49 protein-coding genes and 2 pseudogenes (1 of these 51 only partly in view) are annotated in these 57,671 nt (G+C 34.9%); 5 read left to right on the top strand and 46 right to left on the bottom strand.

Features of this window, described 5'->3' with window-relative positions; translation table 11 throughout:
- The 34 genes and pseudogenes from BHX94_RS09200 to ylqF all read right to left on the bottom strand — a co-directional run.
- Window positions 1-179, bottom strand: partial view of a M16 family metallopeptidase gene (locus BHX94_RS09200; RefSeq protein ID WP_111746093.1) — the start only. The gene continues 1,015 nt to the left of window position 1, outside the view; only the first 179 of its 1,194 coding nucleotides appear in the window; the start codon lies at window positions 177-179; its stop codon lies off the left edge, out of view.
- Window positions 180-239: 60 nt separating this feature from the next.
- Window positions 240-2,348, bottom strand: coding sequence for a polyribonucleotide nucleotidyltransferase (pnp, locus tag BHX94_RS09195; RefSeq protein WP_111746091.1), 2,109 nt, complete (start codon window positions 2,346-2,348; stop codon window positions 240-242).
- 120 nt (window positions 2,349-2,468) lie between these two features.
- Window positions 2,469-2,738, bottom strand: coding sequence for a 30S ribosomal protein S15 (gene rpsO, locus BHX94_RS09190; protein ID WP_096076678.1), 270 nt, complete (start codon window positions 2,736-2,738; stop codon window positions 2,469-2,471).
- A 113-nt stretch (window positions 2,739-2,851) separates the two neighbouring features.
- On the bottom strand, window positions 2,852-3,796 hold the full coding sequence (locus BHX94_RS09185) for a bifunctional riboflavin kinase/FAD synthetase (RefSeq protein WP_111746089.1): 945 nt from the start codon (window positions 3,794-3,796) through the stop codon (window positions 2,852-2,854).
- A gap of 65 nt (window positions 3,797-3,861) precedes the next feature.
- A complete protein-coding gene (gene truB, locus BHX94_RS09180; RefSeq protein WP_111746087.1) occupies window positions 3,862-4,761 on the bottom strand; it encodes a tRNA pseudouridine(55) synthase TruB in 900 nt (299 codons plus the stop codon).
- A gap of 57 nt (window positions 4,762-4,818) precedes the next feature.
- Window positions 4,819-5,163, bottom strand: a complete 345-nt coding sequence (gene rbfA, locus BHX94_RS09175) for a 30S ribosome-binding factor RbfA (RefSeq protein ID WP_096076700.1) — start codon at window positions 5,161-5,163, stop codon at window positions 4,819-4,821.
- 325 nt (window positions 5,164-5,488) lie between these two features.
- A complete protein-coding gene (locus BHX94_RS09170; RefSeq protein ID WP_111746085.1) occupies window positions 5,489-6,385 on the bottom strand; it encodes a nuclease-related domain-containing protein in 897 nt (298 codons plus the stop codon).
- A gap of 240 nt (window positions 6,386-6,625) precedes the next feature.
- A pseudogene (infB, locus tag BHX94_RS09165) lies at window positions 6,626-8,455 on the bottom strand (translation initiation factor IF-2); the annotation flags it as partial.
- Window positions 8,456-8,649: 194 nt separating this feature from the next.
- Window positions 8,650-8,824 (bottom strand): annotated as a pseudogene (locus tag BHX94_RS13205) (translation initiation factor IF-2 N-terminal domain-containing protein); the annotation flags it as partial.
- Complete coding sequence (locus BHX94_RS09160; protein ID WP_096076703.1) at window positions 8,817-9,149, bottom strand: YlxQ family RNA-binding protein; 333 nt, start codon at window positions 9,147-9,149, stop codon at window positions 8,817-8,819. The gene BHX94_RS09160 and the pseudogene BHX94_RS13205, both read right to left, overlap by 8 nt.
- On the bottom strand, window positions 9,146-9,433 hold the full coding sequence (rnpM, locus tag BHX94_RS09155; RefSeq protein ID WP_096076704.1) for an RNase P modulator RnpM: 288 nt from the start codon (window positions 9,431-9,433) through the stop codon (window positions 9,146-9,148). The genes BHX94_RS09160 and rnpM overlap by 4 nt, the downstream gene beginning before the upstream one ends.
- An 8-nt stretch (window positions 9,434-9,441) precedes the next feature.
- Complete coding sequence (nusA, locus tag BHX94_RS09150) at window positions 9,442-10,506, bottom strand: transcription termination factor NusA (RefSeq protein WP_096076705.1); 1,065 nt, start codon at window positions 10,504-10,506, stop codon at window positions 9,442-9,444.
- A gap of 13 nt (window positions 10,507-10,519) precedes the next feature.
- Window positions 10,520-10,987, bottom strand: coding sequence for a ribosome maturation factor RimP (rimP, locus tag BHX94_RS09145; protein ID WP_111746081.1), 468 nt, complete (start codon window positions 10,985-10,987; stop codon window positions 10,520-10,522).
- A gap of 113 nt (window positions 10,988-11,100) precedes the next feature.
- The gene (locus BHX94_RS09140) at window positions 11,101-15,402 is read right to left on the bottom strand and encodes a PolC-type DNA polymerase III (RefSeq protein ID WP_111746074.1); all 4,302 of its coding nucleotides are present in this window, start codon (window positions 15,400-15,402) and stop codon (window positions 11,101-11,103) included.
- 71 nt (window positions 15,403-15,473) lie between these two features.
- Window positions 15,474-17,180, bottom strand: a complete 1,707-nt coding sequence (locus tag BHX94_RS09135; protein ID WP_111746072.1) for a proline--tRNA ligase — start codon at window positions 17,178-17,180, stop codon at window positions 15,474-15,476.
- A 158-nt stretch (window positions 17,181-17,338) separates the two neighbouring features.
- Window positions 17,339-18,616 (bottom strand): RIP metalloprotease RseP, encoded by a 1,278-nt coding sequence (rseP, locus tag BHX94_RS09130; RefSeq protein ID WP_111746070.1) that lies wholly within the window; start codon window positions 18,614-18,616, stop codon window positions 17,339-17,341.
- A 1-nt stretch (window position 18,617) separates the two neighbouring features.
- Window positions 18,618-19,754, bottom strand: a complete 1,137-nt coding sequence (gene dxr, locus BHX94_RS09125) for a 1-deoxy-D-xylulose-5-phosphate reductoisomerase (protein ID WP_111746068.1) — start codon at window positions 19,752-19,754, stop codon at window positions 18,618-18,620.
- 111 nt (window positions 19,755-19,865) lie between these two features.
- Window positions 19,866-20,657, bottom strand: coding sequence for a phosphatidate cytidylyltransferase (locus BHX94_RS09120; RefSeq protein WP_096076711.1), 792 nt, complete (start codon window positions 20,655-20,657; stop codon window positions 19,866-19,868).
- 10 nt (window positions 20,658-20,667) lie between these two features.
- A complete protein-coding gene (locus BHX94_RS09115) occupies window positions 20,668-21,441 on the bottom strand; it encodes an isoprenyl transferase (protein WP_111746066.1) in 774 nt (257 codons plus the stop codon).
- A gap of 131 nt (window positions 21,442-21,572) precedes the next feature.
- Window positions 21,573-22,130 (bottom strand): ribosome recycling factor, encoded by a 558-nt coding sequence (gene frr / locus BHX94_RS09110; RefSeq protein ID WP_111746064.1) that lies wholly within the window; start codon window positions 22,128-22,130, stop codon window positions 21,573-21,575.
- Between the two features lie 43 nt (window positions 22,131-22,173).
- The gene (pyrH, locus tag BHX94_RS09105) at window positions 22,174-22,896 is read right to left on the bottom strand and encodes a UMP kinase (protein WP_096076714.1); all 723 of its coding nucleotides are present in this window, start codon (window positions 22,894-22,896) and stop codon (window positions 22,174-22,176) included.
- Window positions 22,897-23,100: 204 nt separating this feature from the next.
- Window positions 23,101-23,982 carry a translation elongation factor Ts gene (gene tsf, locus BHX94_RS09100; protein WP_111746062.1) on the bottom strand — a complete coding sequence of 294 codons (882 nt, stop codon included), beginning with the start codon at window positions 23,980-23,982 and terminating at the stop codon, window positions 23,101-23,103.
- A gap of 133 nt (window positions 23,983-24,115) precedes the next feature.
- Window positions 24,116-24,892 (bottom strand): 30S ribosomal protein S2, encoded by a 777-nt coding sequence (gene rpsB / locus BHX94_RS09095; protein WP_111746060.1) that lies wholly within the window; start codon window positions 24,890-24,892, stop codon window positions 24,116-24,118.
- 195 nt (window positions 24,893-25,087) lie between these two features.
- The gene (gene codY, locus BHX94_RS09090) at window positions 25,088-25,861 is read right to left on the bottom strand and encodes a GTP-sensing pleiotropic transcriptional regulator CodY (protein WP_111746058.1); all 774 of its coding nucleotides are present in this window, start codon (window positions 25,859-25,861) and stop codon (window positions 25,088-25,090) included.
- Window positions 25,862-25,920: 59 nt separating this feature from the next.
- A complete protein-coding gene (gene hslU, locus BHX94_RS09085; RefSeq protein WP_111746056.1) occupies window positions 25,921-27,303 on the bottom strand; it encodes an ATP-dependent protease ATPase subunit HslU in 1,383 nt (460 codons plus the stop codon).
- Between the two features lie 14 nt (window positions 27,304-27,317).
- Window positions 27,318-27,863 carry an ATP-dependent protease subunit HslV gene (gene hslV, locus BHX94_RS09080; RefSeq protein WP_165958640.1) on the bottom strand — a complete coding sequence of 182 codons (546 nt, stop codon included), beginning with the start codon at window positions 27,861-27,863 and terminating at the stop codon, window positions 27,318-27,320.
- Window positions 27,864-27,872: 9 nt separating this feature from the next.
- On the bottom strand, window positions 27,873-28,745 hold the full coding sequence (xerC, locus tag BHX94_RS09075; RefSeq protein ID WP_096078090.1) for a tyrosine recombinase XerC: 873 nt from the start codon (window positions 28,743-28,745) through the stop codon (window positions 27,873-27,875).
- 72 nt (window positions 28,746-28,817) lie between these two features.
- Window positions 28,818-30,119 (bottom strand): FADH(2)-oxidizing methylenetetrahydrofolate--tRNA-(uracil(54)-C(5))-methyltransferase TrmFO, encoded by a 1,302-nt coding sequence (gene trmFO / locus BHX94_RS09070; protein WP_111746053.1) that lies wholly within the window; start codon window positions 30,117-30,119, stop codon window positions 28,818-28,820.
- A 156-nt stretch (window positions 30,120-30,275) separates the two neighbouring features.
- Entirely contained in the window at window positions 30,276-32,348 is a 2,073-nt protein-coding gene (gene topA, locus BHX94_RS09065; RefSeq protein WP_199798149.1) for a type I DNA topoisomerase, read from the bottom strand.
- Window positions 32,349-32,514: 166 nt separating this feature from the next.
- Window positions 32,515-33,387: a DNA-processing protein DprA gene (gene dprA, locus BHX94_RS09060; protein WP_111746049.1), complete on the bottom strand. Its 873-nt coding sequence runs from the start codon at window positions 33,385-33,387 to the stop codon at window positions 32,515-32,517.
- Window positions 33,388-33,659: 272 nt separating this feature from the next.
- The gene (sucD, locus tag BHX94_RS09055; RefSeq protein WP_096076723.1) at window positions 33,660-34,568 is read right to left on the bottom strand and encodes a succinate--CoA ligase subunit alpha; all 909 of its coding nucleotides are present in this window, start codon (window positions 34,566-34,568) and stop codon (window positions 33,660-33,662) included.
- A 15-nt stretch (window positions 34,569-34,583) separates the two neighbouring features.
- Entirely contained in the window at window positions 34,584-35,753 is a 1,170-nt protein-coding gene (gene sucC, locus BHX94_RS09050) for an ADP-forming succinate--CoA ligase subunit beta (protein WP_111746047.1), read from the bottom strand.
- Window positions 35,754-35,905: 152 nt separating this feature from the next.
- Window positions 35,906-36,673: a ribonuclease HII gene (locus BHX94_RS09045; RefSeq protein ID WP_111746045.1), complete on the bottom strand. Its 768-nt coding sequence runs from the start codon at window positions 36,671-36,673 to the stop codon at window positions 35,906-35,908.
- Complete coding sequence (gene ylqF, locus BHX94_RS09040; protein ID WP_111746043.1) at window positions 36,660-37,535, bottom strand: ribosome biogenesis GTPase YlqF; 876 nt, start codon at window positions 37,533-37,535, stop codon at window positions 36,660-36,662. Before ylqF ends, BHX94_RS09045 begins: the two co-directional genes overlap by 14 nt.
- Before the next feature lie 116 nt (window positions 37,536-37,651).
- Between ylqF and BHX94_RS09035 the strand changes: the two genes are divergently transcribed.
- The 5 genes from BHX94_RS09035 to BHX94_RS09015 all read left to right on the top strand — a co-directional run bounded on the left by BHX94_RS09035 (window position 37,652) and on the right by BHX94_RS09015 (window position 46,335).
- Entirely contained in the window at window positions 37,652-38,599 is a 948-nt protein-coding gene (locus BHX94_RS09035) for a glycosyltransferase family 2 protein (RefSeq protein WP_111746041.1), read from the top strand.
- Window positions 38,589-38,978 carry a GtrA family protein gene (locus BHX94_RS09030; protein WP_111746039.1) on the top strand — a complete coding sequence of 130 codons (390 nt, stop codon included), beginning with the start codon at window positions 38,589-38,591 and terminating at the stop codon, window positions 38,976-38,978. The genes BHX94_RS09035 and BHX94_RS09030 overlap by 11 nt, the downstream gene beginning before the upstream one ends.
- The gene (locus tag BHX94_RS09025; RefSeq protein WP_111746037.1) at window positions 38,975-41,608 is read left to right on the top strand and encodes a YfhO family protein; all 2,634 of its coding nucleotides are present in this window, start codon (window positions 38,975-38,977) and stop codon (window positions 41,606-41,608) included. Before BHX94_RS09030 ends, BHX94_RS09025 begins: the two co-directional genes overlap by 4 nt.
- Window positions 41,609-41,624: 16 nt before the next feature.
- Window positions 41,625-44,264, top strand: coding sequence for a YfhO family protein (locus BHX94_RS09020; protein ID WP_170120815.1), 2,640 nt, complete (start codon window positions 41,625-41,627; stop codon window positions 44,262-44,264).
- A 202-nt stretch (window positions 44,265-44,466) separates the two neighbouring features.
- Window positions 44,467-46,335, top strand: coding sequence for a DUF2079 domain-containing protein (locus BHX94_RS09015; protein ID WP_170120814.1), 1,869 nt, complete (start codon window positions 44,467-44,469; stop codon window positions 46,333-46,335).
- A gap of 124 nt (window positions 46,336-46,459) precedes the next feature.
- On the opposite strand, the gene rplS is transcribed toward BHX94_RS09015, so the two are convergent.
- From rplS to BHX94_RS08955, 12 genes are all read right to left on the bottom strand, one after another.
- Window positions 46,460-46,810: a 50S ribosomal protein L19 gene (gene rplS / locus BHX94_RS09010; protein WP_096076732.1), complete on the bottom strand. Its 351-nt coding sequence runs from the start codon at window positions 46,808-46,810 to the stop codon at window positions 46,460-46,462.
- Between the two features lie 128 nt (window positions 46,811-46,938).
- The gene (trmD, locus tag BHX94_RS09005) at window positions 46,939-47,664 is read right to left on the bottom strand and encodes a tRNA (guanosine(37)-N1)-methyltransferase TrmD (RefSeq protein WP_096076733.1); all 726 of its coding nucleotides are present in this window, start codon (window positions 47,662-47,664) and stop codon (window positions 46,939-46,941) included.
- Complete coding sequence (gene rimM, locus BHX94_RS09000) at window positions 47,661-48,161, bottom strand: ribosome maturation factor RimM (protein ID WP_111746032.1); 501 nt, start codon at window positions 48,159-48,161, stop codon at window positions 47,661-47,663. Before rimM ends, trmD begins: the two co-directional genes overlap by 4 nt.
- A 52-nt stretch (window positions 48,162-48,213) precedes the next feature.
- Complete coding sequence (locus BHX94_RS08995) at window positions 48,214-48,441, bottom strand: KH domain-containing protein (RefSeq protein WP_096076735.1); 228 nt, start codon at window positions 48,439-48,441, stop codon at window positions 48,214-48,216.
- 5 nt (window positions 48,442-48,446) lie between these two features.
- On the bottom strand, window positions 48,447-48,722 hold the full coding sequence (rpsP, locus tag BHX94_RS08990; protein WP_096076736.1) for a 30S ribosomal protein S16: 276 nt from the start codon (window positions 48,720-48,722) through the stop codon (window positions 48,447-48,449).
- A gap of 90 nt (window positions 48,723-48,812) precedes the next feature.
- Window positions 48,813-49,862, bottom strand: coding sequence for an LLM class flavin-dependent oxidoreductase (locus BHX94_RS08985; RefSeq protein ID WP_111746030.1), 1,050 nt, complete (start codon window positions 49,860-49,862; stop codon window positions 48,813-48,815).
- A 163-nt stretch (window positions 49,863-50,025) separates the two neighbouring features.
- On the bottom strand, window positions 50,026-51,378 hold the full coding sequence (gene ffh, locus BHX94_RS08980; protein ID WP_111746028.1) for a signal recognition particle protein: 1,353 nt from the start codon (window positions 51,376-51,378) through the stop codon (window positions 50,026-50,028).
- Window positions 51,379-51,390: 12 nt separating this feature from the next.
- Window positions 51,391-51,732, bottom strand: coding sequence for a putative DNA-binding protein (locus BHX94_RS08975; RefSeq protein ID WP_111746026.1), 342 nt, complete (start codon window positions 51,730-51,732; stop codon window positions 51,391-51,393).
- Entirely contained in the window at window positions 51,725-52,990 is a 1,266-nt protein-coding gene (ftsY, locus tag BHX94_RS08970) for a signal recognition particle-docking protein FtsY (protein WP_111746024.1), read from the bottom strand. Before ftsY ends, BHX94_RS08975 begins: the two co-directional genes overlap by 8 nt.
- Window positions 52,990-56,577, bottom strand: a complete 3,588-nt coding sequence (gene smc / locus BHX94_RS08965) for a chromosome segregation protein SMC (protein ID WP_111746022.1) — start codon at window positions 56,575-56,577, stop codon at window positions 52,990-52,992. Before smc ends, ftsY begins: the two co-directional genes overlap by 1 nt.
- A gap of 1 nt (window position 56,578) precedes the next feature.
- The gene (rnc, locus tag BHX94_RS08960) at window positions 56,579-57,304 is read right to left on the bottom strand and encodes a ribonuclease III (RefSeq protein WP_111746020.1); all 726 of its coding nucleotides are present in this window, start codon (window positions 57,302-57,304) and stop codon (window positions 56,579-56,581) included.
- Window positions 57,305-57,432: 128 nt separating this feature from the next.
- The gene (locus tag BHX94_RS08955; RefSeq protein WP_096076743.1) at window positions 57,433-57,666 is read right to left on the bottom strand and encodes an acyl carrier protein; all 234 of its coding nucleotides are present in this window, start codon (window positions 57,664-57,666) and stop codon (window positions 57,433-57,435) included.
- Window positions 57,667-57,671 lie beyond the last annotated feature (5 nt).

Genomic DNA, 57,671 nt, shown 5'->3' with positions numbered 1-57,671 from the left:
TTAAAAGGATAACGTTCTGTACCTTTAAATAGCATATGTTCTATGAAATGCGCGATACCATTTGGATAATTCGTCTCATCAGCTGTACCCACCTTAATATACATAGCAATATGGACAATTTGCATCGAAGTATTATGATGTACTACTTTCAATTGATTTTCTAATATTTTTTGTTCCAAATATAACCCTCAATTTCTAAAAATATGAGACTAACGCAAAAGCGGTAGTCTCATAATTGCTTATTTTTCTTCTTTTTTAGTTTCTTCTTCAAGTAAAACTTTACGAGATGCGTTCACACGACCTTGTTTATCTATTTCAGTGACTTTTACTAAGAACTGATCTCCCATCTTAATCACATCTTCAACTTTATTGACACGTTCTTTTGCAAGTTGTGAAATATGAACAAGTGCATCTTTACCTGGGAAGATTTCAACGAAAGCACCGAACTTCTCAATACGTTTCACTGTCGACATATAAATTTCACCAACTTTAGCTTCACGCACGATATTTTCAATTAATTCCTGTGCTTTAGCGATCATTTCCTCATCACTTGAGCCGATAAATACAGTGCCGTCTTGTTCGATATCTAATTTAACACCAGTTGCATCAATGATTTCATTGATTTTCTTACCACCTGGTCCAATAACATCTCTGATTTTATCTGGATTGATATGAATGATTTTAATTTTCGGCGCATATGGGCTCAGTGAAGCGCTTGGTTCACTGATTGTAGATAACATGTGTTCCATAATATGCAGACGACCGATACGTGCTTGTTCTAAAGCTTCACGTAAAATGTCTTCTGATAACCCATCAATTTTAATATCCATCTGGATTGCAGTAATACCTTTAGATGTACCTGCCACCTTAAAGTCCATATCTCCTAATGCATCTTCCATACCTTGAATATCAGATAAAATGGTATAATGTTCATCTTTTTTTACTAGTCCCATAGCAATACCAGCTACTGGTGCTTTAATAGGAACACCAGCATCCATTAACGCTAAAGTAGATCCACAGATTGAGGCTTGAGAACTTGAACCGTTTGATTCTAATACTTCTGAAACAACACGGATTGTGTATGGGAATTCCTTCTCATCAGGAATTACCTGTAATAAAGCACGTTCACCTAAAGCACCATGACCTATTTCACGACGTCCAGGTGCACGCACTGGACCTGTTTCACCAACTGAGAAGTTCGGGAAATTATAATGATGCATATAGCGTTTTTCTTCCTCTACACCAAGACCATCAATAATTTGATGTTCACCCAATGCACCTAAAGTTGCAATAGAGAACGCTTGTGTTTGACCACGTGTAAATAAACCAGAACCGTGTGCTCGAGGTAACAGACCTACTTCAGAAGATAATGGTCTGATTTCATCAGGACGACGACCATCTGGACGTACTTTATCTTCTGTAATTTGGCGACGCACTTCAGCTTTAACTAAAGCATCAAATGTTTTATTAACGATCGCGATAGCTTCTTCCCCTTGTTCCTGGAAGTTTTCAACAATTTGTACTTTAATCGCAGTAATACGTTCTTCACGTTCTTGCTTTTCCTGTGTTTGAATTGCTGCAGCTAAATTTAATGCTTCAGCTTGCTTTGTTACAGCTTCTTCAACTTCAGTATTAGTTTCAACAGGAACAAATTCTTTTTTCACTGGATTCAGTTCAGCGATAATTTCTTTTTGGAAAGTCACTAACTTTTTAATTTCATCATGTCCAAACATAATAGCTTCTAACATTTTTTCTTCGGTTACTTCCTTAGCACCTGCTTCTACCATGTTCACCGCATCAAAATGTCCAGCAACTTGTAAGTCCAAAATTGATTGTTCGCGCGCTTCTACATTCGGATTAATAATAAATTTATTATCAATTAAACCAACGTTTACGCCAGCAATCGGTCCTTCAAAAGGAATATCAGAAACTGAAAGTGCCATAGAAGACCCAATCATTGCTGCCATTTCTGGTGAGTTGTTCGGATCAACACTCATTACAATTGAAATAACCTGAACATCGTTTCTGTAACCTTTCGGGAATAAAGGACGAATCGGTCTATCAATTAGACGAGATGTTAAAGTTGCATCTTCACCAGGACGACCTTCTCGCTTATTAAAGCCTCCTGGAATCTTTCCTGCAGCGTATAATTTTTCTTCATAATTTACCATTAATGGGAAGAAATCCACATCTCTCGGTTCTTTACTTGCAGTTGCAGTTGATAATACGACTGTATCACCATAGCGCACAAGTACTGCACCATTCGCTTGTTTTGCAAGTTGACCTGTTTCGATTGTTAATGGACGGCCAGCCCATTCCGTTGTAAATACTTTTTTCTCTTGAGACATTCATATCTTCCTCTCTTAGCTCTTAGCATATATCTTTAATCATACCACGACAGTGGTTATATTGTCACAAATTGCATAAAAAAAAGAACACAAATTCATTTGTGCTCTTTGTGTTAAAAATTAACGACGTAAACCTAATGATTTAATTAATTCACGGTAACGTTGAACATCGTTTTCACGTAAATAAGTTAATAAGTTTTTACGACGACCTACCATTTTTAATAATCCACGACGAGAATGGTGATCTTTTTTGTGCGTACGTAAATGCTCGTTTAAAGCATTGATTTCAGCAGTTAAAACTGCGATTTGCACTTCTGGAGATCCAGTATCAGTTTCGTGTACACGGTATTGTGCGATGATTTCATTTTTACGTTCTTGAGTAATAGCCATTATTAGTAGCCTCCTATAATTTAATTTACACCATAACCCGAGTATCAGTCGGAGCGTCTCAATACCAAGGAAAGGTACTTGATAATTATATCATGTTTCCAAAAAGTTTCAAGTTATAAATTTGCTAATATTTCAATTGCGGTTTGTTTGTCCTGATTGATTTGGTTGATTAATGCATCAATACCGTCGAACTTTTGCTCAGGACGAATAAAGTCATGCCACTCTACTTCAACGCGTTCACCGTAAATAGATTCATTAAAATCAAAGATGTTCACTTCAATCGAAACTTGGGATTTTTCAGGATCGTGAAATGTCGGTTTAACACCAATATTACAAACACCCTGATATGTTATTCCTGTTGATTCACGTTTTAAAGTAACTGCGTATACCCCTAGTCTTGGAAGTACAAATTCTTCATTTGGCATAACGTTTGCAGTTGGGAACCCAATTGTGCGTCCACGTTTCTCTCCCTGAACGACCAGGCCAGTAATTTTATATACTCGACCAAGTTGTGCATTGGCATGTTTGATGTCCCCTTTTTGTAAATCTTCACGAATTTGTGTAGTTGAAATTTTTTCGTTGTCAATTGCAAGTTTCGGTACAGCAGTCACATCAAAGCCGTCTTTGTCTGCATCAAGTTTAAGCATATTACCTTTACCGAATTTTCCATAAGTAAAGTCAAAGCCTGCAATAACATGTTTCACTTTATTACGTGTAAAATAATCCTGAATAAAGGTACGTTCTTCCATTTTTGCAAATGACGAAGTAAACGGTACGATAAATAAATAATCGATACCCATTTTCTCTAAAATATTTTTCTTTTCCTGTAATGGCGTTAAATAATCAGTACGCTTTTTTTCTGGATTCAGTACCACGGATGGATGTGGATCAAATGTCATGACTGCTTTTTTTAAGCCTTTTTGTTCTGCAATTTTTATCATTTCATTGATTACTGATTGATGCCCTAAATGTAAGCCATCAAAAAAACCGATAGCTAAAGCTAATTCCGGATGATTATAATGCGATGCTATTGGGTGGTTCATTTCTATTGTTATCATCATATACCTCTGAATTTGTTTTTCTTTAGTGTAGCATTTTTTGTATTCGTTCGTGCGTGTATTGCTCAATCTGTAAAAACTTTACGTGCTTTTATTACATTTGAATATTCCGGATGTGGCATATAGATTGCTAGCGCCTTTTCATTATGTGTCATTACAGTTTCTTCAGTAAGCGGCGGTGTGGTATCTTTTAATTTTTGTCCCCACATAATACGTTGTGCAGTTTGTGCGTCTACTTCATGATGCGGAAGATGCATTAGCCCCTTTTCCAATGGATGTAGAAGTGACTTGATAGATTCAAGTGGCATCTCTTGTAGTGCTTCTAAAGTATAACTTTGTTCAAGCGTAAATCCACCACTTTCAGTACGCGTAAGTTTAGACATATGACCTACTGTTTGTAGTGCTTCCGCAATTTGTGTTGCAAGTGTTCTAATATAAGTACCTTTTCCACATTTCACGATAATTTCAAATGTAACTTGATCATCATGGTACGTTAGTTCTGTCGTACGCGTGATGTTGCTGATTTTTACTTTTCTTGAAGGTCTCTCAATCACTTTACCTTCACGGGCATATTCATACAGCTTACGACCATTGACTTTTACAGCACTATACATCGGTGGTGTCTGTTCAATTTCACCAGTGAGTTGCCAAAGTACAGCGTCGATCTGGGTTGTAGAAAATTGATTTTCTTCTATTATATTAGTGGCGATAACCTCACCTGTCTGGTCTTCAGTCGACGTCTGTGTACCGAGTGTGATTTCAGCGATGTAAGTTTTACCTGAATCCATCATATAATCACTGACTCGTGTCGCACGCCCAATACAAATCGGTAACACCCCATTTACTTCAGGATCCAGTGTACCTGTATGTCCAACTTTTTTTGTCTTTAAAATTTTACGTAGTTTGAACACCACATCGTGACTTGTCATACCACGCGGTTTATTAATTGCTATAATACCATCCATAAAAAAACACCCTTTCAGTAAACTCTAGAATAGTTTACATGAAAAAGTGTGTTTGGTCTAATGTCCTTTATTTAAATCAGCTAACATACGCTCGATTTTGTTACCGTAATCGATTGACTCGTCGTACTGGAATTTTAGTTCAGGTACGATACGTAAGTCCATACGATGTGCAATCTCTGATTTAATGAAACCTTTAGATTTTTCTAAAGCTTCCAGAGATTTTTTGCGCTCACGCTCTTCACCAAGAACTGTTACATACACAGTAGCAATTGATAAATCGCCAGTAACCTCTACTTCAGTAACTGTAACGAATCCAACATTAGGATTTTTGATTTTCTGGTTGATGATCTCACTGATTTCTTTCTTCATTTGTTGACCAACACGTTCACTTCTTAAACTCATATATTTTCACCTCATTTGTATCTATTGAATAGTGTCAATTATACGTGGGTAGCCAGTTGATGTCAATTGAAGGGGTGGTTACAAGGAAAGTGGGCACTGAGGTGCTAGCGATATTTCCGGTTTGTCGCTAGCATCTATACAATTCCAACATTATTTTGACAGTTGCTAGCGATATTTCCGGTTTGTCGCTAGCATCTATACAATTCCAACATTATATTACAGGTTGCTAGCGATATTTCCGGTTTGTCGCTAGCATCTATACAATTCCAACATTATATTACAGGTTGCTAGCGATATTTCTGGTTTGTCGCTAGCATCTGACTTATTATTTAATAGTTTTATATTTCCTGTTCTTATTTGTACCTATTTTAATAAAATTTTCTCCTAATAATTTTCGAATGCCTGATGGATTACAGTCAACCCACTCACCTACTTCACTCACACTGACACTGTCCCTTTTCAGCATTTCGATTTTTCTAAATGATTCTAGTATAGCTTCAGATTTAGCCATTACATGCCCGCATCTGCATTTTACTTTTTTCTTCACAGTGCGATTCACTTCCAGAAATCTATGACATTCTGGGCACTTTAACCCACGAGTCATTTTGTCATAAGGATAAAAATATTTCTGTTCATTTTTCGATTGCTCAATATGATGTTTAACAATCAATTCACCAATCGCAATGTCCTCATCGGTAATATTGAAACTACACATATATTTAGCTAGATTTTCAATATCAGACATATTATTGAATTTAATATCTTTCACATCATTGATCACTTTGAAAGTATCGTTAACAAATACGACTTCATTAATAATTTTATAATGAATGTTTTGTTCATAACAAAACGCTTCAAATTTATCTCGTTCATTACTTGCCTGAGAAAATACATCTCGACAAACATAACCACTTTCACTTTTCAAGTTGCCATCTTTATATGTATAGTTTCCGTAAAAATTTTTTATTTCTAATATAAAAATAATACCATTAACTATGACAAAGAAATCAAATTGTATCTCTCCGTAAATATCCAGTCGAATATCCCAAATACAAACACCTTGCTTAAATTGATTCAGAAAATTATAAACCTTCTTTTCACCTTCAAAACCCAATTTTAAATTGAAATATTTTCGTCTATCAGATTCAGGCATATGTATACGTCCATGAACTTCTTCTAAATATTCAAGCTGTGGTTGTTTGACGGCAGTTTTTATAAACAAGTTATCACCTCAAAATGAATATAAAACATAATTACTGAGCATGCAAACAGCCTAAAATGTATACTTTATCGTACTTTTATACAAGAATATTCAAAATTACTACAATAATTAATATTCTACAAAATTTTTTAACAGAAAATGATTTTCTGCAGCATATTATTCATAAAATGTGCATAAAAATAATTAAATTTTCTCAAACAAAAAAAGCACTCACAATTATTTGTGAGTGCCAAAAAGTAATTATTTACGCTTAATCTCTTCCATAATAAATGCTTCGAAGATGTCGCCTTCTTTAACGTCGTTGAAATTTTCGATTGTGATACCACATTCGTAACCTTGAGCGACTTCACGCACATCATCTTTGAAACGTTTCAACGCATCAACTTGACCTTCATATACAACGATACCGTCACGAATGATACGTACTTGAGAATCACGTGTAATCTTACCTTCTGTTACGTAAGAACCTGCTACCGTACCTACTTTAGAAATATTGATTGTTTGACGTACTTCAGCTTGTCCAATCACTTTCTCTTCATATTCAGGATCCAACATACCGATCATCGCTTGTTCGATTTCTTCGATTACTTTGTAGATAATTCTGTGTAAACGCATATCTACGCCTTCAGCTTCAGCTGCACGTTTCGCATTTACATCCGGACGTACGTTGAATCCGATAATGATACCGTTTGATGCTGATGCTAAAGTAACATCTGATTCATTGATTGCACCAACGGCTGTATGAATAATACGTACGTTAACGCCTTCTACATCAATCTTCATTAAAGACGCTGCCAAAGCTTCTACTGAACCTTGAACATCACCTTTAATAATTACGTTTAAGTCTTTCATTTCACCTTGTTTAATTTGTTCGAATAAATTATCCAATGAAACTTTTTGACTTTCCTGACGTTGTGCTAAGATGTTTTGTTGTTGACGTGCTTCACCGATTCGACGTGCACGTTTTTCATCTTTGAATACTACAAAACGATCGCCCGCTAAAGGTACATCTTGTAAACCAGTAATTTCAACTGGTGTAGATGGTCCTGCAGATTTAATACGTTTACCTAAATCGTTAACCATTGCACGTACACGCCCAAACGTGTTACCTACAACAATTGAATCACCAATTTCAAGTGTACCATCCTGAACTAATAATGATGCAGCTGGTCCACGTGATTTATCTAACTCTGCTTCGATAACTGTACCGATTGCAGTACGTTTAGGATTTGCTTTTAATTCTGCTACTTCTGAAACAAGTAAGATCATTTCTAACAATTCATCAATTCCGTCACCTTTAATCGCTGATAACTGCACGAAGATTGTATCTCCACCCCAGTCTTCAGGATATAATCCGTGTTCACCTAATTCCTGCATTACGCGATCTGGGTTAGCTGTTGGTTTATCGATTTTATTAACTGCTACGATAATAGGCACTTCAGCAGCTTTGGCATGGTTAATCGCTTCAACAGTTTGTGGCATAACACCATCATCTGCAGCAACCACTAAAATTGTAATATCCGTTACTTGGGCACCACGTGCACGCATCGTTGTAAACGCAGCATGTCCAGGTGTATCTAAGAAGGTAATCTTCTTACCTTCATTCTCAATTTGGTATGCACCAATATGTTGTGTGATTCCACCAGCTTCTCCAGCAGTAACACGTGTGTTTCGGATAGAGTCAAGTAACGTTGTTTTACCATGGTCAACGTGACCCATAATCGTTACAACTGACGGTCTTTCAATAATATCTTCAGGATTTGCATCAACATCTTCGAAATAAGTTTCTAAATCTGTTGCATCAACTACAACTTCAAGTTCAGCTTCAACACCATATTCATCACAGATTAATTCAATCGCATCTTGATTTAAACCTTGGTTGATGTTCGCCATAATACCAACCATAAATAAATGTTTAACAATTTCAGATGCATCTTTATTTAATTTTTCAGCAAGTTCTCCAACTGTAATACCTTCTTCATAAGTAATCTTAGAAGGTGTTTCTTTAACTACAGGTGCTTGTTCGACTGGTGCTGGTTTCGGATTACCTTTACCTTTACCTTTTTTATTACGGTTGGGACCGCCTGTTCCTGGTTTGTTATTGCTACCTGGTCGGTGATTATTGTTATGACGCGGTTTTTGAGCTGGCTTATTAGCTGGTTTGTCAGCAGGCTTAGCTGCAGGTTTCGCTGCAGGTTTCGTCTCTTGTTTCGGTTGTTCTTTTTTCGGCTCAACTTTTTCTGCAGGTTTACTTTCAGCCTTCTGTTCAGCTTTCACCTGATCTTTTTTAAAGATTTTATCTAATGCACTAATTTCTTTATCTTCAATCACCTGCATATGGCTTGTTACTTCGATATTCATTTTTTTCAGTTCATCAATGATATCTTTACTTTTTAATTTAACTTCTTTTGCGTATTCATATATTCTCTTTTTAATCATAGGTTCTCTCCTCATTGATGTTACGAATGAGCGTTTGGATAGATTTTGCAAATCCAGCATCCAGGATACCGATTGTAACCCGTTCGGCCTTACCAATCGCATATCCTAACTCATAACGCGTTCCGTGCTGCACGAGCGGCACATTAAACGAATTACATTTATTCGTAACAGTTTTTGTCGTATTTGGTCCAGCGTCAGTCGCTAGTATTACAAGTTTACATTTCTTATTTCTCACTTCATTGATGACAAGTTCTTCGCCAGTGGCAAGTTTGCGTGCACGCATCGCAAGACCAAGTAAATTAAATAATTTATCTTGATTATTCATCGTTTCGGTATCATTTCCCGATATATTAAACGAATAATTTCATCATATATAGGATTGAGACGTTCAGTATCGCTCTCAAAGAATTGCTCAAGTTTCTTCTTTTTACGTGCAGCTTCTATAACTTCTAAATCCATCGAAACATATGCACCACGGCCATTTTGTTTACCTGTCGAATCAACAAAGATTTCATCTTCTTTCGTCTTAACAACACGTATCATTTCTTTTTTCGGTTTCATTTCCTTGCTTAATATACATTTGCGCATAGGTATCTTTTTTTGTTTCATAATGTCACCTATTCTACTGGATAAATGCCTGCTTCTTTTGCATCTGTCTCAGATTTAATGTCGATTTTCCAGCCAGTCAGTTTTGCAGCTAAACGCGCATTTTGACCTTTTTTACCAATAGCAAGAGATAATTGATAATCTGGTACGATTACAGTCGTTGATTGATTAGCTTCATCCACTAAAACATCAACGACTTGAGATGGACTTAAAGCATTCTTAACGAATGTCTTTGTATCACCACTCCACTCAACGATATCAATCTTCTCGCCACCTAATTCTTCAACAACCGCTTCAACACGTGCACCTTTTGCACCTACACATGCACCTACAGCATCGATATCAGGATTTTCCGAGAACACACTAATCTTAGAACGGTCGCCTGCTTCACGCGCAACAGATTTAACTATAACAGTGCCATCAAAAATTTCCGGAACTTCTTGTTCAAATAATCGTTTTAATAAACCAGGATGACTACGAGATACAAAGATTTGAGGTCCTTTAGTTGTTTGTTCTACTTTATTCACATAAACTTTTATGCGTTCAGTTGGACGATATTCTTCATTCGGACTACGTTCAGCTTCAGATAATACCGCTTCCGTTTTACCTAAAGTTACATACACATAACGATGATCGACGCGGTCAATGATACCAGTCATAATATCATCTTCTTTATCGATAAACTCGTTGTATAAAATACCACGTTCAGCGTCGCGTAATCGTTGCATTACCGCTTGTTTTGCTGCTTGTGCTGAGACGCGACCGAAATCTTTAGGTGTTACATCTTCTTCATAAATATCGCCAACTTCATAAGCTGGATTAGACTCTAAAGCCATCTCTAAACTTACTTCATCACGTGGATTCATTACTTCTTCAACAACATCTTTACGTGAATAAACGCGATAAGCTCCGTTATCCATATTTAACTCAACACGAACGTTGTTCGCTGAATTATAGTTCTTTTTATATGCTGTAATTAATGCAGCTTCTATTGTTTCAATTAAAACTTCTCTTGGAATTGATTTTTCTTTTTCAAGGTAATCAATTGCATTTAATAATTCATTATTTTTATTCATGTTTCCCTCCAAATTATAAAACGACAGCACGACGAATTTTTGCTATTTTTTTACGGTCAATTTCAATCGTTTTCGTTCGTGTCTTTATCTTTGCATTTATCGTTATGAAATCCTCGTTATACTGTTCTAAAATACCTATCCACTCTTTATCGCCAGCAATCGGTTCATATAGTTTTACGTAAATATTATTTCCTACAGCATTTTCGTAGTCTTTTTCTTTCTTAAGTGGACGTTCAGCACCAGGTGAAGAAACATCCATAAAATAAGCTTCTGTTATAGGATCTTCTTTATCCATCACTTCGCTAATATGCTCACTCGCTAGTGCACAGTCAGCGATATCGATGCCACCTGGCTTATCAATTGCAATACGCAAATAATAATCAGGGCCTTCTTTAACATATTCTACATCTACCAGCTCAAATCCTAATGATTGAACAATAGGTGCAACAATCTCTTCTACACGTTCAGTTATCTTTGACATATAATCCTCCTCACAAAACTTAAGAAAAGAGCGGGATATCCCACTCTTTTCGCTTGTAGAGTATTTTCTTTAACAATGTAATGATAGCACATATTGGTGCATAACTCAAATGATTATAAATCAAATATTGATAGCTGTGCTTTATCCGGCATATCATTTAAACTACCCAATTCATCAAGATAATCAATAATCTTTTGTGAGACGCCAGCTTTTTTGTTTAATTCTTCTTTTGATAGGAATGGTCCTTCATCACGTGCTGCAACGATACGTTTTGCTACGTTCTCACCAAGTCCCGGGACAGCAATAAATGGTGGAATTAATGTATCACCTTCAATAATAAATTCAAAGGCTGTACTTTTTTCCAGTGAAATAGGTTGCACCTTAAATCCACGTTGTGCCATTTCATTTGTAATCTCTAAGACAGTCAGTACATCTTTTTCTTTTTTTCCCAGATCATGATAACGTGCATAGTAATCTTTTACAGTCGATTTAATCGTATGTTTATCTTTAACCATTGTAATTAAATCAAAGTCAGATGCTCTTACTGTAAAGTAACTTGCATAATAGAATAATGGATGGTGTACTTTAAAGTAAGCAATACGCACCGCCATTAAAACATATGCTGCTGCATGGGCTTTCGGGAACATGTACTTAATCTTTTTACATGAATCCAGATACCAGGCAGGTACATTATTCTCAATCATCGCAGCTTCAAACTCTTCAGTAAGTCCTTTACCTTTACGCACGGATTCCATTATTTTAAAGGCAAGTGAAGGTTCAAGACCTGCATACATTAAATATACCATGATATCATCACGACAACCGATTACACTTGATAAATCACAAGTGCCTGATTTAATGAGTTCTTGAGCATTCCCTAACCATACATCCGTACCGTGTGATAACCCTGAAATTTGTACCAGTTCACTAAATGACGAAGGTTTCGTATCCTCTAGCATTTGTCTTACAAACCCCGTACCGAATTCAGGTACACCAAGCGTTCCTGTCTTACATAAAATATCATCTTCAGTTACTCCTAATGACTCTGGACTAGAAAATATTTTCATCGTCTCTTTATCATCGACTGGTATCGTCTTTGGATCCATGCCAGATAAATCCTGTAACATACGAATCATCGTAGGATCATCGTGTCCTAATATATCAAGCTTTAATAAATTGTCATGAATTGAATGGAAATCAAAATGTGTTGTTCGCCATGCTGAATCCTGTTGGTCAGCTGGATATTGAATCGGCGTAAAGTCGTAGATATCCATATTTTGAGGTACAACGATAATACCACCTGGATGCTGTCCGGTTGTACGTTTTACACCGGTACATGCTTTCACTAAACGATCGATTTCAGCCCCACGTTTATGAATACCAGAATCATTCAGGTAGCCTTTAACATATCCAAATGCTGTTTTCTCAGCAACCGTACCTATTGTCCCGGCGCGGAATACTTTATCTTCTCCGAAAAGTACTTTCGTATAGTTATGCGCGATCGGCTGATATTCTCCACTGAAGTTTAAATCGATATCGGGAACTTTGTCCCCTTTAAATCCTAAGAAAGTTTCAAACGGAATATCTTGTCCTTCTTTAATATATGGAACGTTACATTCCGGACAATTTTTATCCGGTAAGTCAAATCCACTTGCTACACTACCATCTTCAAAGAAATGACTCGATTTACATTTCGGACAAATATAATGGGGTGGTAAAGGATTAACTTCCGTAATTTCTGTCATCGTAGCTACAAAACTTGAACCTACAGAGCCACGACTACCAACGAGATATCCATCATCTAGTGATTTCTTAACAAGTTTTTGTGAAATTAAATAGATAACGGCAAACCCATTACCGATAATACTATCCAGTTCTTTTTCAAGTCTAGCTACAACGATTTCAGGTAAATCATCTCCATAAATACTACGCGCTCGATTATAGCTCATTTCACGTATCTCTTCATTTGCCCCTTCTATCGTTGGCGTGTACAATTCATCACGAATCGGGATAACAGTATCAATAGCATCTGCTAAATCGTTCGTATTCGTTACAACAATCTCAAAAGCTTTCTCTTCACCTAGAAAATGAAAATCATCAAGCATTTCATCAGTTGTTCTGAAATGTGCATCCGGTAAAGTTTGTCGATTTAAAGGATTACCTGGATTAGATGCAATTAATATTTCACGCGCAGGCTTTTCATGTTCATACAGATAATGTACATTTCCGGTTGCGATTACCGGAATATTTAATTTATCACCAACTCGGATTATACGATCATAAATTTCTTCCATTGTTTCATTATCGCGAATAAGATCTTTTTCCAATAAATGTTGATACAATGCTTTTGGTTGAACTTCTAAAAAGTCATAAAATTTAGCAATGCGTTCAACTTCTTCCTGATCTTTTTGCATCACCGCAGTAAATACTTCACCATTATCACACGCACTCCCCACTAATATACCTTCTCGATTCTCCATAAGAAGCGATCTTGGAATACGTGGTGTTCGATAGAAATAATTGACCATCGATTCACTGACAATCTTAAATAAATTTTTAAGGCCTGTCTGATTTTGTACAATTAAAGTGACATGCATCGGACGCGCACGTTTGTAAGCATCCTGATTTGAAAGTTTAGCATCAATTTCGTTATGATTTGTAACACCAAGCTGCTCTATTTGTTTTAACATCTTTACGAAGATATGTGCTGTTGTTTCTGCATCATATATCGCTCTGTGATGTTGCGTCAATTCTACGCCATATTTTTTGGCCAGAAAATTTAAACCGTGTTTACCCATCTCAGTATTGATCGTTCTTGATAATTCCAGCGTATCAATAACACCATTTGTCGTCGCACCATAACCTAAACGTTCAAATCCTGTATCGATAAAGCCCATATCGAAGCTTGCATTATGCGCGATATAGATGGCATCACCAACAAAATCTCTAAAGTCATTCAATACTTCTTCTATCGGTGGTGCATCGACTAACATATCATCTGTGATACCAGTTAAATTTTTAATCGTTTCATTCAAACGTTCACCAGGATTGCTAAAGCGTTCAAATTTATCAACAATTTCCCCATCTTTAACTTTTACTGCTGCAAGTTCAATAATTTTATCATATTGAGAACTAAGACCGGTAGTTTCAACGTCAAACACAACATACGTCGTTGTCTTTAAGTCTATATCCTGGGGTTTATATGCAATTGCCACGCCATCATCAACCAGCATACCTTCTATTCCGTAAATCATTTTAATGCCTGCTTTACTTGCTGCTGCATGGGCATCCGGGAAACCTTGACATCCATTATGATCTGTAATTGCAATTGCTTTATGACCCCACTTCGCTGCCTGATCAACATATCTACTAATATGAGTAATCCCATCCATTTGACTCATCGCTGTGTGTAAATGAAATTCAACTCGCTTATTTTCTGACTTATCTTGTTTCGAAGCTTTATTTATCTTTTCAATATCACTCATCATCATCACAAGGTCACGAATAAATGTATCTTGCTCGATACGTCCCTGGGCACGTACCCAATCACCAACTTTTAATGATGAAAGATGATCCAGATCATTTTTACCTTTACGGGTGAACATCTTTAGTATTAGAGAATCTGTATAATCCGTTATCTTTAGCTGAACGATATGTCGACCACTTTTAAGTGCTTTAATTTCAATATCAAAGATAACCCCTTCTAAAGCAACTTTAAACTCTTCTTCAATAATTGATTCAATCGGTTTAATCGTTTCTACCTGAATCTTTTTACCGATAGAACAATGTGTAATCTCTTCAGATACACTTTCTGCTTTCTGTTTCTCTCGCTCAACCATCTTTTCGCGTAGAAGCACGCTTTGTTGTGCTTCTTCTTCCTGTATATGTGCCTCAAGAGAAGCAAGTTCACGGAGTTGATCTTCATCACTAATTTCAAAGATAATCTGAGATAACTGAAATCCTGCCTGTTTGAACGCCGCCATTAATTTGCCGTTACATGATTTCTCAAAATGCTTCTGTTCAATTTCATTAACAACCTGAAACTTAAGTACATCTCCTGAAAAATTAAACAACTTTTGTTTCAACTGTCCTTTTAAGCTTGGACTCATCTCTGTCTGATCGATTGCATAAGGAATATATTCACGAATACGATCCGTTAAATATGTGTCATCTTTAACCTTTATTTCAAAGCTGACATTAGCGATATGTGAAAAGTGTTCATGAAGTTTGGTTTGTAACATATTATAGAGCACAAATGGCAAATGTGTTTCAAATGTAAAATGCATGTGCCATAATCGTTCTTCCTTTGAAATATCGATACGAGATAATTCACCGTTATGAATATCTTCAAATAGGTCTGTAATACCCAATTGCGTAAGTAATACATTAAATTTTTCTGTGTGTGTTAACGTCATGAGTAACCACCTTATCAAAAATGAAAAGCGTGAGACAAAAGTCCCACACTTATTTCTTCTATTATAACAAATTAATGTTCAAATGATGCATAGATTGCTTTAATTTTTGTGTCAAGTTCAGAAACTGGTACTTCAAATGATTCTCCGGTACGTCTGTTCTTAACTTCTACAATTTCTTCTGATGCCTGTTTACCTACAACGATTCGAACTGGCACTCCGATTAAATCAGCATCGTTAAATTTAACACCTGCACGTTCATTGCGATCATCATATAATACTTCATAGTCACGTTTATAGGCATCATATAACTGATCTGCTAGTTCACGTTGTGTGTCTTGTTTCGCATTAGCAGTGATGATATGGATATCGAATGGTGTAATTGATGTTGGCCAGATGATACCTTTTTCATCATGATGTTGCTCGATAACCGCTGATAATGTACGTGATACACCAATACCATAACAACCCATGATCATCGGTTCAGCTCGACCCTGGTCATTTAAGAATGTTGCATTCATTGACTCAGAGTATTTCGTACCTAACTTGAATACTTGTCCAACTTCAATACCTTCAGCAAACTTAATCGGACCACTACCATCAGCAGCCATTTCACCTTCTAATATAAATCTGAAGTCATCGAATACTTTAACATTAAAGTCACGTCCAAGGTTTGCATTAATATAGTGATAGTCCGTTTCATTCGCACCAACCGCTAAATTATTAATATCCTGAACACTATTATCTGCATAAATTTCAATCTTTTCAACACCAACTGGCCCAAGCGAACCTGGTGTAGCACCTAAAATCGCCTGAATTTCTTTATCAGTAGCCATTTCCACTGTTTCAGTACCAAAATAAGATTTAACTTTTACATCATTTAATTCGTGATGTCCACGAATTAAGAACATGATAAACTGATCATCAACTTTTACAATCATTGATTTTACAATTTCATCTAAGCGTTTACCTAATAAGTCTGCTAATTGCTGTGCTGTTTTGACACCAGGTGTATGTACCTTTTCTAAATCCTTTTCTTCTGTATGTTCTACATTTGGTACATATTTCACTTCAGCTTTTTCAATGTTAGCAGCATAGTCACTTTCATCAGTATAGCAAATTGTATCTTCACCAATTTCTGCTAAAGCCATAAATTCGTGTGTATGACTACCACCAATCGCACCACTATCCGCTATAACCGGACGGAAATTAAGATTCACACGAGAGAAAATTCTTGAATACGCACCATACATATCCTGATATGTTTCATCTAAACTTTCATCTGTTGCATGGAAACTGTATGCATCTTTCATAATAAATTCACGACCACGCAACAATCCGAAACGTGGACGCTTTTCATCACGGAATTTATTTTGAATCTGGAATAACGTAACCGGTAATTTCTTATATGATTTTAATTCATCACGTACTAAAGACGTGATGATTTCCTCATGTGTTGGTCCGAGTGCAAATTCACGGCCATGACGATCTGTCATACGCATTAACTCTGCACCATAACTCTGCCAGCGACCAGATTCTGACCATAATTCAGAAGGCTGTAATGCAGGCATTAATATTTCTACACCATCGATAGCTTCCATCTCTTCGCGAACGATTGCTTCAATCTTATTAAGTACACGTTTAGCAATCGGCAGGTAACTATAAACCCCACTTGCTACTTGCTTTATCATACCTGCTTTTAGTAATAGCTGATGACTTTTTGAATCAGCATCATTAGGTACTTCTCTTAATGTTGGAATGAACATTTTACTCTGTTTCATAGCTGCCTCCTTGAATTTCGATAATATATATATATCATATAATAAATTGATTAATTGTTAAACAAAAATGTAAGTTAACATAATATAAATACTGTTATTTAGTAAATAATAATAGAACGAATTATTAATAAAAAAATCCGACCGAAGTCGGATCATCATTATTTTAAGAAATATCTTGAAATGTCATTCCATGTTACCATGATCATGACAAAGAAGACGAATAGCGCACCAGCTGCGACGATATACATTTCTGCTTTTTTATTGACTGGTTTTCTAAAAATCGCTTCATAAATCACGAATAAAATTCTACCACCGTCAAGCGCTGGTATTGGTAATAAGTTCATAATCCCTAAGTTGACTGAAAGCATTGCAGTATAGCCAATTAATGTTTCAAGACCCATGCTGGCAACTTTTTCAGTATTCTTATATATACCAACCGGACCATTCAGCATATCAAATGAGAATGTGCCATTGAAAATAGAGGCAAACATTATTCCAAGTAAAGTGAAAATCTTTGTAGCACCATCAATTGTCATCGATACACCGTATTGTAATTTATCTAATAAACTACCACCAAACTCCGGACCAAATCCAATGATATATCGATCTAAACTCTTCCCTTTACTTACTTTCTGTTGCATCAGTTTAGGCTCTAAATTAAATGTCTTTTCTTTACCATCACGTTCGACAATGACCTTAATCGACTTTCCACCATTTTTATCGAGATAGTTTCTAATCTGGTTAAAGCTTGTCACTTTCTCATCATTTAACTGCTTAATCGTATCACCTTTTTTAAGTCCAACTTCTTGTGCTGGACTATCCTTAGCGACACCACTAATCGTCGTTGTCGGTGCACCTACCATAAACGCAAGTGCTAAAAACAATACAAAAGCTAAAATAAAGTTAAACAATGGACCGGCAAAAAGTGCAAGGAATTTAGGCCAAGGTTTTTTATTCTTAAATTGGCGTTCCAGTGGCGCAATCTGAATTAAATCTCCTTCACGTACAAAGTACGCTTCATGTGCCACATTATATCTCACTTGTTCATTTGTGTATTGATTGATACCTTCAATAAATAATCGATCCTCAAAATCAGAGTCAGTTACTTCAAGCTGTTCAATCTGTTGAAACTGATGCTGATCATCTAACAAAATATGTGTAACTTCACCAGCTTCATTACGTTTAATGTTGACTGTCATACCTTCTGTTAACGGATTTTGTTCCATTCCGCTTCCTGCCATCATGACATAGCCACCTACCGGCAAAAGTCTAATCGTATATAAAGTTTCATCTTTTTTGTAAGAAAATATTTTTGGTCCCATACCGATTGCAAATTCCGGACACATAATCCCTGCTCTTTTCGCAAAGAGCAGATGTCCATATTCATGCACGGTTACGAGCAAACCAAATATTATGATAAAAGCAATAATCCCCATATTACACCTCGTAATTCCTTGATTTATAGTCTGCGTCTACTGCTAAAATTGTATCTAAATCTGGATTTTCTGTCACGATATGTGCATCCATTTCACGTTCTATGATTGTTTCAATATCTAAAAATGAGATTTTACCATCCAGGAACAGCTGTACTGCTACTTCATTTACTGCATTCATCACAACCGGTAAAGTCCCACCTACTTCAATTGCACGATAAGCAAGTGCCAGGCATTTATAGCGCTCAAGATCCATTGTCTTAAAATCAAGTGTGCCAACTTTTGCTAAATCAAGTCGTTCGGCATTACGCGGTTTGCGGTCTGGATAGCTGAATGCATACAGAATCGGCATACGCATATCTGGTGTCCCCAGTTGCGCAATAACACTTGTATCGTTAAATTCTACCATAGAATGTATAATACTTTGTTTATGTAATATTGTTTCAATCTTCTCGATGGGTAGGTCAAATAACCATTTTGCTTCGATAACTTCTAAGCCTTTATTCATCATTGTCGCACTATCTATCGTTATTTTCTTACCCATTGACCAGTTGGGATGATTTAAAGCATCTTCAAGCGTTACATCTTTTAACTGTTCACGCGTCTTATCTCTAAAAGAACCGCCGCTTGCAGTAACAATCAATTTTTCAATATTTTTATGACTTTCACCATTTAGACATTGAAATATTGCTGAATGCTCAGAATCTACAGGTAATATGTTTACTCTTTTTTCTTTTGCACGCTGCATAACGATCTCTCCTGCTACAACAAGCGTTTCTTTGTTAGCAAGTGCGATATCAATGCCTTGATCAATGGCGTGTAGTGTAGGCTTTAACCCTACACTACCTAAGATAGAGTTGAGTAATATATCATTTTTTTCATAACCGGCTACTTTGAGTAAACCCTCATCACCAAATACTACTTTAGTGTGTTTTCCTACTAAATTAAGTTTATTTACATCAGATTCATTTTGAATACAACAAATATCTGGTTCAAATTCATCGATGATATTCTGTGCAATCTCTACTGATTTTCCAACCGCAAAACTAACGAGTTTAAAGCTATCTGAATGCTCACGAATAATATCTATCCCTTGCATTCCAACAGAGCCACTTGCTCCTAATATTCCTATATGTTTCATGACTTCACCTTATTCTAAAATGTATTAGTTTAATTCTATCACAAAATAAAATGAACACCTACTTTGGACTTTCAAAAAGAAAAACACGTAGAATAAATATCTACGTGTTTGTTACTGAAAATTAATAAGAAATATATTCATCAATGGTAATACAAAGATAAATGAATCAAATCGATCTAATATACCACCATGTCCAGGTAATAAGTTTCCGGAATCTTTCACATCAAAATGTCGCTTTAATGCAGATTCTACTAAATCACCTAACTGTCCGAACATACTAAATAACCAAGTTACAAGTAATAAAGGTATGATAGAGAGTGGCATATCATAATTTATGCTGAAGATTACTGCAATGATCGTACTACATGCAATGCCTCCCAAAAAACCCTCAATTGTTTTATTCGGACTAATCTCCGGCCATAATTTATGCTTACCTAATAATCTACCAAAAATATAAGCTCCTGTATCTGTGACCCAGACAACTAATAATGCATATAGTATAAAGACTAATCCATTTTCAGCTGCTCGCGTTTCATAAAAATACATAAAACCGATACCGATATAGGCTACGGCCAACATACAAAACGCAGCATCTACAAAGTTAAAACGGTTTTTAGACATTACTGTATAGCTCAGCATAATTAAACTCATTAATGTTAAAAATGGTACTTGATAATCAAGTGACACGAGATCACTTTTCTGAGGCGACATAATTAAACATAAAGCCACTACACTAAATATACCTGGTAATGAATATAGTTTAATATTTTTCATATTTAATACTTCTTTTAATGCAACAATTGCTAATAAATATGCCATTATCAGTAATGGTAATTGGCCATATATAACAACAGGTAAGAAAATTGCCATAGCAATGATTGCTGTTATTGTTCTCGTTTTCATTTTTTACTCCTTATAATCCGCCGAATCGTCTATGTCGGCTATGGTATTCTTCTATACAACGATCCATTTCTTCTGCATCGAAATCTGGCCATAATGTATCTACAAATACAAATTCACTATATGAGGCTTGCCAGATTAAAAAGTTACTTAATCGTTCTTCTCCTGATGTTCTTATCATTAACTCAGGATCTGGTATTGCTTTTGTAAACAAATAATCTGCAAAAGTTTCTTCATTAATTTCACTTAAATCAATCTGATTATCTTTATAACGTTCAGCAATAAACTGTACTGCAGATACAATCTCTTTACGTCCACCATAATTTAATGCAAAGACTAATGTTAAACCACTATTATTTTTCGTCTTTTCTTTAGCTTCAAGCACTGCTTTTCGCGTATGTTCCGGTAGCTGATCGATAAAGCCAATCGTTTCTACTTTTACATTTTTCTCAATCAGTTCCGGTAAAAATGTTGAAAGAAAATCACCAGGTAATTTCATCAAATAGTTGACTTCATCTTTAGGTCGTGACCAGTTTTCAGTAGAAAAAGCATATAGTGTTAAATACTTAACGCCAATATCACTCGCATGTCTCGTTATCGCTTTAACTGTCTGCATCCCTTCATAATGACCTTTTATACGCGGCATATTACGCTGTTTTGCCCATCTTCCGTTACCATCCATAATAATCGCAATATGCGTTGGAACAGCTTCTGTAGCTGCATGTTTTTGTTTAATATTCTTATCTATATTTCTTTTATTATTTTTTCTTTTTAAGAAAGGAATCATGATGTCCTCCAAATTCAAAACATTATTAATATATTCTATCATAAATATAACAGAGTGACATGGATATACAGAAAAAAGGACAAAAAAAGACTGAGATAAGATTACAATTATCTCAGTCTAAATATAAAAGATTAAACTTCTAAAATACTGCTTTCTTTTTCAGCAGTTAGTGCATCGATCTTTTTAATATGATTATCAGTTTCTGTCTGAACATTATCTGTAAATGATTTTAAATCATCTTCTGTCAGTTCACCATTCTTTTCAGCTTTCTTTAATGCATCATTTGCATCACGACGAATATTTCGGATTGCAATTTTAGCATTTTCAGCTTCTTTTTTCGCTTCTTTAACTAATTCTTTACGGCGTTCTTCAGTTAATGCCGGCACTGTAATACGAATAACGTTACCATCTGAAGTAGGATTAACACCTAAGTTTGCCATATTAATCGCTTTTAAAATATCATCGATTGAAGATTTATCATATGGTGTTACAAGTAACATTCTTGGTTCTGGTACAGAAATACCAGCTAATTGTTGAACAGGCGTATCAGCACCATAGTAGTTTACAGATACGCGTTCTAATAAATTTGCATTTGCATGTCCTGCACGAATAGCAGCAAATTCACGAACTAGGCTTTCAATACTTTTTTCCATTTTAGACTTTAATTCATTAATTATTTCAGTCGTCATTATGAATCTCCTTTTATATCATTGATAATATTATTATACCAAATTATTTCGTAATCGTCGTACCAATTTCTTCTCCCATAATCGCTCGTTTAATGTTGCCATCTTCCATAATCGAGAATACAACTAAAGGAATATCGTTATCCATACAGAATGAGCTTGCAGTTGAATCCATTACTTGTAATCCTTCCTGCAACATTTGGATATACGTTAACTTTTCATATTTAACAGCATTAGGGTCTACTTTAGGATCAGCTGAATAAACACCATCTACATTATTTTTACCCATAAGAATTACATCTGCTTCCATTTCAGCTGCACGTAATGCTGCTGTTGTATCTGTTGAGAAGTATGGATTACCGATACCTGCTGCAAATATTACAACACGGCCTTTTTCTAAATGACGAATCGCACGACGTCTAATATACGGCTCAGCAACTTGTTTCATTTCGATAGATGTTAACACGCGAGTATCACAGTCTAATTGTTCTAATGAATCCTGCAGGGCTAAAGAATTCATTACAGTTGCCAGCATACCCATGTAGTCAGCTGTACCTCTGTCCATACCTAAGTCACTACCTGTTTTACCGCGCCAGATATTACCTCCGCCAACAATAACTGCAACTTCACAATCCATTTTAGCAACTTCGGCAACTTGTTCAGCAATACTTTTAATAACGAAAGGGTTGATACCAAAACCAGTTTCTCCAGCAAGTGCTTCACCACTTAATTTTAATACGACACGTTTGTATTTAGATAATTCTTTCATTTTATTAACTCCGCCCTCTCAATGATATTAATGCTAAATTTTCGTAATTCATTCACTCAAAAAACTGCATTAATTTAAATTCTATTATACACAAAACTATGAGTATTATACCAATAAATAATTATGAATGAAAAGAAAATTAGAATAAACCTTACATTTATTCAATATGTATAAAAAAAGACACCGAAGTGTCTTTAATTCATATTATTTACCCATTTGACCCATTACTTCATCAGCAAAGTTATCTTGACGTTTCTCGATACCTTCTCCAACTTCATAACGAACGAATGATTTTAAAGTTCCACCTTTAGATTTTAAGAATTCAGCAACTGTTTGATCTGGATTCTTAACGAATGGTTGGTCAACTGCACAAATTTCTTCTAAATATTTACGCAAGCGACCTTCAACCATTTTTTCTACGATATTTTCAGGTTTACCTTCATTTAAAGCTTGTTGTTTTAATACGTTCTTTTCATGTTCTAACTCTTCAGCAGAAACTTGTTCACGTGATACGAATTTAGGATTTAAAGCAGCAATATGCATCGCAACGTCTTTAGCGCCTTCTGCATCAGTTGAATTTTCAACTAAAGCTAATACACCGATACGTCCACCCATGTGTAAGTATTCACCGAATGTATCTGCATCAGTTTTAGAAACTAATACGAAACGACGTAAAGTTAATTTTTCACCGATTGTTGAAATAGCTTCGTTCATTTTAACTTCAACAGTTTTACCAGCTTCGATTTCAGAATCCATTAAAGCATCTAAATCTGCAGGTTTTGTTGCTAAAATGTGATCAGCGATTTCTTTAACTAAAGCTTGGAAGCCTTCATTACGTGCAACGAAGTCAGTCTCAGAGTTTAATTCCAATAATACTGCATCGTTTCCTTTAGAAGCTACATAAGTAGTACCTTCTGCTGCGATACGATCAGCTTTCTTAGCTGCTTTAGCAATACCTTTTTCACGTAAGTAATCAACAGCTGCGTCGATATCTCCGTTTGTTTCAGTTAATGCTTTTTTGCAGTCCATCATACCTGCGCCTGTTCTTTCACGTAATTGTTTAACTAGTTGTGCTGTAATAGCCATTATATAATACCTCCAAAGAATTTGTGTTTTTACAATATAATAATACTAAACTCAAGCTAAAAACGCTAAAGTAAAGTGTTAATTCTTAAAAAAAGTGATAAATGTTATACACTTATCACCTTCATTTTAAAACTTATGCTTCTGTAGTTTCTGTTGCTTCTGCAGCAGGCTCTTCAGCAGCTTCAGTTAAATCGATATTTTGTTCAGCAGCTACTTCTTCATTAGAAACGCCTTGACGTCCTTCTAAGATAGCATCTGCCATTTTACCAGTTAATAATTTAACGGCACGGATTGCGTCATCATTTGCTGGGATAACATAATCGATTTCGTCTGGATCACAGTTTGTATCAACGATACCAACAATAGGAATGTGTAATTTTTTAGCTTCAGCAATCGCGTTACGCTCTTTACGAGGGTCAACGACGAATAATGCTGCAGGCATCGATTTCATTTCACGAATTCCGCCTAAGAATTTGATTAAACGATCATATTCTTTTTTAAGTTCAACGACTTCTTTTTTAGGAAGTACGTCGAAAGTACCGTTTTCTTCCATTTTTTCAATTTCAGAAATACGTTTTACACGTTTGTTGATTGTTTTGTAGTTTGTTAAAGTTCCACCTAACCAACGTTCGTTAATAAAGAATTGACCTGAGCGAATTGCTTCGTCTTTAATTGCATCTTGTGCTTGTTTTTTAGTACCTACGAATAATACAGTACCGCCTTCTTCAGATACAGATTTCATAAAGTTGTATGCTTCTTCAACTTTTTTAACTGTTTTTTGTAAGTCAATAATGTAAATTCCGTTTCTTTCTGTGAAGATATATTTCTTCATTTTTGGGTTCCAGCGACGTGTTTGGTGACCAAAGTGTACACCAGCTTCTAACAATTGTTTCATTGAGATTACTGCCATTTTAATTTCCTCCTAATTGGTTTTATTCCTCCACTACAGGCAACTTCGGAAACAACTTGCGTTGCACCATCCAAAATATTCATCCATAGTGTGTGAATTTGGCTTTTTTCAGGCCATATGTAAATATATCATAAAAAAACACGTTCATCAATACTTTAAATGTAAAATAGTGATGAAACGTGTATTCTTTTTATTTTAATGCGCATTTGCCAATTCTTCTAAGAATTTTTCTTTCTTAATTTTAATGAAGGTACCTTTCATACCTAATGAACGAGATTCAATAACACCCGCAGATTCTAACTTTCTTAATGCGTTAACAATAACTGAACGTGTTATACCAACACGGTCTGCAACTTTTGAAGCAACAAGTAATCCTTCGTTAGCACCAAGTTCTTCAAAAATATGTTCAATCGCTTCTTTTTCAGAATATGATAGCGAACTGATAGCCATATTAATCGCTGCTTTATCACGTGCAATTTTTTCAATATCAGCATGCTTTTCTCTTAAAATTTCCATACCTACTACTGTTGCAGCATATTCACCTAAAACAAGATCATTTTCATCATAATCTTTATCTACGCGTCCAAGCACTAAAGTACCTAAACGTGTACCGCCACCCTTAATAGGTATAACAACTGTACTTGACTTTTTAAACAGTTCTTCATTTTCTGGTGGAAAAACTGATAATTTATTATCTAATGATATATTACTTTTAGTAACATCAACTTCTAGTAATAAATCAACATATTCTTTTGGAAATTGGCGTTCTTCCAGCATTTTAATAATACGTTCATTTTTTAAAAGTTCATTAACACCAAACCCTAATAATTTACCGCGACGAGATAAGATGAATACATTGGACTGCATCGTCGAACCTAATTGATCGGCCATCTCTTTAAAATCAACTGCTAAACCTTTATGTTCTTGTAATAACTGATTGATTTCACGCGTTCTTTTTAATAATGACATAATGATTCTCCTTTAAAATATATTTATATTTAATATTTAACTTTTTCATTTAAGGATTCTTATAATATAAATTCACTTAAATCTTTATTTTTAGCGATTGTTCCAAGCTTTGACTCAACATATTGCGCAGTTATTTCAACAGATGCATGCGGCATATCAGGCGCTTCATATGATAAATCTTCAAGCATTTTTTCTAATATCGTGTGCAAACGACGCGCTCCGATATTATCCGTTTCCTGATTGACATCATATGCAATTTGAGCAAGCTTCTCTATTGCTTCATCTGTAAAGTTGATTGTTACATGTTCTGTCTGCATTAAACTTTCATATTGTTTTAGTAGTGATGTTTTCGGTTCTTTTAATATTTTAATAAAGTCTTCTACAGAAAGCTTCTCTAATTCAACACGAATTGGAAATCGACCTTGTAATTCTGGTATCAAGTCGCTTGGTTTAGATACATGGAATGCGCCGGCTCCGATGAATAATATGTGCTCTGTATTGACTGCTCCATATTTCGTCTGAACAACACTACCCTCAACGATCGGTAAAATGTCTCGTTGCACACCTTGTCGGGAAACATCTGCACCTTGATTACTTCCAGCAATCTTATCGATTTCATCGATAAAGACAATTCCCATCGTTTCTACAAGCTGAATCGCTTCATCTTGTACAGACTCTTCATCAATCAATTTCGTTGCTTCTTCATCGATAAGAATTTCACGCGCACGTGATACAGGTAATGTGCGTTCTACTTTTTTCTTAGGCATCATTTGACTGAACATATCCTGCATGTTATCCTGCATGCCGTTCATACCAAACATACCTAAACCTTTCAATTCCTGTTCCACCTTGATCTTTACAGTCTCATCTTCAAGTTGACCTGCTAGTAGTCTTTCTCTAATATCTTTACGCTTAAGTTTTACATTTTCATCAGGTACATCTTCAACCTCTTCTTCCTGTTGCATCGTTTGATTAAACAACATTTCAAAAGGATTTGAAGATTGCTTTTCTTTTTTCTTCATTGCTGGTGCTAATAATTTTATGAGACGCTCTGTTGCATTTTTTTCTGCTTCAGTACGCACTTCATTTTTCATTCTATTTTTAATTAATCGCACACCGTTTTCGGTTAAATCACGAATCATACTTTCTACATCACGACCTACATAACCAACTTCTGTATACTTTGTTGCTTCCACTTTGACAAACGGCGCACCAACAAGCGTCGCCATACGTCGTGCAATTTCTGTTTTGCCGACACCAGTAGGTCCAATCATAAGAATATTTTTCGGTATAATTTCTTTTTGCATGTTTTCGTCTAAAGCCATACGACGATAACGATTGCGTAAACTGATCGCAACTTTCCTTTTAGCATCTGCTTGTCCTATAATATGTTCATCAAGACTTGCAACAATTGCTTTCGGCGTTAAATTATTTTTATCCAAGTTTAACCCTCCAACTATAATTCTTCAACGATAATATTATGGTTTGTAAACACACATATATCAGCAGCAGTTTCAAGAGAAGCCAGTGCAATTTCTTTTGCACTTAAATGACTGGCATGTTTTTTTAACGCACGTCCTGCGCTAAGTGCATAATTACCACCAGAACCGATTGCGATAATGTCGTCATCTGGTTGTATCACTTCACCCGTTCCACTAACAACAAGTAACTCATTTTTATTCATCACGATTAACATTGCTTCAAGCTGGCGCAACATTTTATCTCCACGCCATTCTTTAGCTAGTTCTACTGCTGCACGGGACAAATTACCATTATATTCATGTAATTTCATTTCAAACTTTTCAAACAATGTAAATGCATCTGCTACACTACCAGCAAATCCGGCAACTACTTCATCATTAAATAATCTTCGCACTTTGCGTGCAGTTTGTTTCATAATAACTTGCTGACCGAGTGTTACTTGTCCATCACCACTCATAGCACATTGATCATTATGACGAATAGCAAATATCGTTGTAGCATGTAATTGATTATTCAAAATATCAGCTCCTTAAGCTCTAGGATGTGCATTTAAATAAGACTTTCTGAGATGTTCTTTTGTAACATGTGTATACTTACCGGTTGTAGATAAGTTAACGTGACCGAGTAAATCCTGCACTGTTCGTAAATCTGCACCATTATTTAATAAATGAGTGGCAAATGTATGTCTCAGTTTATGTGGATGAATTTCATTCGGTCCAGTTGCTCTCTTTACGATTTGGTCTAAGACATAACGAACGCCCCTTTCTGTTAGCGGGGCATTTCTGTTATTTATCAATAAATAATCATGATCAATTTTTCGGGTTTCTCTCAGTGCAAGATAATCTTCAATAGCACTTTGTGCAAATGCACCATACGGCACTATTCTCTCCTTATTCCCTTTACCTCGAACTTTTAACATCATCATTTGCTGGTCAAGATCCGTAAGTTTAAGATTCGTTAACTCTGCTGCCCGTATACCAGTTGCATAAAGTAATTCCAAAATTACTTTATCACGCGTATATAAAGGTTTCGATGTGTCAATCGCTTCAAATAATTGTGCCATCTCTTCTTCATAAAAAAATTTAGGTAAATATTTTTCTTGTTTTGGATGAACGAGCTGATTAAAAGGATTAACTTTTTCTGAATCCTGATATAAATATTTATAAAATGACCTTAATGATGAGATGTGTCTGGAAACAGTCGTTCTTTTAAGTCCTCTGTTATACATGTGGACTAAATAATTTCTCGCATCTCGGTACTCAAATATTGATATCGTTAAACATTCTTTTTGTAAAAATAATAAAAAATTCTGTAAATCATTTTCATAGGCAGTAATCGTATGCTCTGAAAAGTTGCGTTCTTGTTCTAAATATTTAAGAAATGCTTTAACTTCAGTGTTCATCATACTTTCACCCCTATTTATCTGAATTGTAACACAATTCATTTCTATTTTGAAATGATTTCTATCATAAAATTAAAGTGTAACTTTAAAATGTTCTAAAGTAGTTAACGCGCGATTTGCAAGTGCTTCATAGCGCTCTTTTTTATCTTTAATACGTGTATCTAAATTAGGAAGAAGGCCAAAGTTGGCATTCATCGGTTGAAAGTTTTTACTGTTCGTATGCGTAATATAATAAGCCATAGAACCGATCACTGTTTTTTCAGGGAATAGTACAGGCGCAACACCACTAATATGCTTAGCCATATTAATACCTGCAACTAATCCACTCGCTGCTGATTCTACGTATCCTTCAACACCAGTCATCTGGCCAGCTAAAAATAATTCATCGTTGCCTTTGAATTGATATGTCTGTTGTAAATTAGTTGGCGAATTAATAAATGTATTACGATGCATAACGCCATATCTGACAACTTCCACATTTTCTAATCCAGGAATTAGCTTTAATATCTCTTTTTGTGCACCCCATTTAAGATGTGTCTGAAAACCTACTATATTATATAAAGTTCCGGCAGCATCATCCTGGCGTAATTGAACAACTGCATATGGACGTTTTCCTGTCTTAGGATCTTCTAATCCAACAGGTTTCATCGGTCCAAATAATAAAGTTTTTCGTCCGCGTTTAGCCATCTCTTCAAATGGCATACAGCCTTCAAAATAAATCTCTTTTTCAAAATCTTTTAACGGAACAACTTCTGCTTCTAGTAAAGCATCATAGAATCGATTAAATTCCTCTTCTGTCATCGGACAATTTAAATAAGCAGCTTCACCTTTGTCGTAACGAGATTTTAAATAAACTTTTTCCATATCAATGGAATCCTTTTCTATGATTGGGGCAGCAGCATCATAAAAATAAAGATGTTCTTGTCCAGTCAAGCGTTGGATATCTTTACTCAAACTTTCTGTCGTTAAAGGACCCGTAGCAATAATTGTAGGACCGTCAGGTACACTGGTTATTTCTTCATTGATGACTTCAATATTCGGATGATTTTTTAAAGTGTCGGTAATATAACCACTGAATTCATGTCGGTCGACAGCTAATGCACCTCCTGCTGGAACTGAAGCATTATCGGCAGCTTTAATTACCAATGAATCTAATCGTCTCATTTCTTCTTTTAATACACCCACTGCATTTGTAAGTGCATTTCCTCGTAGCGAATTGGAACATACTAACTCTGCAAATTTATCTGTATGATGTGCCGGAGTCTGTTTGACTGGGCGCATTTCATATAATTTAACTTTCACGTCTCGTTTTGCTAATTGATATGCAGCTTCAGAACCTGCTAAACCTGCTCCAATGATATTTACTGTCTTCATTTTATTCCTCCTCTAAGTCCTACCCGATTGTAATATATTTTCATGTTTTTAAAAAGAGATTTATCTGAATTTATTATAAATTCGTCTAATTCTTAATAGAAAATTTACAAAAACAAAAAATGTGCACATCTGTATATTTGATGTGCACATCTTTCGTTATTGTGCTTTTTCGTCGTAATCACAATTTGTACATATGACTTGCGTTTGTTTGCCTTTTTTACGTTCAACAAGTTGCGTATCACATTTTGGACATTTACGTGCGATTGGTTTATCCCATGATAAGTAATCACATTCTGGGAAGTTACTACAACCATAAAAGATTCTATTCTTCTTCGATTTACGTTCAACGACCTCACCATCGTTACATTTAGGACATGGTACGCCGATTGTCTTAACTATTGCTTTCGTATTACGACAATCAGGAAAATTTGAACATGCCATAAATTTTCCGTATCGACCCATTTTATATACCATAGGTGAACCACATTTCTCGCAATCTTCACCAGCTGGCTCATCTTTGATTTCAATTTTCTCCATTTCCTGTTCTGCACGATCAACATGTGTCTTAAAGTCACCGTAGAATGTTGAAATAACCTTCTTCCACTCTATTTCTCCGTTAGCAACTCTATCAAGAAGCGTTTCCATATTAACTGTAAAATCAATATCAATAATCTCTGGAAAATATTCTTTTACAGATTCATGAACAATTTGACCGAGTTCTGTCGGATAGAATTTTTTCTGGTCAACTTTAACATAGTTACGTTTTTGAATCGTATCAATCGTCGGTGCATATGTAGAAGGACGACCAATACCTTTTTCTTCTAAAGTTTTAACAAGACGCGCTTCAGTGTAACGTGGAGGCGGTTGTGTAAAGTGTTGGTTTTCGTCAATATTTACTGCCTTTACTTTATCTCCGACATTCAGTTCAGGTAAACGATTTTCACCTTCTTCTTTATCTTCATCATTACCTTCAACGTATACGCTCATAAACCCTTTAAATTTAATCGTCTGACCATTCGCACGGAATTTAATATTATCCTGAACAAGATCGACACTTACAGTATCAATAACAGCAGGTGCCATTTGACTTGCCATAAAACGTTCCCAGATTAACTTATATAGTCGAAGCTGGTCTCGTGATAAATAAGCTTTCATTTCAGTCGGTGTTCGAAGTGCAGAAGTTGGACGTACTGCTTCATGGGCATCTTGAGCACCACCTTTAGCGTTCGCTTTACGTTTCGATAAATATTCTTTACCAAATTTTTCTTCAATGTAGCTAGCAGCTTCAGTTTTTGCTGTATCAGAGATACGTGTTGAATCGGTACGCATATACGTTATTAAACCTACAGTTCCCTGCTTCTTAAGATCTATACCTTCGTATAATTGTTGCGCCAACATCATCGTTTTACGTGCTTTAAAGTTAAGTTTACGGGCAGCTTCCTGCTGTAATGAACTTGTCGTAAAAGGTAATGCTGGGTTTCTAAGCTTTTCTTTCTTTGTAACATCTGTCACCTCAAACATATCGGTCTTAAGCTGACTAACAATCGCTTTAACATCTTCGTCGTTCGATAACTTTTTAGGTTTGTTTGATTCATGCAAAAACTTTGCTTTAAATTCTTTATTTTTAAAAGAAAACAAACCGTCAATTGTCCAGTATTCCTCAGGTTTAAATGCATTAATCTCTTCTTCACGATCAATAATGAGTTTCAATGCAACAGACTGAACTCGGCCAGCAGAAAGTCCTTTCTTTACTTTTTTCCATAAAACAGGCGAGATATTATAACCAACGAGACGATCTAAGACACGTCGCGCCTGCTGTGCATCAACTAACTCATGCTTGATCTCACGTGGATTTTTAAAACTTTCTTTAACAGCATCTTTTGTTATCTCATTAAATACGACGCGAGATTTTGCTGATTGATCTATATCTAAAATATGTGCTAAATGCCAGGCAATCGCTTCCCCTTCGCGGTCCGGGTCACTTGCGAGATAAACGTTTTTCGCTTTTTTCGCATGTTTCTTTAAATCCTGTACAACAGGTCCCTTACCGCGTATCGTGATATATCTTGGTTCAAAATCGTTCTCAGTATCCACACCCATTTGACTTCTAGGTAAATCCCTAACATGTCCCATTGATGCGACAACTTTAAATTTTTTTCCTAAATATTTCTCAATGGTTTTTGCTTTTGCAGGCGATTCTACAATGACGAGATTCTCTGCCATTTTGATATCCCCCTTTAATTTAAATCTGTTTTGCTTTTCAATGATAAATAATATACGTTTCATTTCTATCTTGTCAAATTTTATTTCTAAATTCATACAAAAATTAAAATATAAACAATAAAAATGATGAAAAAATTTATAAAATATATTATTTATAATAGAAGAAACTCATCTATATAAAATCCTCTAGAATATCTTCTACTTGAACAATTATTTTAGCTCCTTCAGCAATCTTTTGATTACATCCTTGAGAAAGTTTTGAAATAATCTTACCAGGCAAGCAGTAAACATCTCGATTTTGATCTAAAGCCTGATCACACGTTATTAAACTACCGCTTCTCAGTTGTGCTTCAGTAATTAAAACGCCTTGTGATAATCCACTGATAATTCTATTACGTTCAGGAAATTGAAATTTAGCAATCTGTGTCGTTGGATAATATTCGCTAATAACAAGATGATGACATTCCATATTGCGTCGTAATAGCGTCACCTCTTCTGGATAATAGTAATCATGACCGAAACCAAGAACTCCAATGGTTTTGCCGCCATGATAATTTGCAGCCAAATGTGCATCACTATCTGCACCTTTAGCTAAACCACTTACAATTGTAATATTATGTTTCACTAAATGCGGCATAAATTGATCTATAACTTCTGATGTGTAGTCTGTTCTATTGCGACTACCGACAATCGCTAAAAAATGCTTACGCGATAAAATAGAAATATCACCTTTACAGAAAATAACAAATGGAACATCATAGATCTGTTTTAATAAAGATGGAAATTGATCAGAATTGTAAAATACAGGTGTAATAAAACGGGAAGATAAAGCGTGGTGTATTTCCTCAATACTAAGTGAATTGAATCGTTGAATTTTTAAATATAATTTATTATCACGATTAAGTAAATTATTTAATATCGGAAAGACACGTTTGTAAGGTATATCAAATGTATTAAAGTTCTGATTTATTTTATGAAGTTGTTGCGTTGTAAATCCAGATGCGATGAGTCTTAATATGAGTTGCTCTTCATGTGAATAATTCATTTTTATCACCTCAAACAATACAATAATTATTTGATATTAACTCATTGTTAATTTAATTCATAATATTATTGAGATTTAATAAAAATTTTAGGGTTAAAATATTTTTTTACTCTTTTATTTCATAATATATGTAAAAAAAACATTACTTATTTTCCAATATTGTATTATCCCTAATTGATTTATTTAGTACATATTATCAACACGTTTTCTCCTGAATTACTCTAAATAAAAAAGCCAAGACTCTTAATTGAGTCTTGGCTTACTAACATTTATTATTTAACAGTTAAACATTTTTCGTATAACCCATCTTCTTCTTTAATGCGTTCTACTAATGTTGAACCGATATCAGATGGCGTTGCTGCTGTTTTAATGCCTGCAGCATTCATCGCTTTTATTTTCTCTACAGCTGTACCTTTACCACCAGAGATGATTGCACCAGCGTGTCCCATACGTTTTCCTGGAGGTGCTGTTTGCCCACCTATGAATCCTACAACTGGTTTTGTCATATTTGCTTTAACCCATTCTGCTGCTTCTTCTTCAGCAGTTCCACCGATTTCACCAATCATTACTACTGCTAAAGTTTCAGGGTCATTATTAAATGCTTCTAAAGCATCGATAAAGTTTGTTCCGTTAACCGGATCTCCACCAATACCAACTGCTGTCGTTTGACCAATACCTAATTGTGTTAATTGATGTACCGCTTCATATGTTAATGTTCCAGAACGACTTACAACACCAACATGTCCTTTTTTATGAATATATCCTGGCATGATACCAATCTTGCATTCGTCAGCAGTAATAACACCTGGACAGTTAGGTCCCACTAAACGTGTTTTCTTGCCTTGCATATAACGTTTAACTTTAACCATATCTAACACTGGAATGTGTTCAGTGATACAGATTGCTAAATCTAACTCTGCATCTACACATTCTACGATTGCATCAGCAGCAAATGGTGCTGGTACATAGATAACCGAAACTGTTGCACCAGTAGCTTTAACTGCTTCTTCTACTGTATTGAATACTGGCACGCCTTCAACTTCCATGCCGCCTTTACCAGGTGTAACACCTGCAACGATTTTTGTACCATACTCAATCATCTGTTTTGTATGAAATAATGCTGTTGATCCTGTTATACCTTGTACGATTACTTTCGTATCTTTATCAATAAATACTCCCACGTTTATCCCCGCTTCCTATTTAGCTTCTTTTACTAATTCAACGATTTTTTGTGCACCTTCAGCCATTGTGCTAGCTGGAGTAATTGCTAATCCAGAATTGTTTAGAATTTCTTTACCTTGTTCAACGTTTGTACCTTCTAAACGTACAACTAATGGAATAGTTAATTCTAATTCTTTCGCTGCTGCTACAACACCTTCAGCGATAATGTCACATTTCATGATACCACCAAAGATATTTACAAAAATACCTTCAACTTTTTCATCACCTAAAATGATCTTGAAAGCTTCAGTAACTTTCTCTTTTGTAGCGCCGCCCCCTACATCCAGGAAGTTCGCCGGATTTCCGCCGAAGTGGTTAATTGTGTCCATTGTAGCCATTGCAAGACCCGCACCGTTAACCATACAGCCGATATTTCCATCTAAAGCAATGTATGATAAATCATATTTAGATGCTTCGATTTCTTTTGGGTCTTCTTCGTCTAAATCACGTAATTCAACTACGTCTTTTTGACGGAATAAAGCATTGGCGTCAAAGTTAATCTTAGCGTCTAAAGCTAAAACGTCGCCAGAACCTGTTGTTACTAATGGGTTAATCTCAATAATAGATGCATCTTTTTGAATGAATACATCATATAATCCCATCATAATTTTAACTGCTTTATTTACAGATTCTTTAGGAATATTAATGTTGAATGCTAAACGGCGTGCTTGATAAGGCATTAATCCTACTACAGGATCGATGACTTCTTTGAAGATTTTTTCCGGAGTAGCTTCTGCTACCTCTTCAATTTCAGTTCCACCTTCTTCAGATCCCATTAATACAACTGAATCTGTTGCACGGTCTAATACAAAACCTAGGTAGTATTCTTTTTGAATGTCGCAACCTTCTTCAATTAAAAGGCGTTTAATTTCTTTACCTTCCGGGCCAGTTTGGTGCGTAACTAAAACTTTGCCTAATAATTCTTTGGCATAGCTTTCTACTTCATCCAATGATTTAGCAATTTTAACACCACCCGCTTTACCACGGCCACCAGCGTGAATTTGAGCTTTAACAACATAAACGCCTTCTGCTAAACCTTTTGCTACTTCAACTGCTTCTTCAGGTGTATATGCAACTGAACCATTTGGTACTGCTACACCCATCGAGCGAAAAATTTCTTTCCCTTGATACTCATGGATATTCATCTTCCATCCTCCTAGATTGCACAATTATTTATGTTACGTTTCAATTATAGAAAATGTAAGCGCTATTGTAAACTGAATAAACCTAAAAAGAAACGTGTTTTCACTCAAATTTTTCAAAAATGAGTAAAAACACGTTTAAAGTAACGTTTAAATCAAAAATTGCGTGTTCTCATCGATTTAATTGGTTCAAATGTTTTTCGGTGAATAAGTGTTATGCCATAAGTCGCTAAACCTTCCAGATGTTTCTTCGTACCATATCCAGCATTATTTTCAAAATCATAACCCGGATAGATTTCGGCTAATTCTGCCATTAAACGGTCACGGTATTGTTTAGCAATTACACTTGCTGCTGCAATTGAAATACTTGTACTATCACCTTTTATGATGGACTCTTCTATTAATCCCGTCTGTAACTTCATCGCATCAATTAACAGCACATCAGGTGTTACAGGTAATCCTTCAATCGCACGCAACATTGCTATTTTAGTCGCCTCATAAATATTTACAGCGTCTATTTCTTCTACCGTTGCTATACCGATTGCATAAGTTACATTTTCAATTAGATCAGCTTCTATTTTTGCACGATTGATTTTAGACATTTGTTTAGAATCATTTAGCCCGTAAAATGCATGATTCTCATTGAGTATAACAGCACACGCTACTACTGGACCTGCTAATGGCCCACGCCCAACTTCATCAATACCGGCTATAACTTTCCCCGGATATTTATTTTCATATAAAAGCATCTCATCGTATTGTTCAACTAATTGCTTTTGTTTTTCATAAATTTTTTTTTGCTGCTTTTTAATTTTTAAAGCACCCGTTCTTGTCTCAGTCGCAAAGAATTTATCAAGATTACTCACCGGAATTGATTGTACCAATGATTTTAACTGTGCGATACTATAGTCATTGCTCTTCATCTTTTTCCTCTAATAAATCAAGTGAATCAAACGTATATTTACCGATTTTCTCATTACGTATATCACGAATAATCAATTCAACAACACTTTCATAATCAATTTCATTACCACGTAGTTTCATTCCACGAGACTTTCCGATAGCATCAAATACTTCAACATAAGGTGTATCCGCTTCAACATTAATGTTGTAATGTTTATTCAGTGTTTGGAGATCTTGCTGTTGTAAAAACTCAATCCCATATATCGCTACTTCATCCAGATGAACAATACTATCTTTGATTGCCCCTGTTAAACTTAATTTTTTTCCGACAAACTGATCTTCAAACTTCGGCCATAGAATACCTGGTGTATCAAGTAATTCTAAGCTGGTTCCTACTTTAATCCATTGCTGCTTTTTCGTAACACCTGGCATATTCCCTGTCTTAGCGATTGATTTCTTTGCTAAACGGTTTATCAGTGTTGACTTACCAACATTCGGGATACCTACTATCATCGCACGTATTGCACGTGGTCTTAAACCTTTTGCTTTCATGCGATTAAATTTTTCTTTCGTTACTATTTCTGCAGCTTTCGTCACTTGCGATAAATTTTTACCATTTTTACTATCAATAAGGACTGGATAGAAATCTTTTTCTTCAAAATATTGCATCCATTGACGCGTCTTATTTAAATCCGCCATATCCATCTTATTCAAAAGCACAACACGAGGCTTATCTTTAATGACTTCATCAATCATCGGGTTACGTGATGAATACGGAATTCGTGCATCTACAAGCTCAAATACTACATCTACCAGCTTTAATTGTTCTGTTACTTCTCTTCTTGCCTTGGCCATATGACCAGGAAACCATTGAATAGTCATCTATATTATATCTCCCTACTATATATTTAATGATTTTACACGTGACCTTTATTATAATGTCATTATAATATTATATACTATTATGAAGATATTTTTTTAAAAAAAGAGGCGTACATATGTTAATATCTTTGATTATTCCGATCTATAATGAAGAAAAAAATATTTATAAGCTGGCTGTAACGATTCAGCAAACGATGGATAAACATCATTTCCACTATGAAGTAATGCTTGTTAACGACGGTTCAAAAGATCGTTCTTTACAGTTATTAAAAGAAATTGCAACACAGCATCACAATTTTAAATATATATCTTTTTCAAGAAATTTCGGTAAGGAGGCAGCAATGTTTGCGGGTCTTAAAAATTGTTCAGGTGACTGCGCAGTCATTTTAGATGCCGATCTTCAGCATCCACCAGAATTTATTCCTACAATGGTTGCCGCATTTCAGGAAGGATACGATCAGGTTGTGATGCGCAGAGACCGATCCGGAGAACAGTTTTTAAGAAAAATTCCGACACAAATTTTTTATAAACTGATCAATAGTACAGTTGACGTTAAATTAACAGATGGCGAAGGCGATTTTCGTTTAATATCACGTGATGTGATTGACAGTATCGTGTCTCTGGAAGAATATAACCGATTTTCAAAAGGTATATTTGAATGGGTTGGCTATAACAAAAAAACGATACCTTTTAAGAATATGCAGCGTGAATCTGGTCAATCATCATTTTCCAGCCTTAAGCTTATCGATTATGCCATCGATGGTATCATCAGTTATAATAATAAGCCACTTAGAATCTGTTTTTATTTAGGAAGCGTCACGATGGTGCTATGTTTATTATATATTTTAATGACTTTAATCCAGATCATGACGCACGGCATTGATGAACCCGGCTATTTCACGATTATTTCATCGGTGTTGTTTTTAGGTGCCCTACAGCTTTTTAGTTTAGGCATTATCGGAGAGTATATCGGTAGAATATATTTTGAAACGAAGAAACGACCACACTATATTATTAAGGATACGAATATTAAACACAGTGCTGGTGAATCAGATGAAACTTAATCAATCATATCAACGATTTATCAAGTTTATAGTTGTAGGTATCATCAATACATTCAACTATTATGTGATATATCTTTTCTTATTAAAAATAGTATCTGCCAACTATTTATTTAGTCATCTAACAGGGTTCATCTGTTCGTTTATTATTTCATTTTTCCTAAACTGCTACTTTGTTTATAGCGTTAAACCTACATGGCAAAAATTTATAGCTTTTCCTTTAACACAGGTTGTCAATATGGGAATACAGACAGTATTACTGTATATATTCGTTGATATTCTTTCTATCAATAAAGTGTGGGCACCTTTTCCTGCATTAATCTTTACAATTCCAATAACATATATCATTACAACTTATATTTTAACGAAGGAGCAAAAATGAAGAACAAAAAATACTCACCACTATTGTTAACTGTAATCGCATTATTATTAGCTATATTCGGTCATAGTTTTTACATCTATCGATTCTTTAAAGACGGGACTATCTTTACAGGACCAAATGATGGACTGGAACAAATGTTACCGATGCAGCTATATCTATATGATAAATTCATCTCCGGGGAATTCTTTTATAATTTAGACTTTGGGCTTGGGGGAGATTATTATACAGATTTAGCATATTACTATTCTACATCGATTATTTTCTTTATTAATATGCTCGCTGTACGTTTTTTTGATTTATTTTTTAACTTTCAAGTAGACACTGTTACTTTCTGGGCTAAAAATGCATTCTTTATCTCGATAGCTAAATCAACTGCTGGTATTTTAGCGAGTTACTATTATTTCAGAAAGATAAAGATGACACCGATTCATGCATTATTGTCTGGTTTTTTATTCTTAACATCAGCAATATACTTTAGGTTTACATTATACTGGTCATTCTTTAGTGATGTTTTTATTTTCTTACCATTATTATTACTAGGTATTGAACGTTACATACAAGATGAGAAAAAAGGTATTTTTATCATTGCTGCTGCTTGTATTTTTATCAATAACTTCTACTTTGCATATTATCAGGTGTTATTCGGATTAATCTATTTTGTTCTAAGAAATATTTTCAGAAGTGAGTATGATACAGTTGAACGCGCTAAGCAGTGGATTAATTTTGTGATTATGGCTGTACTTGGTCTAATGATCAGTGCTTTTGCATTCTTTTATGGGGCAAAGAGTTTTCTACAGAATGAACGTGCGCCTTATAACGTAAAGATACCTTTATTTGATCCGTTCGATCAAAATGCCAATATCTTTTATGATAATTATCTTGTCATCGTCCTATTTATTACTATACAGGCATTACTTACTTTTAAATTCTATAAAAATTATTTCTATCGCTTTTTTGCAGTTATGTCTATAGCTTTGATGTTACTTAGCTTCACACCTTTTATCGACTCAGTATTTAATGGTTTTAGTGCACCTCAAAAACGCTGGCACTATTTAATTACATTCTTTACGAGTGGCCTAATCGGATTCTATATTATGAAATTTAAAGAGATTTCAATCCAGAATTACTTATATTCTTTAATTCCGGGATTTGTCATTGTATTTATGAGTCATCATTATATAGATAAAGCTGTAACCTGGGTCTGGCTTTTACCTGTTATCGCTATTATTGGATTAATTGTATTAATCGTCAAAGACAATGCAGTCAAACAGACAATTTACTATTTACTGATTGCAATGATTATTATACTGAACTGGGATATTGTTCGCGTACACAATAAACTCGATAACTATAATCCAGGTATTGAAGAGCGTGCAAAGATGAGTTATATCGAGTCTAGTGTTTATGACTCTCCTTTGCAAAGGCAAATTGTAGATGAACTAAAGAAAAAATTAAAGCCCGGGGAACGTATCGACTGGCGTGTATTAGAACAAGATAACACACCGATGTATCAAAATTTTAACGGGGTTTCATTATATTCAAGTATCTTTGATGGCTCACTTATTGATTTTTTCTATAAGCAATTAAAAATCAATATTAAAGAAGAGTCATTATCTCGATACTCTACTTTTAATTCAAGAAGTAACTTAGAGTCACTTATGAATATTCGTTATTTAGTAAGAAAGTCTTATCAGACAGATATCCCTGAAAACTTTAAGTTAATTGCTGATAATGGTAAATATAAAATATATGAAAATACTAAAATGATTCCTTTCGCTCGAATTACATCCAACGTAGTAAACAGCAAGGATTTAACAACTCCGATTGACAGAGAACATGCAATGATTAAAGGTATCGTATCTGATCGTTTAGCAACGAATTACAAGATCAATCCAGCAAAAAATTTATTATCTGAAATGAAAGTGACACCTTCAGGCGCTGAATGGATTGCTGATAATAAGACATTAAAGGTGAATCCTCCTAGCGGTGGATTAGTAATAGACATCCCAAAAGCTTTATTAACAGCGTATAAAGATTTTTATGTAGATATGCATGTACAGATACAATCACCTGTCACAAATCATCAGATTAATATCAATGGATACGCGAATAACCGACTATTTCAAACGAGTAAATATCGCACACATTATGATGATCTGATGTATAGAGTGAAGTCACCGAAAAATGGAAAGATATTGATCGGTTTAACAGGTGGAACGTATCAATTAACAATCAATGGTATTTATGGAGAAGACTATAAAACTTTATCTAAAGTGAATCAGACAAAAAATTATACGTTCACTGATAACGGTAATAAAATGACTGTTCAGCTTAAATCATCAAAAGACGGTTACTTAACAGTACCTATTACATATCGCGATGGTATACGCGCATATGTTGATGGTAAAAAAGTTGATGTTGAAAGAGCAAACTATATTATGAGCGCTGTGAAAGTCGATAATAATACAAAAACTGTAGAATTTCGTTATACGCCACCATATTTTTATTTGATGGTCACAATATCGCTATTAGGTATTATTCTTTCTGTGTTGTACACAAGAAATTCGCGTGGTGAAAGGAAGCAGATAAAATATGTTTTCTCAAAAAATAAAAAACAGGAACTGGTCTAACATAAAAATCTTAGGAGTGGCAACTATATTGTCACTCCTTGCTCATAGTTTCGTCCTTTTTCGATTATTTAAGGATGGCACCTTATTTACGGGTAAAGGTGATGGTATCGCACAAATGATTCCATTTCAAATGTATTTGTATGATAAATTCACACATTTGCATTTCTTTTATGATATTGACTTTGGCATAGGCGGAGACTTTTTTAGAAGTCTTGCTTATTACTATTCAACTGCCCCGCTTTCATATTTAAATTTCGCAATCGTTTGGCTTAGCAATATCATCTTACCAATTGATACGACTGACCCAGTTTTCTGGGCAAAGAATCAATTTGTCATTTCTATTATAAAGCTTACGTTTATTATCTTTACGACTTATAAACTTTTACGTTATATCAATCTTAATCAACTTTCAAGCTGGGTTGGTGCATTTATATATGGCTGGTCTACAGCATATTTCTTCTTTACGTTTACATGGAGTTTTTTTAGTGATGTGATGTTATGGTTGCCTTTAACTATCTTAGGCATGGAACGTTTCTTTCATGAAAGAAAGATCGGGCTATTTATTACAGCGATTGCACTCACATTACATTCGAATTTTTACTTTAGCTATTATGAATTTATTTTTGTTTTATTTTATTTTCTGTATCGCATTATTTACCCAAAAGAGACCGATGTCGTTGTTCGTATTCAAAAAGTATTATTATTATCGATAGCCTCAATACTCGGTCTTGGTATAGCAGCTGTAGGTATATTTACTGGAATATCAAGTTATTTGATGAATGATAGAACATTACCACCAATTCAGGTTAAGCCATTCATCGATATGGTAGGTTTTTATAATCTATTCTATGATGGCTATTACGTTGTTATTTGCTTTATCACCGTTCTGGCATTAATGTCATTTAAAATGTATCGACATTATATGTACCGACTGTTTGCAACGATTACGTTAATCTTTATGATTTGTTCATTAAGCCCATTATTCGACAGTTTTTTTAATGGCTTTTCAATCGATCAGCGTCGCTGGATCTATCTACTCGTATTTACATCAGCTGTATTGATTGCCCACTATTTAAATCATTTAAGACAAATTGATTTAAAGACATTTCTGATTTCACTTATTCCGGTATGCATTATTTATCCGGTATCAATGTATGGTCATGAAAAAGCATTGATGTGGTTATTGTTTATTCCAATCATCTGTATCATAATAGGTTTCTATTTATACAGTAAAAATAGAACTACATATCAATTATTACATGCAACCATCATTATTATGAACTTAGTTTTTGTCTATGATTATGTGACGCAGCAGATGGATACATTACATCCTGCAAAAGAACATAATATTGATTTCTTAAACTCTGAAAACTTTAATTCAAAGACCCAGCAAAAAATAATCAATGGTATTAAGAAAGACCAATTGCCTGGTGAACGCATTGAATGGCAAACTTCAAGTACCCATAATACACCGATGTATCAAAAATTCAATGGCATTAAATTATATTCATCAATCTTTGATCAGGACATTTTAAAGTTTTATGATAAAGAACTGAATATTACGATGCCGACAGATAGCAACTCTATCTATTATGGCCTTGGAGAACGGGCAAATCTTTATAGTTTATTTAATGTCGATACTACAATCAGAAATACAGAAAGCAGTACATTACCCTATGGTTTCTCAAAGGATAAAACATACGCTGAACCTAATGGTACCAAACAATATATTGTCTATAACAATGAAAATCAACTACCATTTGTCCGCGTTACAAACAATGTGTATAATGTACAGACACTAAACACACCTATCGACCGTGAACATGCGATGTTAAATGGTGTAGTCCTTGATAGAAAGGGCAAAGCATCTAAACAACCTGCTAAAAACTTATTAGATCAATCTCAAATCACTTATAAAGATGCTACATTTGATGGTAATAAATTAATTGTTACTCAGGAAAATGGTGGTCCGAGAATACAATTACCTCAAGAAATCGTCGATCAATATAAAGATCTCTATGTCACTTTAAGCATAGAATCAAAAACATTTAAAGATTTTCATTATGTCTGGATCAATGAGATTTATCAATCACGTAAACCTCTTGATGATGACTATCGTCGATTTAATCCAACGATAACATTGAAAGTTAAATCAAGTGCTTTATTAGAATTAAAACTTAAACCTGGTGAATATCGTTACAAACTAAATGGCATCTATGGTGAGGATTATAAAATATTAAAACAAGCAGCAAAACAAAAAAATAATCATCAGTTCACACAAGATAAAGATAAGATGATTATTAAACTGGGTAAGCATCATGGAGGTTACGCGGTTATTCCGGTACCCTATTTAAAAGGGATGAAAGCTGAAGTAGATGGAAAGACAAGTGAAGTTCAGGAAGGTAACTATTTAATGACAGTTGTCCCAATTAAAAAAGGAGCACAGCAAATCATTATTCGCTACACGCCTCCCTATTTTCACTTGATGCAATTTATCTCAATAATATCTATTATTATAGCTATCCTGTTTACTAAAGCAGTCTATCAACGTAAATTCTTACATCATAAACGAAACAGCATTACTTATAATGAAGAAGATAAACAGTTTGATCATCATTTAACAACTGAGATGTATGGAGATGAAATAAGTGAATAATGAAGCAAATCAACACGCATTAAATTTTTCTAAGCGCATTATTTCAAATTGGTTCTATTACTTTTTAAGTGCATATACTATGTATGCACTTTTCACTCTTTTTACTATTGATTCCAACAATTTATATTTTCATTTGACACGTCCATATGAGTTCTCAGTGGTTTGTCTTTCAGTTTTAGCCCTTGCAATTGGATGTTATTTTATGAATCGTTTCATACCTATTTCTCCATTTGAATTAACAAGTATATGTTTAAGCGCTTATATGATAAGTGTTTGTTTAAAAGCACCAAGCCCTTTAATCATTGTCGGTTTTCTAGTAATCAGTATCATGATATTTACGAAACTATTATTTGAGAAAAGCACGGTTGCGATATTTATCGGTATTTGTTTTATTGTAATCATGATTAAAGGAATATTTTTACATGATGCAAATGGTGAAGCTTTACAAAAGTTCAACTATGTTATCACAGATAAAGAGAAAGATTTAAAAAAAGGGTTATTAACTGGACTATATCTATCAATTTTTATGGTTGGTATACTTTATGTATTACAACGCTCTAAAATTTCTGATAAAATAATTCATAAATTAAAGATAAAACATATTTTAATGACGCTTGTTATCGTTATCCTGATTATCATGACAACTTACACATCGATAATCATGATTGGTAAAGAGCTCGTCATGGGTTTTGCAACATATGACAAAGGATTATTTACACAAATGTTTGAAAGTATGCGTCAAGGAAGAGGCCCGATGACTTCGCTTGAAAGAGATCAGTGGATGTCACATTTTCATGTGCATGTCTCACCAATATTTTATTTAATGCTCCCTTTCTATATGCTATGGCCGAAACCTGAAACGCTGGAATTATTACAGGTGCTTGTTACAATGAGCGGTATTATCCCGCTATACTTAATACTGAAACATTTCCAGTTCAACCGAGTAATACAATCATTGTTTTTATTACTATTTATTGTTACACCAACACTTTCAAGTTCTCATTTATACGGCTTACATGAGAACTGTTTTCTTACACCACTTTTGTTATGGTTAGTACTGGCAAACTTAAAAGGCTGGACGTATCGTCTAATTATTATTTTAGGATTCACATTACTCATTAAAGAGGATATTATGATCTATATTATTGCGATTGGATTGTATTTTACTTTTCAAAAAGAATTCAAAATATCTACGAAACGTACAATCTTTATCGTAATAACTCAAATTTTTATACCAATATGTTACTTTGCAATATGTATGTATTATTTAAATACAATTGGTGATGGTTCAATGACAACGCGTTTCACAAACTTTATGTTGCCAGGACAAACGGGTCTAAAGGATGTAATTATCAACATATTCATAAATCCAACCTATTTCCTTAGTGCGCTGTTTACGTTTAATAAAATCAAATACATCATCACCCTGCTATCAATGTATGTATTTTTACCACTAATACAGAAACATTGGATCAATTATATACTACTGCTTCCAATGCTGGTCATTAATCTATTAAGTGATTTCCCTTATCAGGCTGACTTCGGCTTTCAGTACCATTATGGAAGTACAGCATTGTTATTATTTATGACAATGCTTGCAGTAAATATATTACTCAAAAAAAGAGATTCAATCAATGAACAGGATCAAAAACAACAATTAACCTTAATGACGAAAGGTCAACGCAACATCATATTATTATTAACGTGCGCATGCATTATGTCAGCGTCAATATTCTTTACACTGATGCATCCATCAACTTACGGTATTAAAGCATATGCTAGACAAAGTACGTATTTTAAAGAAAAAAAGCAAACGTTAAAATCACTGCCACAAAATAAAAAAATATTGGCATATGGCTTTTATACGACGCAGCTTGCTCAAAACAAATATTTATATGATCTTGATTATCATAATGATAAAAAAATTGATACGAATATTGAGTATGTTGTTGTTCCAAGAACATTATCAAGTGATGGTTCTGCACAGTCTCAGTTAATCGCACAATATATGAATCATGGTTATAAAGAATACCGCTTATCTACACCAGAGATTCTAATATTAAAAAGATAACGAAAAATGCATGAGGCTGTTATGAAGTAAACCCTTAAATGAATCTTTAAATTCAACTTTAAGGGTGTTTATTTTTAATAAAAAAGCCACTTCATTTCTGAAGTGACTCAAATTGTTGCTTCTATTAACGAATTTCTTTAATACGAGCAGCTTTACCACGAAGGCTACGTAAGTAATAAAGTTTCGCACGACGTACTTTACCACGACGTAATACTTCAATTTTCTCGATTTTAGGTGTATGTACAGGGAATGTACGCTCAACACCAACACCATAAGAAATCTTACGAACCGTGAAAGTTTCAGAAATTCCGCCACCGCGACGTTTAATGACAACACCTTCGAAAACCTGGATACGTTCGCGAGATCCCTCAACGATACGTACGTGTACTTTTAAAGTATCTCCAGGACGGAATGATGGTAAGTCTGTACGCAATTGGTCTTTTGTAATTGCATCGATTAATACATTATTTGACATATTATTCTTCTCCTTCTACCTATGTTCTTAAGGCTTTGCTCAGCGGATCATAGTGATTTATGTGTTTTTCACACTTTTATAATTATACTAGGTTACATAATACAAGTCAATATATTATTTATATTATCCTATTTATTATCTTTCAATTGCTTTAATATTTTTAAATCTTGCTCAGTTAAAGGATAAGTTTCTAACAAATCAGGACGACGTTCAAACGTTCTTTTTAAAGATGCTTTATGACGCCAATCTGCAATGCGTTTATGATCGCCGCTCATTAATACGTCTGGCACCTTTAACCCTTGAAATTCTGCCGGTCTTGTATATTGAGGATGCTCCAGTAAACCACTTGAAAATGAGTCATCTTCATGAGATACTTCATTACCTAATACTTCCGGTATTAGCCGAACAATCGCATCCGTCATTGTTATCGCTGCATATTCTCCACCTGTTAATACAAAGTCTCCTAAAGAAATTTCATCTGTTACAAGTTCTGTACGAATACGCTCATCATATCCTTCATAATGACCACAAATAAATACGAGATGGTCTGCATGTGCTAATTCCTCTGCTTTAGCCTGATCAAATCGTTTTCCTTGGGGACACATTAAGATAACACGTGTTTTATCTGTGGTAGCAAGACTATCCATCGCATTGAAGATTGGTTCTGGTTTTAACACCATCCCTTGCCCCCCACCATATGGATAATCATCAACTTGATGATGTTTATTATTTGAATAATCTCTAAAGTTAACAGTATTGAATTGAACGATGCCCTTATCTTGTGAACGTTTCATAATAGAATGATTTAATATATCAAACATTTCCGGAAAAAGTGTTAAATAATCAATTCTCACGATAAAAGACCTTCCATCGCTTCTATTGTAATACGTTTATTTTCAATATCAATTTCTTTTACGACATCTTCAATATATGGAATAAGATGCTCTTTTTCTCCACGAATTACCCAAACATCATTTGCACCTGTTTCAAAAATATCTGTCACTTTACCGATTGATACCCCATCATTAAAAACTTCACATCCAATGATATCACTATAATAATATTCATTTTCTTCTAAAGGTAGTGATGAAGTATCAACATCCTGATACACATCAAGACCTTTATATTGTTCAACGTCATTAATATTATTAATGCCAACGAATGAGACCATATGAAAGTTCTTATGCACACGATATGACTTAATTGTAAGTTCTACTGTTTCATCTTTAAAAGGAATCAATAATACTTTACCGGGCTGAAACCGTTCTTCAGCAAAATCAGATGCTGATAATATTTTAACCTCACCTTTAACACCATGCATATTTACAATCTTTCCAACAATTACATTCATTATGATTACCTCCACTCATCCTCATAAAAAAAGAGTACCAAAAATGGCACTCTTAATCAATTTCTACAAACACTTTCTTACTTGACTCGTTATTAGACCCTGAAACGACCGTTCGAATCGCTTTCGCAATACGTCCATGTTTACCTATTACTTTTCCAACATCATCTGAATGTAGTATTAAATGATAGGTAATACTCGTTGCATGTTCTTCTTTTTCAATCTTAATATCTTGCGGATGATCGACGAGTGGTTCAATAATCGTTTGTAATAATTTTTCCATCGGAATTACTTCGCGATTTTTTGGTTATGGAATTTTTCCATGATACCTTGTCCAGACAAGATATTACGTACTGTATCAGTAGGTTTAGCACCTTCAGCTAACCATTTTAAAGCTAACTCTTCATTAACTTTAATTTCAGCTTCTGGTTTAGCAACCGGATTATATGTTCCGATTGCTTCAATGATACGTCCGTCACGAGGTGAACGAGCGTCTGCTACTACGATACGATAGAATGGGTTTCTTTTAGATCCCATACGAGTTAAACGAATTTTTACTGCCATAATTAAATCTCTCCATTTCATAACTTTCTACAAGAATTAATAATAACAGACTCTTTTCTTCCTGTAAAGTATTTTTTCTTTACAGATTAATTATTTATTTTCAAAATGTGCATCAACAATTGGTTTAACTTTCGTGCCGTAAAGTTTTATCGCATGCATCACTTGCTCATGTGGCATTGATCCCATCGGTAGATGAATCATAAATCGTGTTAAACCGAGCGTTTCCATCGTATTAATAATTTTTTGGGCAACGCGCTCTGGGCCACCTACATACAACGATCCGTGTTCAATTTCAGTCATATAATTTTCCATTGTATACGCCCCCCAGCCACGTTCTTTTGCAAGTACTGCATGACTCGCGGCCATTGAAGGATAATATGCTTTAAAGGCTTGTTCATCCGTATCTGCAATGTATCCCCATGAATGGTTGGCAATCACCAACTTAGATAGATCATGGGCATGTTCTCTTGCCGCTGCTTTATATATTTCAACATTATAACGAAATCTCGCTGGATTACCACCAATAATCGCATATGTAATCGGCAGCCCTAAAATACCAGCCCTAGCTGATGATTCAGGTGTACCACCAGTGGCCAAATGAATCGGTATCTCTTTTTGGACAGCACGTGGGTATACACCCAAACCATTTATCGGCGCACGTGTTTTACCTGACCAATTTACGATTTCATTTTTGTTGATATTTATCAGTAAATCCAATTTTTCTTCATATAATAAATTATAATCATTTAAATCGTAACCGAATAATGGAAATGACTCAATAAATGAACCACGGCCAGCCATTATTTCTGCACGGCCATTAGATAAAGCATCTAATGTTGCAAATCTCTGATATACTCTGACGGGATCATCAGAAGAAAGTACAGTAACTGCAGATGTTAGTTTAATATGCTTTGTCTGTGTTGCTGCTGCAGCTAGTACAGTAACAGGATCTGACACTGCGAAATCTTTACGATGGTGTTCACCTAATCCATATATATCTAATCCGACTTCTTCGGCGAGTTTAATTTCTTCTACAATATTTCTCATTCTTTCAGCAGCAGGTATTTTCGGTAAAATGCCTGCTGGTGTATGAATATCACTATTATCTCCAAATGATGTTAAACCTAATTCAACTTTCATCTTTAAACCTTCTCTCTCAAGATATAATTAATATACTAAATATAATATTTATATGATTTTTTGTCAATTATCGAGTATTTCATTAAAAAAACTGTAGACATTAACTTCTAATTGAAGTGGTTGCCTACAGTAATAAACTATGAAATATAAAATCATTATCTAATTAAAATGGTAAATTCATACCCGCAAATGGATTTTTGCCTTTTTTACCTTTTTTCATTCCGCTAAACTGCTTCATCATTTTCTTCATCTCATCAAACTGTTTAATCAGTTTGTTGACTTCCGATAAACTACGTCCTGAGCCTTTAGCAATACGTTTTTTACGACTCACATTGATGATCGCGGGATTTTCACGCTCTTCTTTCGTCATACTTCGAATAATCGCCTGTATATGATCAATTTGCTTTGGATTCATATTCAGCTGATTAACCTGCTTCATCTTATTTGCACCCGGTATCATTTTAAGCAGATCATCTAAAGGTCCAAGTGCTTTCACCTGTTCAAGCTGATCCAGAAAATCATCAAAAGTAAATGATGAAGTACGCATCTTTTGTTCTAATTCTTTTGCTTTCGATTCATCAACTTGAGATTGAGCCTTTTCGATTAAGCTTAATACATCACCCATACCTAAAATACGTGATGCCATACGTTCGGGATGGAAAGGTTCTAAGCCGTCCATCTTCTCACTCATACCAACAAACTTAATAGGTTTTTGCGTTACGCTACGAATAGATAGCGCCGCACCACCACGTGTATCTCCATCAAGTTTAGTTAAAGTAACACCCGTAACATCTAATTGCCCATCAAAGCTTTCAGCAACATTTACTGCATCCTGACCAGTCATTGAATCTACAACGAGCATTATTTCATCAGGTTTCGCTACTTCTTTAACATCTACAAGTTCCTGCATCAGCTTCTCATCAATATGCAGTCGACCTGCAGTATCGATAATCACAAAATCAAGATGTTCCTCTTGTGCATGTTGCAATGCGCGTTCTGTAATTTCAGCAGGAGATACTTGATCACCTAAAGTAAATACAGGTATATCGATTTGCTTACCAACTGTTTGTAACTGCTGGATTGCTGCTGGTCTATAAATATCACAGGCAACAAGTAAAGGTCTTTTATTATATTTCTTTCTCATTAATAGTGCAAGCTTACCTGCAGTTGTTGTTTTACCTGCCCCTTGCAAACCCACCATCATAATAACTGTCGGTGGTTTCTTGCTCATATTAATCTGAGTGTTTTCTCCACCCATCAATGTTGTTAATTCATCCTGTACAATCTTAATGACTTGTTGTCCAGGTGTTAAAGAACTCATAACATCTGAACCCAGTGCGCGTTCCGAAACAGTTGCAACGAACTGCTTAACAACTTTAAAGTTAACGTCTGCCTCAAGCAATGCTAAACGTACTTCACGCATCATCACTTTTATATCCGCTTCAGTAACTTTACCTTTTCCTTTAATTTTCTGCATTGTAGCCTGGAGTCGATCTGATAATCCTTCAAAAGCCATACAATGACCCCCTTATTCTATTTTCTGTAATGCTTCAATATATTGATTAATCTTATCTTTGTTAATTGTTACCTTTGCTAACTCTGTTTGAATGCTATTAATTAATTGTTGTCTTTCTTCAAACTTTTCATATAAGCCTAGACGCGTTTCATAATCTTCTAATAATTCGTCAGTACGTCTAATATTATCATAAACAGCCTGACGTGACACATTAAAAGTTTCTGCAATTTCAGAAAGTGATTCATCCAGTAAGTAATAGCGCTCCAAATAATTGCGCTGTTTATCTGTTAATAATGACTGATAAAAATCAAACAAATAATTCATGCGCATCGTTTTAACTAAATCACTACTCATCTCGAGCATCCTTTAAAACTTCTGCTGCTTTGTTTTCTTCCTCTGTAGATTGTTCAATCATATCAGCAAATAATCCGTATACATAACTTTCTGCATCGAATGGCTGCAGGTCATCCAGCTTTTCACCTAGTCCGACAAACTTAACAGGAATGTGTAATTCATTACGTATAGCAAGTACGATACCACCTTTTGCTGTACCATCTAATTTAGTCAATACGATACCTGAAACATCTGTTACTTCTTTAAAAGCTTTCGCTTGAACTAAAGCATTTTGACCGGTCGTTGCATCAAGTGCCAATAATACTTCATGTGGTGCACCTGGTACAGCTTTTGATAATACTTTCTTCACTTTTTCAAGCTCTGTCATTAAGTTCGCTTTGTTTTGCAAACGACCTGCAGTATCACAGATTAAAATGTCTGCACCGCGGTTCTTCGCAGCATTTACTGCATCATACATAACAGCTGCTGGATCTGATCCTTCCTTCTGTTTAATGACTTCAACACCGACACGGTCTCCCCATACTTGTAATTGTTCAATAGCACCGGCACGGAAAGTGTCTCCTGCTGCAAGCATAACTTGCTTACCTTGCGCTTTATAACGGTGCGCGAGTTTACCGATTGTTGTCGTTTTACCAACACCGTTTACCCCAACCATTAAAATAACAGTTAACTCGCCTTCTTGAATATTCATCTTTTGAAGTTCATCGTCTTCCTGCTCGTAAATTTCTACAATTTTTTCAACGATAACTTCACGTAAATCTGCTGTTTCAGTGATATTTTGGCGTTTCGCTTCCATACGTAATGATTCTACAAGTTCCATCACTGTATTAAATCCGACGTCCGCCTGAATTAACATTTCTTCCAATGCCTCGAAGAAATCTTCATCTACAGTACGATACATCGCTAATAAATCATTTAATTTATTCTGGAAGTTTTCACGAGATTTCTCTAAACCTTCTCGGAATTTCGCACCAAGCTGTTGTGATTCCCATTCTTCGAACTCTTCTATAGAGATTAAATCATCATCTTCAAAGTCAAATTCCCAACCATTAGATTGTTTCTTAGGTGCTGACTTTGTTTCATGCTGTGGCTGTTCAAATACATCTACCGGTTTATGATCGTACGTTTTCGTTTGACTCTCGCTTTGGGGATCGATATCCTGTGTTCCAATATCATCTAATGGTTGCAGGTCATCTTGTAAATTTTTCGGTTCCTCTTTTGCGACGAATCTATCTTTAAGTTTCTTAAAAAAACTCATTATTTAGTCAGCTCCTTTAGTTTTTTATCATCTAAATCTTTTAAATTCACGCTAACAAGTTGTGTTATTCCAGAGTTTTGCATCGTAACACCATATAAACGATCGCTTTTTTCCATCGTACCTTTTCGATGCGTAATTACGATAAACTGCGTATCATGTGTTAAAGTACTTAGGAAATCAGCAAATCGATTAACATTTGCTTCATCAAGTGCCGCTTCTACTTCATCTAGTATAACAAATGGCGCACTTTTTGCCTGTAAAATTGAGAATAATAATACAATCGCAGTGAGCGCTCGTTCCCCACCTGATAAAAGATTTAAATTTTGACGACGTTTGCCTGGTGGCTCAACAAATATGTCAATACCCGCAGTCAGTACATCTTCACTTGTAAGTTGTAATAATCCCGTACCTCCACCAAACAACTGTTTGAATATACGTTCAAATGCATGAGATACAGTTTCAAACGTCTCCATGAAACGAATAGAAACTGTCTCATCCATTTCACGAATAATTGATTCTAAATTTGCTTTCGCTTCTAACAAATCCGCTTCCTGGTTTGTTAAAAATTCATAACGTTCACCGACTGTCTTATATTGCTCAATCGCATTTAAATTAACGTTACCTAGTTCTTCGATAGAAATCTTCGTTAAACGTACACGGCTACGTAGATGTTCTAAATCTGTCTGGAAGACATCGGCGACACCAAGTGTTTCCCAAACATAATCTTTTGCTGCTTCAAATGTCATCTGATATTGCTCAAGTAAATGATTAAACAGGTTATCCAGTAGAACATTTAGCCTCGAATGCTTTCCTTTTAATTCACCTACTCCATTTTCAATACCACTAATCTGACGCAATAATTCATTATATTCTTTATCCATATTGTCAATGGATGAAGCAAGTTCAGATAATTTTTCATCTTCAGTCTGGATAAGCGATTCAATCGTTAATTTTTTTTGAGATAAAGTTCTTAATGTTTTTTCTTTAGCAAGAATTTCCTGCTCAACAGCTTCTACATTTATTTGAGTTGCATCCAGATGCAGTGCATCTATTTCAGCTTGTACGTCTTTGATTTGAGCCATACGTTCATTTAATATATCAGTCTGATGCGTAATATTTGTTGTTAATACTGCAAGTTCATGTTTCGTATCATTAATATTATCATTTAATTTTTTTTCAATAGACTTCTTATCGCTCGCATTAGTATTAAAATTTTGAATACGTGCATTTAAATTAACCAGTTCTAATTCGATTGTCTTTATCGTTTCGCGATGCACTTTAATAAGCTGTTGTCTAGAAGCAATGTATTCAGATTCTTTCATGAATGATTCTACTTCTTCATGCATCACTTTTAGTCGGCGTTCTTTAGCAGTTGCTTCTTCTAATGACAATTTCAGTTGATGCACATCATCACGCAATGCTTCGCCATCAATACGCAACTGGTTCACTTTCATTTCTTCAGTTGTTATCGTTTCTGATAATGTATCAACCTGCTTTTTAAGTTGCTCAGTAGATGCGCTAAATTCTGCAAGTTGATTTGTTACAACTTGTAAATCATTTCGTGCTGTTAAAGCTTGCGTCGGTTTATTTTTACTTCCTCCAGACATTGATCCGCCCGGATTAACAATATCCCCATCTAATGTCACGATACGATATTTAAACCCGATTGCTTTGGCGATTTCATTAGCATGCTTTAAAGTATCACAAACAAGTACATTTCCTGATACATTATCAATAATTGATTGATATGTTTGCTCTGTGTGAATGAGTTCATTCAGAGTATTAATAAAACCTGGCATATTGTTTACTATTTGACGTACTTCATGTGTAATTGATCTCGGTTTAATCACTGAGAGCGGTAAAAATGTTGCTCGTCCATACTTTTTATCGCGTAAAAATTGAATTGCTGCACGTCCCGCCTGTTCATCATCTACGATAATATGTTGTAAGCTTGCGCTAAGTGCGCTATCTAACGCATCATTAAATTGTATATCTATTTCAATGACATCTAATACAGTTGTGTGAATACCATTTAATTGTTCTTTATGCTTTAACAACATACGTACGCCTTGATAATATCCTTGATACTCTTCCTGCATTAACGTTAAACGTTCTCTTTTACGCTCTAAATCTTCAATATAACGGCGTGCTTGTGAATATTTCTCACGAACTGTACTATAATCTGCTTTTTTAAATTCAATGTCAGAAAGTTTATGTTTATATGACTGACGTAATTTATCAAGTGCATTGGTTTTAGAATTAATCGTATCATTTAAATGCACAATCTTTTGCTGAACCGCTTCAAAGTCTTGTTCTACATTATAATTGATACTTTGTTGTTTCGATTGTTTCTGGTTAAATTGTTCGACTTCTTTTTCAATGAGTTTTATTTCATTCGACAGTGCAGTTTGCTCGCTTAACTTTTCATAATAGCTATCACGTGTTTCATCGATCAACGTTTCGATATCTGAATCTAGTTCTGCTAATTCCTTTTGTTGCGCTTTTAATTGACGATCTAACGCTTTCTTATTCGTCAATAAAGTTTGGATCTTCGCTTCAATTTCTTCTTTTCTTGCTAATTCCTTCGTTAACTGTTCATTATATTTTTTTAAACGTTCGTTTCGTTGTGCTGAGGATTCATTCTGGTTTGTTAAACGTTCTTTTAAAACGTTCACCTGACCGATATATCGTTCAATTTGTTCAGTAGTTGAGAGGAGCGATTGATTCAGTGTATGAATGCTTTCCTGAAGTTCTTTTCTTTCTGATTTATGTTGTGATAACCTCTCATTAATACGATCACTTTTTTCTTTTTTAAACTGAATCAGCCCATTAAATTCATTGATTTCCTTTTCATATTTAATAAATTCTTGTCGAGTCGTTTCAATATCAGCAATTGTCACTTGTATATCAGCATCTTTCATTTCTTCAGAAAGTGCTAAATATTCTTCAGCGATACTTGCTTCAATCTTTAAAGGTTCAACTCTATCTTTTAAGTCATAGATGATATCATGTACACGCAATAAATTACTATTCGTGTCTTCTAGTTTGGATACTGTTTCTTTTTTGCGTTTTTTATATTTTAAGACACCAGCCGCTTCTTCAATTAATTGTCTGCGTTCTTCTGGTTTTGCGTTTAATACTTGATCGACTTTCCCTTGAGAGATCATACTAAATGCATCTCTGCCAAGTCCGCTATCTAAAAATAATTCCGTTACATCTTTAAGACGACTTTTTTGTTTATTTAATAAATATTCACTATCACCATTGCGATATAATTTACGCGTTACTTCAACAATATCAGCATCAATGTTTAACATGCGCTTTTGATTATCCATTGTAAGTGTTACTTCAGCATAATTTTGAGGCTTTCTGTCCTGTGCACCGGAGAATATTACATCTTCCATCTTGGCACCACGTAAACTCTTTGCTGATTGTTCACCGAGTACCCATTTTATCGCATCCGTTATGTTACTTTTTCCTGAGCCATTCGGACCGACAATTGCTGTTACACCTGAATCGAAATTAACAGTTGTCTTATCTGCAAATGATTTAAATCCATATGCAGAGACTTGTTTCAAATAAACCATATTACGCTCCTGCCATCAGAATTGCTAACGCATCCTGCGCAGCTTTCTGTTCTGATTCTTTCTTCGTTCTTCCACTTCCGACACCTAAACGCTCACCTTTGATACAGACAATAGAAGTAAATGTTTTAAAGTGTGCCGGCCCTTCTTCACTAATCAATTGATATGTCACCTGTTCATTTTTCGTCTTATGGATATATTCCTGTAAAAATGTCTTATGATCTAATATGCCTTCAATTAAGTCTTCAGTAATATTCGGAAAAATAAACTGGTTGAAAAACTTTAACGTAGCATCATAACCTAAATCTAAATATAATGCGCCAACGAAAGCCTCAAATACGTCAGCAATTAATGACGGACGGGTTCTGCCCCCAGTTTTTTCTTCTCCTTTACCAAGAAGGATTAATTGATCAAATCCTAATTTTTTCGCAAATGTCACAAGTGAAGGTTCACATACGATTGCTGCACGTAACTTCGTTAATTTACCCTCTGGTAAATGACTGTGCTCTTTGTATAAATATTGTGAGACCATCAATTCTAACACCGCATCACCTAAAAATTCTAAACGCTCGTTATCATTCACTTTATCTAGTTTAAAGTCATTGATGAAACTAGAATGTGAAAATGCCTGCGTATAAATCGTGATGTCTTGAGGTACAATATTCAGCATTTCAAACGTTATGTTAATTTTTTCCTTAAACTTCTCAATAATTGCTAATCTTTTGTTCATTTTTTTCCTCCTTTTCAAGTAATACTCTTTATATTTTACGTTAAAACGATTTATAAAAAAAGCAATATATGAGATTTCTAAAAAAATCCTATAGCACTAAAAATATTAGTGTTATAGGATTTATATGATTAAGCTTCTAAAGATTCGATGTATTTAACTGCATCACCAACTGTGTTGATTTTTTCAGCTTCTTCATCCGGAATTTCCATTCCAAATTGATCTTCTAATTCCATTACTAATTCAGCGATATCTAAAGAATCAGCACCTAAATCATCTTTAAATGAAGCATTTTCAGTAACTTTATCCGCATCAACGCCTAAGCGATCAACGATGATTTCTTTTACTTTGTCGAAGTTTTCCATATGTT

This window comes from Macrococcoides bohemicum (assembly GCF_003259675.1).
Classification (GTDB): Bacteria; Bacillota; Bacilli; order Staphylococcales; family Staphylococcaceae; genus Macrococcoides; species Macrococcoides bohemicum.
Note: the sequence above shows the minus strand (reverse complement) of the source record. Positions and strands in the feature narration are given on the sequence as shown.

Bases quoted from the DNA above. Each gene is read 5' to 3' on its own strand.
- rplS (WP_096076732.1), bottom strand. From the start codon at position 46,810: ATGTCAAATAATGTATTAATCGATGCAATTACAAAAGACCAATTGCGT.
- dxr (WP_111746068.1), bottom strand. From the start codon at position 19,754: ATGAAACATATAGGAATATTAGGAGCAAGTGGCTCTGTTGGAATGCAA.
- rimP (WP_111746081.1), bottom strand. From the start codon at position 10,987: ATGTCAAAGATAACTGAACGTGTAGAAGAGATTGTTGCACCTATTGTT.
- dprA (WP_111746049.1), bottom strand. From the start codon at position 33,387: ATGAATTATTCACATGAAGAGCAACTCATATTAAGACTCATCGCATCT.
- BHX94_RS09030 (WP_111746039.1), top strand. From the start codon at position 38,589: ATGAAACTTAATCAATCATATCAACGATTTATCAAGTTTATAGTTGTA.
- BHX94_RS08955 (WP_096076743.1), bottom strand. From the start codon at position 57,666: ATGGAAAACTTCGACAAAGTAAAAGAAATCATCGTTGATCGCTTAGGC.
- pnp (WP_111746091.1), bottom strand. From the start codon at position 2,348: ATGTCTCAAGAGAAAAAAGTATTTACAACGGAATGGGCTGGCCGTCCA.
- BHX94_RS09045 (WP_111746045.1), bottom strand. From the start codon at position 36,673: ATGAAGAGCAATGACTATAGTATCGCACAGTTAAAATCATTGGTACAA.
- BHX94_RS09015 (WP_170120814.1), top strand. From the start codon at position 44,467: ATGAATCGTTTCATACCTATTTCTCCATTTGAATTAACAAGTATATGT.
- BHX94_RS09115 (WP_111746066.1), bottom strand. From the start codon at position 21,441: ATGATTCCTTTCTTAAAAAGAAAAAATAATAAAAGAAATATAGATAAG.
- rnc (WP_111746020.1), bottom strand. From the start codon at position 57,304: ATGAACAAAAGATTAGCAATTATTGAGAAGTTTAAGGAAAAAATTAAC.
- ylqF (WP_111746043.1), bottom strand. From the start codon at position 37,535: ATGACTATTCAATGGTTTCCTGGTCATATGGCCAAGGCAAGAAGAGAA.
- BHX94_RS09025 (WP_111746037.1), top strand. From the start codon at position 38,975: ATGAAGAACAAAAAATACTCACCACTATTGTTAACTGTAATCGCATTA.
- ffh (WP_111746028.1), bottom strand. From the start codon at position 51,378: ATGGCTTTTGAAGGATTATCAGATCGACTCCAGGCTACAATGCAGAAA.
- frr (WP_111746064.1), bottom strand. From the start codon at position 22,130: ATGACGACTGAAATAATTAATGAATTAAAGTCTAAAATGGAAAAAAGT.
- truB (WP_111746087.1), bottom strand. From the start codon at position 4,761: ATGGATGGTATTATAGCAATTAATAAACCGCGTGGTATGACAAGTCAC.
- tsf (WP_111746062.1), bottom strand. From the start codon at position 23,982: ATGGCTATTACAGCACAACTAGTTAAACAATTACGTGAAAGAACAGGC.
- BHX94_RS09185 (WP_111746089.1), bottom strand. From the start codon at position 3,796: ATGATAACAATAGAAATGAACCACCCAATAGCATCGCATTATAATCAT.
- rbfA (WP_096076700.1), bottom strand. From the start codon at position 5,163: ATGAGTTTAAGAAGTGAACGTGTTGGTCAACAAATGAAGAAAGAAATC.
- ftsY (WP_111746024.1), bottom strand. From the start codon at position 52,990: ATGAGTTTTTTTAAGAAACTTAAAGATAGATTCGTCGCAAAAGAGGAA.
- xerC (WP_096078090.1), bottom strand. From the start codon at position 28,745: ATGAACACTGAAGTTAAAGCATTTCTTAAATATTTAGAACAAGAACGC.
- pyrH (WP_096076714.1), bottom strand. From the start codon at position 22,896: ATGAAAGAATTATCTAAATACAAACGTGTCGTATTAAAATTAAGTGGT.
- BHX94_RS09035 (WP_111746041.1), top strand. From the start codon at position 37,652: ATGTTAATATCTTTGATTATTCCGATCTATAATGAAGAAAAAAATATT.
- rnpM (WP_096076704.1), bottom strand. From the start codon at position 9,433: ATGAAACAAAAAAAGATACCTATGCGCAAATGTATATTAAGCAAGGAA.
- rpsB (WP_111746060.1), bottom strand. From the start codon at position 24,892: ATGGCAGTAATCTCAATGAAACAATTGTTAGAAGCTGGTGTACACTTT.
- BHX94_RS08975 (WP_111746026.1), bottom strand. From the start codon at position 51,732: ATGAGTAGTGATTTAGTTAAAACGATGCGCATGAATTATTTGTTTGAT.
- BHX94_RS09135 (WP_111746072.1), bottom strand. From the start codon at position 17,180: ATGAAACAGAGTAAAATGTTCATTCCAACATTAAGAGAAGTACCTAAT.
- smc (WP_111746022.1), bottom strand. From the start codon at position 56,577: ATGGTTTATTTGAAACAAGTCTCTGCATATGGATTTAAATCATTTGCA.
- BHX94_RS09120 (WP_096076711.1), bottom strand. From the start codon at position 20,657: ATGAAAACGAGAACAATAACAGCAATCATTGCTATGGCAATTTTCTTA.
- nusA (WP_096076705.1), bottom strand. From the start codon at position 10,506: ATGAATAAAAATAATGAATTATTAAATGCAATTGATTACCTTGAAAAA.
- rpsO (WP_096076678.1), bottom strand. From the start codon at position 2,738: ATGGCTATTACTCAAGAACGTAAAAATGAAATCATCGCACAATACCGT.
- trmFO (WP_111746053.1), bottom strand. From the start codon at position 30,119: ATGAAGACAGTAAATATCATTGGAGCAGGTTTAGCAGGTTCTGAAGCT.
- BHX94_RS09140 (WP_111746074.1), bottom strand. From the start codon at position 15,402: ATGACGTTAACACACACAGAAAAATTTAATGTATTACTTACGCAATTG.
- rpsP (WP_096076736.1), bottom strand. From the start codon at position 48,722: ATGGCAGTAAAAATTCGTTTAACTCGTATGGGATCTAAAAGAAACCCA.
- rimM (WP_111746032.1), bottom strand. From the start codon at position 48,161: ATGAATGTAATTGTTGGAAAGATTGTAAATATGCATGGTGTTAAAGGT.
- rseP (WP_111746070.1), bottom strand. From the start codon at position 18,616: ATGGGGATTATTGCTTTTATCATAATATTTGGTTTGCTCGTAACCGTG.
- BHX94_RS08995 (WP_096076735.1), bottom strand. From the start codon at position 48,441: ATGGAAAAATTATTACAAACGATTATTGAACCACTCGTCGATCATCCG.
- BHX94_RS08985 (WP_111746030.1), bottom strand. From the start codon at position 49,862: ATGAAAGTTGAATTAGGTTTAACATCATTTGGAGATAATAGTGATATT.
- sucC (WP_111746047.1), bottom strand. From the start codon at position 35,753: ATGAATATCCATGAGTATCAAGGGAAAGAAATTTTTCGCTCGATGGGT.
- codY (WP_111746058.1), bottom strand. From the start codon at position 25,861: ATGTCATTATTAAAAAGAACGCGTGAAATCAATCAGTTATTACAAGAA.
- BHX94_RS09160 (WP_096076703.1), bottom strand. From the start codon at position 9,149: ATGAATAATCAAGATAAATTATTTAATTTACTTGGTCTTGCGATGCGT.